We start from the raw sequence: 56,993 nt of genomic DNA on the forward strand, positions 1-56,993 counted from the left end.
AACGCGCCTTGCCCATAATAGCCTCCCAATCAGAAGACCCATGGACTCACGGTTCGGACCCGATGGGAATCCCCCGCTCGATCACATTCGATTCAACTCAGCGGGCGGCTGCTCTAGTCCTCGCGCAGCCGCTCCAGCGCGGCGTCGGCCTGATCCTTGTGACGACGCTTGATGTTGGTGCCCAGGGTGGCGATCAAGGCCGCGATGACCGCTGCGTCGTCGGTGAAACCGACCACGGCGAAAATATCCGGAATGGCGTCGATAGGCAGGACGAAATAGGCCAGCGCTCCCAGCATGATCCCCTTGGCCGCTGTCGGCGTCTCTGGATCGCGGGCTGAATACCAGACGCTGACCACCTGCCGGGCGAAGGGGATGCGGGCCGCCGTGCGCCGGATCTTGGGCCAGAAGCCCTTCTGCACCCGCACCTCATTGACTCGCTGCACCGAGGGCACGAGCGCGCGCGACGGGTCCAGCGCGTCTTCCGGCGTGACGGGTTTGGCATTCGTGGTCATGGCGGCTAAATCCCCGCGACGTTCTCAGGTTCAAAATCAATATAGGGGCTCCGGCCATGAAACTCGACGGGTCGATCGCGGTGGTGGTGACGGGTGGAGCCTCCGGTCTGGGCGAGGGCACCGCGCGCGCCATCGCCGCGACCGGGGCGCAGGTCGCCCTGTTCGACATGAATGCCGAGAAGGGCCAGGCGATCGCGAAAGAGATTGGCGGCGTGTTCTGTCTGGTCGATGTGACGGATGACGCCTCGGTCGCCTCGGGCTTCGAAAAGGCGCGCGCCGCCCACGGCCAGGAGCGGCTGACCGTCAACTGCGCCGGCATCGCCACGGGCCAGAAAACCGTCAGTCGCAAGAAGGACACTGGCGAGATCCGCGCCCACGACATGGCCCAGTTCGAGCGCACCGTGCGCGTCAATCTGTTCGGCACCTTCCGCGTCCTGTCGCAGTCTGCGGCCGGCATGGTGACGCTGGAGCCCATGGCCGACGGCGAGCGCGGCCTGATCGTCAACACCGCCTCGGTGGCGGCCCAGGACGGCCAGATCGGCCAGGCGGCCTATGCCGCGTCCAAGGGCGGCGTCTATGCCATGACCCTGCCGGTCGCGCGCGACCTGGCCCAGGAAGGTATCCGCTGCAACACCATCCTGCCCGGCATCATGTGGACGCCGATGATGGCCGGCATGGACCAGAAGATTCAGGACGCCCTGGCCGCCGCCATCCCCTTCCCCAGCCGTCTCGGCACGCCCGCCGACTATGCCTCGCTGGTGCTGGAACTGGCCCGTAACGTCTACATCAACGGCGAATGCATCCGGCTTGATGGGGCCATAAGATTGGCGCCCCGTTAGGGCGCTACCGCTCGCGACGGGGTCGTTCGCTGCTCGAGCGCGGACGGCGCGAAGCGTCAGGCCGCGTCGGGTCGACAAGGTGGAGCCTTGTGACTGCGGCCAGCCAAAAAGAGGCTTGCGGAGCGAGCCGACGGTCCGCTATACGCCCGCCTCCGACTGAAGTGCGGGCGTAGCTCAGTGGTAGAGCACAACCTTGCCAAGGTTGGGGTCGAGAGTTCGAATCTCTTCGCCCGCTCCAGTCGAAAGTCCAGCTAGCCCGGTCCGCGTGACCGGGCTTTTCTGTTTTTACGCTTGGGCTGCGTGAGTTTGCCAAGGTTGGGGTCGAGAGTTCGAATCTCTTCGCCCGCTCCAGTCGAGAAATCTTTCCTTGGGCGCTGCCGCTCTTTAAGCGGTCGCTCGCTGCTGGAGCGCTAGCGGACGACATGAGCGGTCCGGACTGGTCGCCCCGACCCCCGCCTTGAGAGCGGCGCGGTGGCTTCCGGGCGAGACCTATTGGCTGATCCCGGGCGGCATCGCGTTCTTTGGCCTGACCGACCGGTTTGGCCGCCGGACGGCCTAAAGGCCCAGCGCGGCCCTGATGTCGCGCCAGTCGATGTATTTGAAGTTCTGGGTGCCGACGTCGTTGACGTCGTCCTGAACGACCACGAGGCCTTCCGGGAAGCGTCCTACCGGGCCGCCGAGCGCCGCCAGGCCGTCTGTGCCGGTCACCTTGTCCACGGCGCCCTCGCCGACGATGAAGCGGCCCACATAGGCGGGTGCGGGGCCGTCGATGCGCCAGACCGGGAAGGCCGAGTCGCCCTGGCTGGAGCCGATCAGATAGCGCGCGTCGCCGTCGGCGAGAATGGTCAGGCCCTCGGCGTCCGCGACCAGGAGGTCAGGGGCGATTCCCTGAACCAGCGTGCGGCCGGCACCCGACGCGGGGTCCAGGCCGTAGCGCCAGACGCCGACGTTCTCCTCAGCCAGGTAGAGGGCGTTCGTCGCCTCGTCCGCGGCACAGCCTTCCGAGATCGTGCCGATGTCGAAGCGCCGGACCTCGCGCGCAGAGGGTCGCCCTGCGGCGTCGGCGGTCAGGAGGAACTGTCGCACCTCGCCTTCGTGGCCGACGAGGACGGCGTGGACCTCGTTTCCGCGCCGGGCGAAGCAGAAGCCATAGGGCTCGATCACGTCCGTCGTGATCGCCCCCCAGGGCCGTACGCCGTCGTCACTCGCCGCCGGATCGAACAGGTACAGGGACACGCCGGTCTTGCCCGGCGTCCGGTCGCTGGCGCCCAGCACCACCTGGGACCGTCCGCCGACGCTGAGACCTTCGGTGACGTCGACGTTGTTCAGCAGGCCCTCGGGCAGGAACTGAAGTACCGCGCCGTCCAGACCGTAGATGTAGAGCCCCGCCTTCTTGTCCGTGCCCGCGACGAAGCCCGGCGTGGCGACGCCCTTGATTGTCACGGCTGACCGCCCGACCCAGATCGCCGGGTCGTCGGCGGCATCCTCGCCCCCTGCGGTGCCGACAGACGGCGTCTCCAGCGTCGCCCTGACCGGTGCGCCCGGACCGACGAAACCCTCGCCCTCGCCCTGATAGTCGACCTCGGACGTGGCGCAGGCCGCCAGCAGAGCCGCAGAGGCGACCGCGACGGTCAGGATTCGGATGGTCATGCGCGCCCCCGCGATAATGAATGTTCCAGCCCTCACCATGACGCTGGCGGACCGTCAATGCGATCTCGATGACGGTTCCGTGTAGCGATGGCGAATAAACGTTCCGAGCCGGACGGTTTGTCATGCGGGTGTAGCCAAACCGACGACTTTTCTTCGTTGAACCGTCGTATCGGCGTCGCCGTCACGGCTTAGCTGCGCTGATCAGAGCCGACGACCGGGGGGTCGATCGGATCATCGGGGACGCCTATCATGAAACTCGCACTCTTGCTCGGCGGCGCTCTGGCGCCGCTCGCCTTCGCCGTGCCGGCCTTCGCCCAGACTGCGCCTCCCGAAGGCCCGGTCACCGCCGTTGAGGACGTCATCGTCACCGGCCAACCAGCCCTGCGAAACCGCACGGACGACATTGTCCCGACCCTGTCCTATGACCTGGACTATTTCCAGCGGTTCGAACCGCTGACCGTTGGAGACGCCCTGAAGCGCGTGCCCTCGGTCGCCTTCCTGTCGGACATACTGGAATCCGACGGCGTACGTTTGCGCGGCCTGGAGCCGGGCTACACCAAGATCCTTATCGACGGCGAGGAAGTGCCCGGCGGTGGCGTGGACCGTTCCTTCTTCGTGGACCGTATCCCCGCCGAGCTGATCGAGCGGGTCGAGGTGGTTCGGTCATCCTCGGCCAACCGGTCGGGCGACGCCGTGGCCGGCACCATCAACATCGTGCTGCGCGACGCCCTCTCGCTGGACGGCGGCTATGTCCGCCTGGGCGCCATCGCCTTCCCTGACAGCGCCTACGGCCAGTTCGGCGGCACCTACGGCGCTGTGTGGGGCGGCCAGGTCGGCCCGGGCCGGCTCGTGGTCGGCACCAATGTCCAGGATCGTCGCAACCCCAAGGACAAGTTCAGCCAGCGCTTCGACGAGCCCGGCGGCACCCTGGACAATACCGAGGTCCAGACCGACGTCCGCGACGGCACCGACTATGGCTTCAACGCGGGCTATGAGGTCGAGGTCGGCGGCGGCACCCTGGACCTGTCGGGCGTGTTCGTGCGCACCGACCGATTTCAGGACGAGGGCTCGATCGAGTACCGCGGCGGCATCGAGAACGCGGCCAATCTGCTGACCGTCAATGACAACGACTTGGACATCCGCACCGACAACCTGTCGCTGCGCGGCCGCTATGAGCGCGAGATGTTAGGCGGCGAAACGACCTTCAAGCTGGCCTACGCCTCCATCGACGACGAGCAGTACGAGTTCGAGTCCGAGTCGGAATACCTGCGCGACGCGATCATCTTCCCCGAGGAGGACCGCTTCACGCTCGACTCGACGTTCGTCGACATTCAGGACGAGGAGTGGAAGGGGGCGGTCGAGCACAAGATCGACCTGTCCAACGGCCTCGACCTGGAGTTTGGCGTTCAGGTCAACAGCAAGGAGCGCGAGAGCCTGGTCGCAGAGACACCGCGCATCCGCTTCAACGTGCCCAACGCCCCGGCCCCGCGCCCGGCGGTTCCCGCCTTCGGCCCGGCCACCGCAGTGCCCGGCGGCGACTCCTCGATCGAGGAGACCCGCATCGACCCCTACGTCATGGTGTCGGGCGAGAACGGAGCCTTCGCCTGGGAAGCCGGCCTGCGCTACGAGACGACCGACGTCACCATCGTCGACCGCACCGTCGCCCCGGCCCTGCAGACCACCGAGAACGACTACGCTGAGCTGCTGCCCTCGTTCAGCGCCCGCATCCGCGTCAGCGAGACGGAACGAATCATCTTCTCGGCCGCCCGCACCGTGCGCCGCCCCAACTTCAACCGCCTGTCACCCGCGCTGCTCGAAGAGGAGTTCGGCGACGAGGACTTCGTCGGCAATCCCAACCTGCAGCCCGAGACGTCCGTCGGCTTCGACCTAGGCTTGGAGCGTCGCCTGGGCCGTCGCGGCATCGCTGGCATCAACGTCTTCTGGCGTGAGATCGACAACCTGGTCGAGGAAGTGAACACCGGCCTGGAAGGCTCGGCTGGCCCCGGCACCTCCATCTATACCGTGGACAACGTCGGCGGCGGCAGTGTCTCTGGCGTCGAGTTCGACCTCTCCACGCCACTGGACTTCATCGGCATGGAGTCGACCGGCGTCTTCCTGAACTACTCCTGGCTGGACAGCTCGATCCGAGACATCTTCGGCTCGCGTCGCTTCAACGACCAGTCGGACTATGTTTTGAACTTCGGCTTAACCCAGGACATCCCGACCTGGGGCGCGGCCTTCGGCGCCACCTACCGTAAGCAGGGCGACGCCGGGAGCCGCGTCCTGGCAAGAGAGCTGGTGACCTCCTATGGGCCCGACCTGGAGATATTCATTGAGAAGCAGATCGGTTCCAACATCGTCGTGCGCCTGACCGGCTCGAACCTGCTCGACTCGTCCAAGGACGAAGTGTTCGACAAGTTCGACAGCGTCGACGACCAGCGCAACCGCGACTACGATGAGTATGAGCTGGAAACCGAAAGCGCCGGGCCGGTCTATCAGCTGGTCATGCGCGTCGCCTTCTGAGGCATCCCGCTGAGAAGAAGTCGGGGGGCCAGGCGGCGACGCCCAGCCCCCCTTTTTTGTGTCACGGGCGGGCCGGTCAACACTATTGCTGGACCACGCGGGCGCGCCCGGCTAGGTCGCCTTTGGGGCGAAATCCGACCGGTTCGGTTCGCCGTTTGCAAGGTGTCTCCCGAACGGGCGCGCGTGGCGCCAGAACGAGACAGTCGGGTCGCATGTTTCTCGAAGGCCAGGTCAACTGGATGTGGGTTCTGGCGGGCTTGGCTGTCGTGGGCTGGCTTGTCGGGCTGATCGGCCTGTGGCTGGCCATCTCGAACCGTTCGCGCCACGTCGACACTTCGGACCAGATGGATCTGGCTCAGCGCGTGGCCGAGGAATCCGAAAAGCGGCTGTTCGAGACGGTGTACGCCATCCCCGTCGCCCTGGTCGAGACCGACAAGAACGGCAAGTTCGTCTTCGCTAACCGCGCCGCGCATCAACTGTTGGGCCGTCGCGACGCGGAGCTGATCGGCCTGCGGTTCCATTCGGCGACCTGGGGCATCACCTTCCCCGACGGCCGGCCGGTGCCGCCCGACTTGCTGCCCAGCGCGCGGGCCCTGCGCGGCCAGACGGTGAAGGGCTTCCAGCACTTGCTGGCCAATCCGTCCTCGCACAAGACCATGCTGGTCTCGGTCACGGCCATGCCGATCAAGAATGAACTGGGCCAGATCACCGGCTCGACCGCCGCCATTGTCGAGACCGAAGGCCTGCAAACGCCGGACCCCTTGCCTGTAAAACCCGCCGCGGACGGCGACGCCCTGACCCGCCGGGTCTTCGAAGCCGCAGCCAGCGCGCTGGTGGTCGTGGACGCCGACGGACGCGTGCGAGAGGCCAACCAGACGGCGCTGCTGGTGCTGGGCCGCGACGCGGTGGATGGAGATTTCGTCGACCTGTTCCTCGGCGAAGATGAACGCGTCGAAGGCCGCCGGGTCCTGCGCGCCGCCCTGATCGCTCGGGCGGGCGGGGCCGGGCCGATCCTGTCGCGAAGGGACGGGGAAGACGGTATCCGCTGGTCCATCCTGCCATTGAGCGACGTCGAGGGCCGGGTGGATGCCCTGTTGCTGGCTGGCGAACGCGCGCTCGCTGGCGAAGAGGCCGCGGCCGCCACCGGCTCTTCTCCCGCCGATGACACCGTGCCGGAGGGGCCCGTCAAGGCCCGCGAGGCCGCGCTCCGCCAAGACGCTGAGGCCGCCCGCCGGGAGGCCACCGAGGCCCTGGCCACGGCATCTTCCGCCCGCGCGGAGGCCGCCGCCGCCCGCGCCGCCGCCGCCAAGGCCCTGGCCGACGCCGAGGCCGAGCTCGAAGGCGGCCGGCGGATGGAGAACGTGGGGCGGCTGACCGGCGGTCTTGCGCACGATTTCAATGCTCTGTTGGGCGTCATGAACGGAGCGCTGGACATGATGTTGCGCCAGGCGGACGATCCGGCCCGGGTGCGGCGCCTGGGTCAGGCCGCTCTGGCCGCGGGCCAGCGCGGAGAAGTGCTGACCCGCCGTCTGACCGCCTTCTCGCAGGGCGACGACGCGCCGACCAGCAGGGCGCTGGACGCGGCAGCCCTGCTGCGCGGGATGGAGTCACGTCTGCGCGCGCTGGCGGGTCCCGGGATCGATCTGATGATCGAAGGGCCGTCGGTCGAGACGCCGGTGCGGCTGGACCCCGTCGCATTCGAAGGCGCGGTCAAGGCCCTGACCCGGAACGCGGTGGACGCCTTGGACGGCAAGGGATCGGTGGCGGTTCGCCTTGAGGCGTTGCTGGAAGGCGGCGTCCGTCTGAGCGTTCGCGACGACGGTCCGGGCATGGACCGCGACGTGGCCGAGCGCGCCGTCGAACCCTTCTTCACCACCCGCGAAGGCGCGGCGGGACTGGGCCTGTCGCAGGCCTACGCCTTCGCGCGCCAGTCTGGCGGCACCCTGTCGATCGAAGCGGCGCCCGGACACGGCGCGGAGGTCTCGATCACCCTGCCAATGGCGCAGGCCGCCGCCGCCGCCTGACTCCCGGCCGACTGGCCTACCGAGCGAGACAGCCTATATCTGCCCCACGGTTGACGCGGCCCGGCGCGCCGTTAGGTTCCCCGCGCCTCCCCCAGCGCCCGAAAGACAGAGAAACCCCATGGCCGAAGCCGCTTCCTATGACGTCGTCATCATCGGCGGCGGTCCGGGTGGCTACAACGCCGCCATCCGCGCCGGGCAGCTGGGACTGAAGGTCGCCTGCGTCGAGATGCGCGAGACCCTCGGCGGGACCTGCCTGAACGTCGGCTGCATGCCGTCCAAGGCCCTGCTCCACGCTTCGGAGATGTATGAGGCGGCCTCGAAGACGTTCGTCAACATCGGCATCGAGGTCACGCCGAAACTGAATCTGCCCGTCATGATGAAACAGAAGGCCGACAGCGTGACGGCCCTGACCAAGGGCATCGAATTCCTGTTCAAAAAGAACAAGGCGGACTGGATCAAGGGTCGCGGGAAGATCGTCGGTCCCGGAAAGATCGAGGTCACGGCCGCTGACGGTTCGGTATCCGTGCTGGAAACGAAGAACATCGTAATCGCCACAGGCTCCGAGCCGACTCCGCTGCCGGGCGTCAACTTCGTCGAGGGCAGGGTCGTAGATTCGACGGGCGCGCTGTCTCTGTCGGCCGTCCCCAAGCATCTGATCGTCGTCGGTGCCGGCATCATCGGACTAGAGCTGGGCTCCGTCTGGCGCCGTCTGGGGGCCGAGGTCACGGTCGTCGAATATCTGCCGCGCATCACGCCCGGCATGGATTCCGATCTGGCCACCGCCTTCCAGCGCGTCCTGACCAAACAGGGCATGACGTTCAAATTGGGCTCCAAGGTCACGGGATCGAAGGCCGTCAAGGATGGCGTGGAACTGACGGTCGAACCCGCTGCTGGCGGGGCAGCCGGGACCCTGAGCGGCGATGTCGTGCTGGTCGCCATCGGCCGGCGTCCTTACACAGCCGGACTGGGGCTCGAGACCGTGGGCGTCGAGACGGACAAACGCGGCGTCATCGTCGGCAATCACTTCAAGGTGGCGGATGGTGTTTGGGTCATCGGCGACGTGACCGCCGGCCCCATGCTGGCCCACAAGGCCGAGGAAGACGCCGTCGCCGCCATCGAGCTGATCGCGGGCAAGGCGGGCCACGTCGACTACAATCTGGTGCCGAGCGTGGTCTATACCTTTCCGGAGGTGGCCTGGGTTGGAAAGACCGAGGACCAGCTCAAGGAGGACGGGGTCGCCTACAAGACGGGCAAATTCCCCTTCAGCGCCAACAGCCGCGCCAAGATCAACCATGAGACCGACGGCTACGCCAAGGTGCTGGCCGACGCGACCACTGACCGCATTCTGGGCGTCCACATCATGGGGCCGCAGGCCGGAGAGCTGATCGGCGAGGCTTGCGTGGCCATGGCCTTCGGCGGCGCGTCCGAAGATCTGGCCCGCATCAGCCACGCCCACCCCACCCGTTCCGAAGCCGTCAAACAGGCGGCCATGGGCGTCGAAGGCTGGACGATGCAGGCCTGATCCCGAGACCTTTCGGCACCGTCGTCGGACGGTCCGGGTCCCTTTGACGTTCCGTGTTCAAGCCGTCCTCGCCGACTTATCAGCGGCAGTCTAGACCACTTTTGCTTCAGGTCGAATCGACCTGAATCCAAAAAATGGTCCAGAATCATGCTGGAGTGAAATCTGAGCCTTGATGGACTGCGTCCATCAAGACCGATTTCGCTCTAGGCCCGGGGATGAGCCGCTGAATAGGCGTCGAGCAGCCGCGCCGAGTCCACGGCGGTGTATTTCTGCGTCGTCGACAGGCTGGCGTGACCCAGCAATTCCTGGATGGAGCGCAAATCCGCCCCGGCACCCAGCAGGTGGCTGGCGAAACTGTGCCGTAGCGCGTGGGGCGTGGCGCTGGCGGGCAGGCCCAGACGGCCGCGCAGGCGCTGGACCGTCGCCTGGACGTGGCGCGGGCTCAGCGGTCCGCCACGGCGCGCGCGAAACAGGGCGTCCGACGGTGCGAGAGGGAAGGGCAGCAGCGCCAGATAGGCTTCCACGGCGTCCCGCACGGCCGGAAGCACAGGCGCGAGCCGGGTCTTGCCGCCCTTGCCCGTGACCCGCAGTGTCTCGGCCATAGGCGCGTCGGCGCGGGTCAGGACCAGGCCCTCCGATATGCGCAGGCCACAGCCGTAGAGCAGAGTCAGAACGGCCCGGTCGCGCGCTGCCTCCCAAGGCCGCGCGTCGGGATCGGCGTCCGGTTCGTGCAAAAGGCCTCGTGCCTGATCCTCGGTCACGGGGCGCGGCAGGGTAGCCTTGACCCGCGGACCGCGCACCAAGGCCAGTTGCGGGGCCGGGGTGGCGCAGCGGCGGTCGAGAAAGCCGTGGAAGGCGCGGATAGCCGACAGGGTTTGGCTGATCGAGCGCGCACCCAGCGGCCGGTCACCGGAGCGTCGCTCGGCCAGATGGGCGCGGACTTCGGCCGCCGTGATCGCGCCGAGGTCGGACAGGTTTTGCAGCCCGCCACGGTGGCGCTCCAGGAAGGCGAGATAAAGTCGGCCGACATGGCCGTAGGCCTCCAGCGTTCGGGGCGACAGCCGACGCTCGTGCGCCAGATGCTCCAGCCAGGCGGAGAGCGCTTCGGACCCCGTCAACTTAGAATGGGCCATCGTTCGGCCGTGCGCTCCACCACCCGGGCGATGAAGGCGACCAGTTCACAGCCCATGGTCGAGGTGAAGCCCTCTTCTTCCGGAGAGCCGAAAGCGCAGAGGGCGTGACGGGTCGACAGGTCCGAACCCGGGAAGGCGGGAGACATGCGGATCAGGGCGACGGACTTCACCTCGGCTTCGGCCGCGCCGAACAGGTTCAGACCGGCGAAATTCTGGCCCAGCCAGGTCAGTCCATGTTCGCCCAGCAAGCCGTCGACGCCGCCGACCTCAAGACCGCGCCAGCCGAACGGCACGCCACCGGGCTTTTCCAGCGCGATGGCGGCCCCGGCCAGGCCGAAGCGTCCCTGCGCCACCGCGTCGAGACGTCGGGCGAGGTCAGAGAGGTTTCGCGCCTCCATCAGGTCCAGCGCCGCGACATGGGTCTGGGTCTGGGCGGCGAAATTGGCGCGCGCGATGCTCTCGATCCGCTTCCTGGCGTCGGCCTCGCGCTCGGCGACCTCTTCCAGCCGGGTCAGCGCGGCGCGGCCGAACTCGACCACATTGCGCCCGTGCGGCTTCAGCCCGACCTCTTCCAACAGGGAGCGATCGTCCAGCAGGGTCTGGGGATTGGCTTGCAGCCACGCGCGGATTTCGGGCCAATGCGGCTCGTGCGGTGCGGTGGAAAGGTCTGGCGAAACGCTCACGGCCCTCTCCTCGAGGCGAACTACAGAATGGACTGGCCGGTCTTGCCCCAGTCGGCCAAGAAGGCATCAAGCCCCTTGTCGGTTAACGGGTGCTTGACCAGGGCCCGGAAAGTTTCGGCGGGCAGGGTGGCGGCGTCGGCCCCGGCGATGGCGGCGGCGCTGACATGGGCCGGATGGCGCAGCGAGGCGGCGAGAATCTGCGTGTCAAAGCCATGCACGTCATACAGCACCCGAATCTCTTCGAGCAGGGCGATGCCGTCGGCACCGTGGTCTTCCAACCGGCCCACGAAGGGCGAGACGAAGGTCGCTCCGGCCTTGGCAGCCAGCAGGGCCTGGGCGGCCGAGAAGCACAGGGTGACGTTGGTCTTGATGCCCTTGTCCGCGAAAACCCGCGTTGCGCGCAGGCCGTCCCACGTCAGGGGCAGCTTCACCACCACATTGGGGGCGATGGCGGCCAGTTTGTCGCCCTCCTTTACCATCGTCTCGAAATCGGTCGCCACGGCCTCTGCGGAGATCGGCCCCTCGACGAGGGCGCAAATCTCGGCGATGACCTCGGCGATGTTGCGACCGGATTTGGCGATCAGAGAGGGATTGGTGGTGACGCCGTCCACCATGCCGGTGGGGACCATGTCCTTGATGACGGCGACGTCGGCTGTGTCGAGGAAGAGTTTCATGGTGCCGGTGTTTAGCGCCCGTCTGACGCAAGCGCGAGCCAAATCCTCTCCCATCGGGGGAGGGGGACCATGCGCAGCATGGTGGAGGGGGCCGACCCTGGACTCCCGTGTGTGCGGTGAGCCCACTCCGTCACGACGCGAAGCCGCGCCGCGCCACCTCCCCCGAGGGGGGAGGATTTGAAAGTCGCCAGCGTCCTCATTCCCCTGCCGGTGCCGGAAGCCTTCGACTACGAAATCCCGGCGGGGGTCGTGGTCCAGCGCGGCGATCAGGTCGCCGTGCCCTTGGGTCCACGGCTGATGCGGGGCATCGTCTCGGAGGCGCGCGAGACGACCGGCTCGAACCGGCGGCTCAAGGCCATCGACCATGTGCTGGACGATCCGCGCCTGCCGGAAGGTACCGTGGATTTCGTCGAATGGGCCGCGCGCTGGACGTTGAGCGCGCCGGGCGAGATGGCCGCGACCACTTTGAAGGGGCTGCGCGCGCCGCAACCGCGGCCCGAACGACGGGTGCAGCGGGTCGGCGAGCGGGTGCCGGCCCGACCCACGGCGGCGCGCACGGCGGTGCTGGAGGCGCTTGGCCAGCGCTCCATGCCCGGTCCCGATCTCGCGCTGGCTGCGGCTGTGTCGTCGGGTGTGGTCAAGGGTCTGCTGGAGGAGGGCGTGCTGGAGGTAATCGAGATCGAGGCGGTGGCCGCCTTTGACGCGCCCGATCCCGACCATGCGCCGGCGACGCTGAACCCGGACCAGGCGGCGGCTGCGGACGTGATCACCGAGGCCACGGCCCGGAGCGGTTTTGCGCCGTTCCTGCTGGACGGGGTCACCGGCTCGGGCAAGACCGAGGCCTATCTGGAGGCTGCGGCGCGGACGCTGAAGGCTGATCCGACGGCGCAGATCCTGATCCTGCTGCCCGAGATCGCCCTGACCCAGGCCCTGATCGCGCGGATTGCGGCGCGCTTCGGGGCCTCGCCCGCAGAATGGCATTCCGGAATCAATCCGCCGCGTCGTCGACAGGTCTGGGAGGCGGTCGTCGCCGGGCGGTGCAACATCGTCGTCGGCGCGCGCTCGGCCCTGTTCCTTCCCTACGCCAATCTGCGGCTGGTGGTGGTGGACGAGGAACACGACGGCTCGTTCAAACAGGACGAGGGCCTCGTTTATCACGGTCGCGACCTGGCCGTGGCGCGGGCGCGGATCGAGGGGGCCACGGTGGTCCTCGCCTCGGCCACGCCGTCACTGGAGACGCTGTGGAACGCGCACCAGGGCCGCTACGGCTGGCTGAAGCTGGCGGCGCGGCATGGGACGGCGGTGTTGCCGGACATATCCCTGCTGGACCTGCGCCAGACCCCACCCGATCCCCAGACTTGGCTGTCGCAGCCGCTCCGGGAAGCCATCGGCGAGACGCTGCTGCGCGGCGAGCAGACCCTGCTGTTCCTGAACCGGCGCGGTTATGCTCCGGTGGTGCTGTGCCGCGCCTGTGGACACCGGATGACGGCGCCCGACACCGACAGCTGGCTGGTCGAGCATCGCTACACCGGGCGGCTGGTCTGCCACCTTACCGGCTTCACCATGGCTCGCCCGAAACATTGCCCGTCATGCGGGGCTGAAGACACGCTGGTATCAGTCGGCCCGGGCGTGGAGCGGGTCGAGGAAGAGGTGCGCCAGCTGTTCCCAGAGGCGCGCACGGCTGTGTTCAGCTCGGACACCGTGCCCGACGGCAAGTCGGCCAGGGCACTGATCCAGCGGATGGCAGACGGCGAGATCGATATTCTGGTGGCGACGCAGGCGGCGGCCAAGGGCCACAACTTCCCGCGTCTGACGCTGGTCGGGGTGGTGGACGCGGACCTTGGCCTGCGTGGCGGCGACCTGAGGGCGGCGGAGCGTACTTTCCAGTTGCTGACCCAGGCGACGGGCCGCGCCGGCCGCGCCGACCGGCCGGGTCGAGCCATTCTGCAGACCTGGACGCCGGAGCATCCGGTGCTGATGGCACTGGCGGCCGGCGACCGCGACGCCTTCGTGGAAGCCGAGATGGCGGAAAGGGAGGCGGCGTCCCTGCCGCCCTACGGCCGACTGGCGGCGCTGATCCTGTCGGGTGAGAACGGCGCGGCGGTCGAGGCGACGGCCAGCGCGCCCGCCCAGTCCATCCCGAACGCTGAGCGCCTGGAAGTCTACGGCCCCGCCGATGCGCCGCTGGCGCTGGTGCGTGGTCGCCGCCGAAAGCGTCTGCTGGTCCGCGCCGACCGGGACGTGGACCTTCAGGGTTTTCTGCGGGCGTGGCTGGCGCGGGTGAAGATTCCCGGATCGGTGCGGCTGACCGTCGACGTGGACCCCTATTCCTTCCTCTAGAGGCCCGGGTCCCAGGCGCCCGCGTCCCGCATGCGGCTCTCGCGCGCTTCCGTGGCGCGGCCGCCCACTTCCTCGGCCATGCGACAGACTTCTTTCGACACGGTTGATTTGTAGAGGCCGGGCACCAGGCCGTGCACGAAGGCGCAACCTGCCAGCTTCAGCAGGCGAAAGCCGAACCGCGCCGACGCGGCCATGTGGTGGAAATAGCTTTCGTTCACCTCGCGTGGGTGTTCGACGAACAAACGGTTCAGCGTGCGGATCATGTAGACAGCCTAACCTGCGTCGGGTCATCCCTCTACCCGACCGGTGCATTTTGGCCTAAACCGCGCGCCAGAACAGGGGGGATGCCGGGATCGGACGACGATTCGGCCATGCGCCCCCGACACGCTTAGGAAAGACCACCCATGGCCGACGGTTCCACCGCCCCGCACAAGACCTTCCGCTGGGACGATCCGCTGGACCTGTCGGGTCGGCTGACCGACGACGAGCGGATGATCCAGGATGCGGCGCGTTCCTATGCCCGCGAGAAACTGCTGCCTCGCGTGGTCGCCGCCTTCCGCGACGAGACCTTCGACCGCGCCATCATGACCGAACTGGGCGAGATGGGCTTTCTGGGGGCCATGTTGCCGGAACAGTATGGCGGCTCGTCGGTCAGCCACGTCGCCTATGGCCTGATCTCGCGCGAGATCGAGGCGGTCGACAGCGGCTATCGCTCGGCCATGAGCGTGCAGTCGTCGTTGGCCATGTATCCGATCTACGCCTTCGGTTCGGAAGAGCAAAAGATGCGCTTCCTGCCGCCCATGGCGGCCGGCGAACTGGTCGGCTGTTTCGGCCTGACCGAGGCCGATGGCGGCTCGGACCCGGCCTCGATGAAGACCAGGGCGGTCAAGGTCGACGGCGGCTATCGCCTGAACGGGGCGAAATACTGGATCACCAACAGCCCGATCAGCGATCTGGCCATCGTCTGGGCCAAGCTGGCCGATTCTCCAGGGGAAGATGAGGTCATCCGCGGCTTCATCGTCGAACGCGGCATGGACGGCTTCACCACCGACAAGATCGGCGACAAGCTGTCCTTACGCGCCTCCATCACCGGCGACATCGGCCTCAACGACGTCTTCGTGCCGGAAGAGAACCTGCTGCCGGGCGTCAAGGGCCTGCGCGGGCCGTTCTCGTGCCTGAACAAGGCCCGCTACGGTATCGCCTGGGGGGCCATGGGCGCGGCCGAGGCCTGTTTCCACCTGACCCGGGACTATGTCGGCGAGCGCATGCTGTTCGGCCGCCCGCTGTCGTCGCGCCAGCTGGTGCAGAAGAAGCTGGCCGACATGCAGACCGAAATCTTCCTCGGTTTCGAGGGCGCGCTGGCGCTGGGTCGGCTGCTCGACCAGGGGGCCTGGGTGCCCGAGGCCATCTCGATGATGAAGCGCAACAACTGCGGCAAGGCGCTGGATATCGCCCGCGTCGCCCGCGACATGCACGGCGGTGCCGGAATCACCGGCGAGATGCACGTCATGCGCCACGCCATGAACCTCGAGACGGTCAACACCTATGAGGGCGCCCACGACGTCCACGCCCTGATCCTGGGCCGGGCGATCACGGGTGAGAGCGCGTTTTAGAATGCCCGAAGCCGCGGAGCCCAAGGGCCGGCTGGTCGGCCGTGTCATCGCCATGCCCGCCGACACCAACCCCGAGGGCGATATCTTCGGCGGCTGGTTGCTGGCCCACATGGACTTGGCGGGCGCGACGCCGGCGTTCGAGATGGCGCAGGGACGGTGCGTGACCATCGCCCTGGACGCCATGGTCTTTCACCAGCCCGTTGCCGTCGGCGACGAAGTCTCGCTGCACGCCACGGTGCTGAAGGCCGGCCGCACCTCGATCCGGGTGCATGTCGAGGCCTGGAAGCGCTCTCGCAACGCGGCCCACGCCGAGGCCGTGCGGGTCACCGAGGGCGTCTTCACCTATGTCGCCATAGGCGAGGACCGCAAGCCGAGGGCCTTGCCCGGCGCGGCTTGCTGACCCCGCACGACGCCGGGAAATCTTGACCTTTCGCCCCCCTGCGCCTACCTCGCGAGCATGGCCATCCGTCGCATCCTCACCATCGACAACCCCGCCGACCTGGCGGTGCTCAAACAGGTCTCGACCCAAGTGGAGGCGGTGACGAATGAATTGCGCTGCGTGATGGATGACATGCTTCAGACGATGTACGACGCGCCGGGCATTGGCTTGGCCGCCGTGCAGATTGGCGACACCCGCCGGGTCGTCGTCATGGATCTGTGCGACCGCGACGGCGTCGTTTGCGATTCCGAGACGGGCGAAATGACGGACGAGGAGCGAGAAAAACGGGACGCCGAGCGCCGCAACCCGCGCTATTTTGTCAACCCCGAAATTCTGTGGACCTCTGAAGAGACGATCCCTTACGAAGAGGGCTGTCTGTCAATTCCGGATTATTTCGATTCCGTCGAGCGTCCGGCGCGCGCGCGCGTCCGCTACCTGAACTATACGGGCGAGACGGTCGAGGAAGAGTGCGACGGTCTGTACGCCGTCTGCGTCCAGCATGAGATGGATCATCTGAACGGCGTGCTGTTCATCGACCATCTGTCGCGGCTGAAGCGCGATCGCGCCGTGGCCAAGGTCAAGAAGAACGCAAGGCTGGCCGCCTGATGGCCCGGCTCAAGCGCAACCGCGACCGCATCGTCGACCCGAACGGTCGCCGCCGCCTGACGCGCAACGAAAAGATCGGCATCGGCAGCGTCGTGACCCTGATCGGCGTCGCCGCCCTGGGTGTCATCGCGGGCGTGGTGCTGGACCGGCTGCTGGATTTCGACGACGCCCTGGACGCTGGCGGCGAGTGGGACGAGGGCGGTGGCGTTTCCACGCGCTGGGAATAGCGTCTTTTTGTTTGGCGCTACCGCGCTTCGCGCTACTTGAGCGCGGATCATTCGCGCGAACCCGGACCCACTCTGATGCGCCTCGCCTTCATGGGAACTCCCGACTTCGCCGTGCCGTCGCTGGCCGAGCTGATCGCCAGCGGCCATGAAATCGTGGCCGTCTATTCGCAGCCGCCCCGGCCCAAGGGTCGCGGTCAGAAGCTGACGCCGTCGCCCGTCCAAGCCTTTGCCGAGACCATGGGGCTGCCGGTGTTCACGCCAGCCTCGATGAAGACCGCCGAGCCCATCTCTACCTTTCAGAGCCTTGAAGTCGACGCCGCCTGCGTCGTCGCCTACGGCCAGATCCTGAAGCGCGAGGTGCTCGACGCTCCGGTTCTCGGCTGTTTCAACCTTCACGGCTCTCTGCTGCCGCGCTGGCGCGGGGCCGCGCCGGTCCAGCGCGCCATCATGGCCGGCGACCGCCAGACCGGCGTGCAGATCATGCGCATGTCCGAAGGACTGGACGAGGGCGCGATCCTGCTGTCGGAAGTGCTGGACATCCGGCCTGACGACACCGCCGCCACCCTTGGTGACCGCATGTCCCACGTCGGTGCCAGCCTTTGGCCGCGCGCGCTGGCCGCCATCGAACGCGGCGTCGTCGCGGGTACGGAACAGGCGGGCGAGCCGACCTATGCTCGCAAGATCAGTCCCACCGAAGCGCGCATCGACTGGACCCGTCCGGCGGCAGAGGTTGACGCCCACATCCGTGGCCTCTCACCCTTTCCGGGGGCCTGGTTTGAAACGCCCTCGCCCGAGGGGCCGGTCCGGATCAAGGCGCTGATGTCCGCGCCGTCGCTGCAGGGCGGGGGCGCGCCGGGCGAGGTTCTGGACGGCGATCTGCGCGTCGCCTGTGGTCAGGGTGTCGTCCGCCTGTTGCGCGTACAGCGCGCGGGCAAGGCGGCGCAGACCCCGGACGAAATGCTGCGCGGTTTCCCGATCGCGCCCGGCACGGTGCTTCATGCCGGGCCGCGATCGGAAGGCTCCGCCTTCCCGACCCTAAGCGGCCAAGACTGATGGCCCGTTACCGGCTGACCCTCGAATACGACGGCTCGGGCTATAACGGCTTTCAAGCCCAGGCCGACCAGCCGACGGTGCAGGGTGCCGTCGAGACGGCCATCACGGCCTTCTGCGGCCAGACCGTCCGCATCGCCGCCGCCGGGCGAACGGACACGGGGGTTCATGCGACCGGTCAGGTCATCAGCTTCGACCTCGACAAGGTCTGGCCAGAGCGCACGGTGATGAATGCGCTCAACGCCCATCTGATCGGCGAGGCCGTGTCGGTCCTCGACTGCGTCGCCGTGGACGATGAGTGGCACGCGCGCTTCTCCGCCACGGGTCGCGCCTATCTCTACCGCATCCTCAACCGGCCCGGCCGCCCGGCACTGGACAGGGGCCGGGTCTGGCACATGAAGAAGCCGCTGGACGCCGGGGCCATGCATGAGGCGGCCCAGAGCCTCGTCGGCCTGCACGACTTCACGACTTTCCGCGATGTGAACTGCCAGTCGAGGTCACCGGAAAAGACGCTGGACGTCGTTCGCGTGACCCGCGTCGGCGAAGAGGTGCAACTGACGTTCGAGGCCCGCAGCTTCCTGCACCGACAGGTCCGGTCCATGACCGGCAGCTTGGTCGAGGTCGGGCTGGGTCGCTGGGCGATCGACGACGTGCCGGCGGCGCTCGCTGCGCACGACCGCGCGGCCTGCGGGCCCGTGGCGCCTTCCGACGGACTATATCTGACGGGCGTGCGGTACTAAACGCGCCCGCATGGCCAAGGCGGGGGTCGATCTGCTAACCCGCCCCGCATGACCCAGCCCGCGAACACCGCCGCCCGCCGTCTCGTCGAGACGCTTGTCATCAACGGCATCGACCGCGTCTTCTGCGTGCCGGGCGAGAGCTATCTGGCCGTGCTCGACGCGCTGGCGGACGTGCGCGACCACATTCAGGTCATCGCCTGCCGCCACGAGGCCGGCGCCGCCAACATGGCCGAAGCCTATGGCAAGCTGACCGGCAAGCCCGGCGTCTGCATGGTCACGCGCGGACCCGGCGCGACCCATGCCTCGATCGGCGTGCATACGGCGCATCAGGACTCCACGCCGATGATCCTGTTCGTCGGCCAGATCGCCCTGACCGACCGCGGTCGCGGTGCCTTTCAGGAAGTCGACTATCGCGAGGTGTTCGGCGGCCTGGCCAAATGGGCCACCGAGATCGAGAGCCCCGAACGCACCGTCGAGGTCGTCGAACGCGCCTTCGCCACCGCGCTTCAGGGCCGGATGGGGCCGGTGGTCATCGCCCTGCCCGAGGACATCCTTCACGCCGACGGCGGCCCGGCTCCGATCCGGCCGGTGACGCCCGCGAAGGCGGCGCTGGACCCGGCCTTCGTCGAACAGGTCCGCGCCCGTCTGGCGAGAGCCGAGCGTCCGCTGCTGGTTCTGGGCGGCTCCGGCTGGACCGAAGCGGCCGCAGCGGCCATCGGCGACTGGGCCGAGCGCATCGGCCTGCCGGTCACCCTGTCCTTCCGGCGCAAGGATCTGCTGTCCAACGACCGGAGCAACTACGCAGGCGACCTCGGCCTCGGCTGCAATCCGAAGCTGACGGCGCGGGCCAGGGCCGCCGACCTGATCCTCGCCATCGGGGCCCGGCTGGGGGACAATCCGACGCAAGGCTACACCCTGTTCGACCGGGCAGGGACGGCGCAGACCCTGATCCACATCCATCCGGGCGCCGAAGAGCTGGGTCGCGTCTGGACTCCGCTGATGAGCGCCACGGCGGACAACAGCCTCGCCGCCCTCGCCCTGGCGGAGATCGATCCGCAGCGGACTTGGCACGACGAAGCCGCCGCCGCCCATGCCGACTATCAGGCCTTCTCGACGCCCGTGCCGGTGACCGGTGCGGTCAATATGAGCGAATGCATGGCCCACCTCGGCGGGGTGCTGCCGGCGACCGCCATCGTCACCAATGGGGCAGGCAATTTCGCCGCCTGGCTGCACCGCTTCTATCGCCACCGCGCCTGCCGCACCCAGCTGGCCCCGACCTCGGGTGCCATGGGCTACGGCTATCCCGCCGCCATCGCCGCCAAAAACGTCCACCCGGACCGCGACGTCATCTGCATCTCCGGTGACGGCGACTATCTGATGACCGGTCAGGAGCTCGCCACGGCGGTCCAGTACGGCATCAATGTCGTCGTCGTGGTGGTCGACAACGGCACCTACGGCACCATACGCATGCACCAGGAAGGCCACTATCCGGGCCCCGACCGGGTCATCGCCACCGATCTGAAGAACCCCGATTTCGTCAAATACGCGGAGGCCTTCGGCGCCTTCGGCGTGCGCTGCGAGCGGACCGAGGATTTTCCCGCCGCCCTCGCCGCTGCGCGGAACGCGGGACGCCCGGCCCTTGTCCACCTGATCACTTCGGCGGAAGATATCGCGCCGAACCGCACGATCACCGGTCTGAGGGGTTAGGCAGGCCGTGACGGCGGCGGCCCGCCCGCCTATGTTCGCCGCATGACCGACGCCGCGCCCGATTCCGCCGACCGTCCCGCATCTCAGGACGGCCCTGCCGTGCGACTGTGGATGATCGACGCCTCGGCCTACATTTTCCGCGCCTATCACGCCCTGCCGCCCCTGACGCGCAAGTCCGACGGCCTGCCGGTCGGGGCCGTCCAGGGCTATTGCAACATGCTGTGGAAACTGATCCGCGACATGAAGGGCGAGGACGGCCCGACCCATCTGGTGGCCGTCTTCGACCATTCGGAGAAGACCTTTCGCAATCAGATGTACGACCTCTACAAGGCCAACCGCTCGGCCCCGCCCGAGGATCTGATCCCCCAGTTCCCGCTGGTGCGCGAGGCCACCGCGGCCTTCGGCGTCCACGGCATCGAACTGCCCGGCTGGGAGGCTGACGACCTGATCGCCACCTATGCCTGCCGGGCGCGCGACGCGGGCGGCGAGGCCGTGATCGTCTCGTCCGACAAGGACCTGATGCAGCTGATCGGGCCGTCGGTGGTGATGTGGGACCCGATGAAGGAGCGCCGCCTCGCCGAAGAGGCCGTGTTCGAGAAATTCGGCGTCGCCCCCGACAAGGTGGTCGAGGTTCAGGCCCTGATCGGCGACAGCGTCGACAACGTCCCCGGGGCCCCCGGCATCGGCCCCAAGACCGCCGCTCAGCTGATCCTCGAATACGGCGACCTCGACACGCTGCTGGCCCGCGCCGGCGAGATCAAACAGCCCAAACGCCGCGAGACCCTGATCGAGTACGCCGACCAGATCCGCCTCTCGCGTCAGCTGTGCCGGCTGGACTGCAACGCTCCCGCGCCGGAGCCGATCTCGGACTTCGTAGTCCGCGACCCCGACCCCGAGACCCTGGCCGCCTTCCTCGACAAGATGGAGTTCCGGTCGCTGCGCAGCCGCGTCGGCGACGGCAAGGCTGCGGCCCGCGACGGCACCGCCTTTCTCGCCCGGCCCAAAGTCCCCAGCGCCCCCGTGGCCACCCCCCGCTATGGTCAGGTCGCCCCCGGCCCGGCCGAGGCCCAGACCGTCGACCACGATGCCTATGCCTGCGTCCAGAGGCTCGAGGACCTCGACGCCTGGATCGTCCGCGCCACCGAGGCCGGGGTCGTCGGCTTCGACACCGAGACCGACGCCCTCAGCGCTACCCATGCGGGCCTGTGCGGCGTGTCGCTGGCCATCGGGCCCAATGACGCCTGCTACATCCCCCTGACGCATGAGCACGAACCGGCGGCCAATGCGGGCGGGCTGGATTTCGGCGGGGAGACCGACGCCCGCGAACCCCTGACCCAGATCGACAAGGCCACCGCCCTGGCCCGTTTGAAAATTATTCTGGAAAACCCGGCGGTGCTCAAGGTCACCCAGAACGGTAAATACGATATCGCCGTCATGGCCCAGAGGGGCATCCGGGTGGCGCCGATCGACGACACCATGCTGATCTCATACGTGCTCGAGGGGGGCTTGCACAGGCATGGGATGGATGAGCTCAGCCGGCTGCATCTGGGGCATGAGCCGATCAGTTTCAAGACCGTCGCGGGCACCGGCAAGGCGCAGAAATCCTTCAAACACGTCGAGCTGAAACCGGCCACCCGCTACGCCGCCGAGGACGCCGACGTGACCCTGCGTCTGTGGCGCATCCTCAAGCCCCGGCTGGCGGAGAAGCATCTGGTCACCGTCTATGAGACGCTCGAGCGCGGCATGCCCGCCGTCCTGGCCGACATGGAGCGGGCCGGCGTCCGCGTCGACCCCGACCGCCTCAAACGCCTGTCCAGCGAGTTCGGCCTGCGCATGGCCGAGCTGGAGGCCCAGGCCCACCAGATCGCCGGCCGCCCGTTCAACATCGCCAGCCCGCGCCAGATCGGCGACATCCTGTTCGGCGAGCTCAACCTGCCCGGTGGCAAGAAGACCGCCAGCGGCCAGTGGGGCACCGACGCCAGCGTGCTGGAAGACCTCGCCCAAGTTTCAGGAGAGGGGGCCCACGACCTGCCCCGCGTCCTGCTCGACTGGCGCCAGCTGGCCAAGCTCAAGGGCACCTATACCGACGCCCTGATCGAGGCCGCCGACCCCGCCACCGACCGCGTCCACACCTCCTATCAGCTGGCCGCCGCCACCACCGGCCGCCTGGCCTCGTCCGACCCCAATCTGCAGAACATCCCCATCCGCACCTCCACCGGCCGCCAGATCCGCCAGGCCTTCATCGCCGCCCCCGGCCATGTCCTGATCAGCGCCGACTATTCCCAGATCGAGCTGCGCCTGCTGGCCCATATCGGCGACATCCCCGAGCTCAAACGCGCCTTTGCCGCCGGCATCGACATCCACACCGCCACGGCCAGTGAGATGTTCGGCGTCCCCGTCGACCAGATGGACCCCGAGACGCGGCGCCGCGCCAAGGCGATCAATTTCGGCATCGTCTACGGCATCTCGGCCTTCGGCCTGGCCGCCCAGCTGAACATCGACCAGGGCGAGGCCGGGGCCTATATCAAGACCTATTTCGAGCGCTTCCCCGGCATCCGCACCTATATGGACGCCACCAGGGCCCAGGTGCGCGAGACCGGCACGGTCTCGACCGTGTTCGGCCGCCGCATCCACATTCCCGCCATCCACTCAAAGTCGGGGGCCGAGCGCCAGTTCGGCGAACGCGCCGCCATCAACGCCCCCATCCAGGGGGCCGCCGCCGACATAATCCGTAGAGCCATGATGCGGATGCCGGGGGCGCTGGCCGAGGCCGGGCTCTCGACCCGCATGCTGCTCCAGGTTCACGACGAACTGGTCTTCGAGGCCCCCGAAGCCGAGGCCCCGGCCGCCATCGCGGTCATCAAGCGGGTGATGGAGGGGGCCGCGGAACCGGCCGTGGCGCTGACGGTGCCGCTGGTGGTCGAGGCAAGGGCGGCGGGGAATTGGGACGAGGCGCATTGATCATAAGAGGAAGGGCGCTAACGCTCGCTGCTTGAGCGCGGGATGCCTAAGAGGGGGGCGCTAACGCTCGGCCCGCGGGGCCTCGCTGCTTGAGCGCGGGCGCGCGCGTGGTAGGGGGCGGGGATGAAGACCGTGCCCCAGACCGTGGATGTCCTGATCGTCGGCGCAGGCGCGGCCGGGATGATGTGCGCCATCGAGGCGGGGCGGCGCGGGCGATCGGTGCGCATCCTCGACCATGCGCGGGCGCCGGGCGAGAAGATCCGCATCTCGGGCGGGGGGCGCTGCAATTTCACCAATCTGGGGACGGGTCCGGCGAATTTCCTCGGCGAGAACCCGCGCTTCGCCACCTCGGTGCTGACGCGGTACAGCCAGCATGACTTCGTCCAACGCGTGGATCGGGCGGGCATCGCCTGGCACGAGAAGACGCTGGGCCAGTTGTTCTGCGACGACTCGGCCAAACAGATCATCCGCATGCTGACCGACGACATGGGGGCGGCGGGGGTGGTGCTGTCGCTGGGCACGTCGGTGGAGCGGGTCGAGCGGGTGGGCGAGGGCTATGAGGCTACGCTGTCCGACGGCTCGGTGGTCCGTGCGGCCTCGCTGGTGCTGGCCAGCGGCGGCAAGTCGATCCCCAAGATGGGGGCGACAGGCTGGGCCTATGACACCGCGCGGGGCTTTGGCCTGAGGGTCACCGAGACCCGCCCGGCGCTGGTGCCCCTGACGTTCGAGGCCGGGCTGCTGGAACAGCTGACCCCGCTGGCGGGGGTGGCGGTGGATGCGGTGGTCAAGGGCGGCGGCACCAACTTTTCCGAAGCGATGTTGTTCACGCACCGGGGCCTGTCGGGCCCCGCGATCCTGCAGATCAGCTCCTACTGGCGCGAGGGCGAGGCCATCACCGTGGCCATGGCCCCGGGCGAGGATGTCTATGCCCGGCTCAAGGCGGCGAAAGAGGAGAACGGCAAGCAGATGGTGCATACGGCGCTGGGCCATATCGTGCCGCGCCGCCTGGCCGAGAGCCTCTGCGAGCGCGAGGGCGTATCGGGCAAGCTGGCCGAGGTGGGGGACAAGACGTTGCGGCGGCTGGACGGGGCGGTGAACGGCTGGACCGTCAAGCCGGTGGGGTCGGAGGGCTACCGCACCGCCGAGGTGACGCTGGGCGGGATCGCCACCGACCAGCTGGACCAGCAGACCATGGCGGCGAAGACCGTGCCGGGCCTCTATGTGATCGGCGAGGCCGCCGACGTCACCGGCTGGCTGGGTGGTTATAATTTCCAGTGGGCCTGGTCGTCGGGCTGGGCCGCCGGACAGGTTTGCTGACCCCGCGACGTTCCGCGACTTGCACGGCGGACCGAGGCGCCCCAGTGTGAGTTCGCGGGACGGGCCCCTCTGGCGCGGTCGACGACGATTTCCCCTGATCGTCCACGGCGCGTGATGTCGGACCGCATCGGGCGCTCTTGAGTTCGGCCCGGCCCAATCCGCAAGGACGCCGGGCGCCCGACCCCTTTTCACGGAGACGGCCATGCCCCTGTTGATGTGCCCGAATGATAACGGTGCCATGCAGACGATGGAGCGCGCGGGCGTCCAGTTCGACATGTGCCCGAGCTGCCGGGGCGTCTGGCTGGACAGGGGCGAGCTGGAGAAGTTGATGGCCTCGGCGGGCGAGGACGGCCGGGCGGCCGCACCGGCGCCGCGACCGCAGCCCTATCCGACACAAGCGCCGCCGCCGCAGCAGCCCTGGGGTGGGCAGGGCTATCGGGATGATCGTCACAGGGACGATCGGCCCCGCGACGACGACTACAGGTACCGCAAGAAGAAGCGCGACAGCATCTTCGACATCTTCGACTGAGACGGTCGGCGCGGAGGGCGGCGGCCCATCACGGCTGCCTGCCCGCCATGCCCGCGCAGGCTTGAGATGCCGGTTTGCAGCGTCATCGCGCCCGCTCGCGCCCGCAGAGCGGGCTGGCGAGGACGGGCCCAAGGCAAAGCTTGACCGGGCTGACTTTGAGCCGAGATGGATAACGACGACGACATGTCCGACTTCAGGGTCATCCTCGAAGCCTCGAAGGTCACAATCCTCCACGTCAAAAAAGCATCTCCGCCCTTCGTGACGTTTGGTGGTCGCGCGGTCATGTCGGCCGTTGGCATCTTCCCTTGAGCCGACCTCAGGCGGCCAGACCGGCCGCTTTCATCAGGCCCTTCAGCGGCGTGAGGGTTTCGGGCGCGGCGGAGAAGACGGCGCGGGAATCCGGCGCGCGGAACAGTTTTATGGCCTCGGCCTTGGCGCGGTCGGCGGCCGGGCCAAGAGGGGCCGTCTCGCCTGCGGCCATGCGCAGCAGGACCGACAGCTTCTGCGGCAGGGGTGCCGCCGCGCGGGCGACCTGGATGACGATCCGGGCCTCGGCCTCTACGCTCCCGGCGACGGTTCCGATGGTGCCGGCGATGTCGATCTCGTCCCGCTCCATCAGGCTGCTGGCCTTGACCGAACGCACCAGGGTGGCGAGCACGCCCAGCTTCTGGGCGGGCGTAAGGTCCAGCGAAGGCGAGCGCATCTCGGTTTCGAACCGCAGCGAGCCGACGCACGCCGACAGCCAGCGCGCGGCGGAGCGTTTGTTGGCGAGGCCGGTGACGTTCTCGCACAGTCGGGTCAGGGCCTCGGCCTCCGCCAGCACGGTTGGGCAGGAATCGGCGTAGGCGGCGACGAAATCGGCCGTGACCAGGCCCTTGGACCGCTCGTTGAACGCGCTCTGGACCTCGTCCAGCGTCAGAAGGCGTCCTGCGGTGGCGGTCAGGATGGTCGCCAGGGCGCGCAGGATGCCGATCTCGCCGGTGGCGTCGTTCGGGCGCAGCCGGCGTGGACTCATCAGCTCGCGCACCACCATCCGGGCCAGGGCGGCGGCCAGCAAGGGGAATTGACCGGTTGCCATGCGTTCGCCGAGGCGAGCCGCCGGGCCGTCGACAGCGGGAATCTGGAGCACCAGGCGCGGATCATTTTGGGTCATGGCGGCCACCTCGCGCGGGGCGACCATGCGGACCACGGCGGCCATTGAGGCCCCCTGATCCAGCGAAGGGCCCAGCACGTCGGCCAGATTGGTGCGCGCGGCCAGAAGCTCGCACAGCAGCTGTTCGATGGCTACCATGACCATGGCGTGGGCGGCACCGTTCATCGGCGCGCGCTCGGCCAGGTCCATCAGCCGGTCGAGACGGGCGCGGCCGCCTCGAATGCCCTTCAACTCGCCGCAGATGATGCCGCCCATGATGAAGCTGCGGTCCGTCTGGCCGATCAGGCGATGAGCCAGGTCGGCGAGGGAATGGTTCTCGAGCGTCGGGAACTGGCCCCGGCGGCCCGCGGAGACCAGCCGCTCGATCGTCTTGTCGGTCAGCCTCTGATAGTGGCGGACCAGATCATGGACGGGCTGACCGACCGCCTGGCTTTCGGGGATGGCGACCTTCTGGATGGCGTGCTGGAGTTCGACCCCCGAGGCGTCCAGAGCATCGGCGAGGTCCGGGCGGTGCAGCAGTTCGAAGGCGGTGACGCCATTTCGGTTCAACCAGTCCTCCAAAGCCCGGGCGATGGTCTCGCGCGCCATGGGAACGTAGAGGTCGTGGGGGTTGCTGCACCGCGGTCCGGCCTGGTCGTCGGGGACCACCCGCTTGCGCACCACCTCGGGCGCGCCACGGGTCAGGACGGTGACGCTGTTGAACTCCATGGAGTCCGGATCGAGGGTTTCCTTGGTGACCCGGACGGCGGCAGCCCGGTCGTCGGCGAGCAGTTCTTCGGCGGCCTCGAAGGCGAGGGCGCGATCCTCCGTCGCCATCTGGAGGGTCCAGGGCGCGGGCGCAGTCTTGCGGATATAGACTTCGTAGTGGACGGGTCCGGCCATTTTTAAGCTCACACTCGACGGACCCCATCATCGCGCCAAGGCTTTAAGGACGGGTTTCATTGCGCATCCGGCCGAGGCGGCCCATGCTTTTCGTCATGATCTCACCCCGTTCAAATAGAACGGTTACGCTTGCCGCGCGTTGACGTGGCGAACGACACGACTGCAAGGAGCCCGATTTGGCGAACATCACCCTGGTCGACGACGACGAGAACATCGTCGCCTCCGTCTCGCTGGCGCTGGAAAGCCACGGCCACAAGATCACCGCCTATCACGACGGCACCACCGGCCTCGAGGCGCTGGAGGCGTCGCCACCCGACCTGGTGATCCTGGACGTGAAGATGCCCCGGATGGACGGGATGGAGGTTCTGCGCCGCCTGCGTCAGACCTCTCAGGTCCCGGTCATCATGCTGACGTCCAAGGACGAGGAAATTGACGAGATCCTCGGTTTCAACCTCGGAGCCGACGACTATATCCACAAGCCGTTCAGTCAGCGGCTGCTGATCGAGCGGGTCAAGGCGCTGCTGCGGCGCACCGGCGCCGACGGCGGCGAGCCCGAGCCTTCGGGCGAAAACTCGGCCAAGGCGATCAAGCGCGGCAAGCTGTCAATGGACCCGGCGCGCCACGAGAGCACTTGGGACGGCAAGGCGGTGAAGCTGACGGTGACCGAATTCCTGCTGTTGCAGGCTCTGGCCCAGCGTCCCGGCTTCGTGAAGAGCCGCGACAACCTGATGGACGCCGCCTACGACGATCAGGTCTATGTGGACGACCGGACCATCGACAGCCACGTCAAGCGGATGCGAAAGAAGTTCCGGGTGGTCGACCCCGAGTTCGACGCCATCGAGACCCTGTATGGCGTCGGATACCGCTATCGCGAAAGCTGATCCGCTCCCGCCGGGAGAGGACCGACCCCGCCGGGGCTTGACCCGCTTCGGCGGATCGCGTCTGGGCGGATTAATTCTCGCGCTGAACCTGCTCAGTCTGCTGATCCTGTTCGTCGGGGCGCTACTTCTGAACGAATGGAGCCGCGGCCTGATCGAGGCTCGGCAGGAGACGCTGATCGCCCAGGGCGAAATCCTGGTGCAGGTGCTGGCCGAGCGCGGCGTGACCCAAGGCGAGCCCCAACCCACGTTCAACGCGATCGAGGCGGGCAAGCTGTTCGTCGACGTCATCATCCCGAAAGGGCAGCGCGCGCGCCTGTTCGACATCGACGCCATACCCGTCGCCGACAGTTATCTGGTGACCGAGGCCATTCCCGGCCGGCCCCTGCCGCCGACCCTGCCCGCTGGCACGCCGGTCGAGGCGCCGGACGCGGCCGAGCGCGCGCGCGAAGAGGCCGATCTGGGCCGCGTCCGCGCCGCCCTGGCCGAAGAGGTCGAGCGGGCGCTCGAAGGCGAGACCCAGGCCAGTTTGCGGCGTTCCGAAACCGGCGACCGGGTGGTGTCGGTCTCGATCCCTGTTCGGCATGTGCAGCAGGTGTTGGGCGTGCTGACGCTGGAGGCGGGCGACGTCAACGAGACGCTGGATGCGCAGCGCCGGGCGCTGATGCCCTTCGCCCTGGTGGCTTTGTTCGTAAATCTGCTGGGATCGCTGCTGATGCATCTGTTCGTGGCCCGGCCGGTGATGCGGCTGTCGGCAGCGGCCGACGAGGTGCGGATGCAGCGGGCACGGGCCATCTCCTTGCCCGATCTGGAAGGCCGCAAGGACGAGATCGGCGATCTGGCGCGGTCGCTGGAGACGATGACCGAGACGCTGTCGGACCGGATGGACGCCATCGAGGCGTTCGCCGCCGACGTGTCGCACGAGATCAAGAACCCCCTGACCTCCATCCGATCGGCCCTTGAGACGCTGCCACTGGTCAAGACCGACGCACAGCGTGAAAAGCTGACGGTTCTGCTTCAGCAGGACGTCAGGCGGCTGGATCGGCTGATCACCGACATCTCCAACGCCTCGCGGCTCGACGCCGAACTGGCGCGCGACCGGCCGCGCGTCGTGGACCTCACCCTGCTGCTGAGCGAGATCGTCGGCGTTTATGCGGCGGGACTGAAACCGGGTGAACCGAAGGTCGTCTTCGTCGCGCCGGACGGCCAGCATGCGCTGGTCACCGGCCGCGACGGGCCACTGGGGCAGGTCATCCGCAACCTGATCGACAACGCCCGCTCCTTCAGCCCGCCGGGTGGCACGGTGAGGATCGCGCTCGGGCGCGACGATCTGGATTCCGTGGCTCCGGTGCGGGTCGTCATCGACGACGACGGTCCCGGCATTCCGCCGGACAATCTGGAGACGGTGTTCGATCGCTTCTACACTTCGCGGCCAAAGGGTACGGCCTTCGGAGCCAATTCGGGCCTCGGCCTGTCGATCGCGCGCCAGATCATCGAGGCCCACGGCGGTCGGGTGCGGGCGATCAATCGCGCGGCGACGGACGGCACGGTGGAAGGCGCGCGGTTCGAAATCGCCCTGCCCGGCGTGGCTGGACGGCGCGCATGAGCGACCAGCCCGTCCACGGCACGGTGGCGGCGCGCTGGGATCCGGCCTGCGGCTGGCGCGGCGTCTTCATCACCGGGATGTCGGGCGCGGGAAAGAGCGATCTGGCCCTGCGGCTGATCGGCCAGGGATGGCGGCTGGTCGCGGACGACTATGCCCATGTGTTCGCCTCGGGCGGCGTTCTGTACGCGACGGCGCCGAGGGCGATCGTGGGCCGGATGGAGGCGCGAGGCGTCGGCGTCGTGACGGCCTGCACGGTCGCCCAGGCGCGGCTGTCGCTGGCCGTCGAGCTGGTCGAGGGGGCCGTCGAGCGGCTGCCGGAGACGCGGTCCAGGCGGTTCGACGGTGTCGATTTGCGCCTGATCGCGCTGGATCCGAGAGAGGCCTCTGTGGTCGAAAAGGTCACGGTCGCCATTGCGCGGCTTTAACCCGGCGCGGACTTGGGCTATTTCGCGCGGCTTGCGGCACGTCCAAGGGACGGCCGAACGCGGGGGCGCGAGCCTGGTGAAGCCTTCATGATCGGTCTTGTGATCGTCACCCACGGGGGCCTCGCCTCCGAATTTCTGGCGGCGATGGAGCACGTGGTGGGTCCCCAGCGGGGCGTGGCCGCGATCTGCATCGGCCCCGAGGACGACATGGAGCGCCGTCGGCGTGACATCGTCGACGCCGCGCGCGCCGTGGACGACGGTGACGGCGTCATCCTGCTGACCGACATGTTCGGCGGCACGCCGTCCAACCTGGCCATATCAGTGATGGAAGAGACCCGCGCCGAGGTCATCGCCGGGCTGAACCTGCCCATGCTGATCAAGCTGGCCAGCGTGCGCGGGCGCGAGCCGCTGGAGGCCTGCGTGGCGCATGCCCAGGACGCCGGCCGCAAATACATCTCGGTCGCCAGCTGGGTGCTGCAGGGCGAGAAATGATGGCGCGCGGGACGGCGGATATCTGCAACACCCGCGGCCTTCACGCCCGCGCCAGTGCCAAATTCGTCAAACTGGCCTCCGGCTTCGACGCCGAGGTGCGCGTGACCCGTGACGGGGTGACGGTGAACGCCCTGTCGATCATGGGCCTGCTGATGCTGGGCGCCGGCAATGGCTGCGGCATCGAGATCGCCGCCGAGGGCTTAGAGGCCGAGGCCGCCGTCGCCGCCTTGGTCGAACTGGTCGAGCGGCGCTTTGACGAAGAACACTGACGACGCCCGCTCCGCCAGAGCCTGATCGGTTGAGGGGGAATCGCGTCGCGATCCCGCCGCTGCCGTGAATCCGGCTCCAGCATGATCCGAGCGAAATCCGGGTCTGGACGCGAGCGCGTCCAGACCCGGATTTCGCTCTAAGGCGTCTCGGTGATGATAAGGGTGGCCGAGGCCGTGCCGCAACGCCTGGGCTGATCCTCCGAGGGACGATCTACTACCTTCGTCTCCGGGTTCGAGTCCCAAGCAAGGCTTACGCAATTCGTGTAGGACGAACGAATGGACCCTGAACGCCTAAAAATGCTGATTGCTGACCTCCGTAGGCTTCCGGCTGAGACGGATTGGGTGGAGTTCAAGCATAACAACCTTGATCCGGAGCGTATGGGCAAGACGATCTCTGCCATTGCTAACGCATCCTGCTTGGCCGGTCAGCAGTCCGGATACTTGGTTTGGGGCATCAGAGATGGCGATCATGAGATTGTCGGAACAACATTCGAACCGAGCACGGAGAAGAAGGGCAACGAGCCTTTGGAGTTCTGGCTCGGCAAAAACCTGATCCCAAGCCCTTCTCTTCGTTTCCATACCGCCTCATTCGAGGAGGGGCGCGTAGTAGTCTTGGAGATACCCGCTGCGCGAACGGTGTCGATCAAATTCCAGGACATCCCATACATCCGCATCGGCAGCGCAACGCCGAAGCTCACCGATTATCCTGAACGAGAGGCAGACCTCCTTGGAAAGCTGCGTCCCTTCGCTTGGGAAACGGGCGTGGCGGCGATTTTTCAGACAGGCGAGGATGTCCTGGCTGCCTTGGACCACGAAGCATTCTTCAGCCTCCTCGGCGAGAAGGCTCCCTCCACGGATGAAGGCATACTGGGGAGGTTGGCGGCTGATCGTTTGATCTCAAAGGACGTGGGTGATCGTTGGAACATCCTCAACCTTGGTGCCATCCTCATTGCTCGTCGATTGGATAGTTTCGCTGACATCTCGCGGAAGGCCCTGCGCGTCGTTCAGTATGACGGGGTGAGCAAGGGCAAGACATTGCGGACGCAGGAAGGCGTTCGGGGTTATGCCGCTGGTTTCACGGGCATGCTGAAATTCATAGATGACCTGCTCCCTATGGAGGAGCGGATTGAGCAAGGACTTCGATCAAGCCATCGCGCATATCCGCAGATCGCAATTCGAGAATTGATTGCGAACGCCCTGGTTCACCAGGACATGACGATCACTGGCACAAGTCCCATCGTTGAAATCTACGACGACCGGATCGAAATCTCGAATCCAGGGGTGCCTGTCAACGAGATGATCCGAAAGCTCTTCGGTGCACCGCCTCGCTCCCGGAACGAGCATCTGGCCAGATTGATGCGGCGGATGGGGATGTGTGAGGAGTTGGGATCGGGATTGGTAAAGGTGGTCGAAGCCACCGAACTACATCGGCTCCCTGCTCCGGACTTCGACACCTTTGATGGAACGACGCGCATAACTCTTTTTGGGCCGAAGTCATTTGCTGAACTGGACCGGCGGCAGCGGGTCCAAATTTGCTACCAGCACGCCTGTCTTCGAAGGCACGAGCGCAAAAGGATGACCAACGCGAGTTTGCGTGAACGATTTGGGATTGAAGACCAGAATGCTGCCCAAGTCTCCCGTGTGATCCGAGAAGCTACGGATGAGGCATTGATCCGTCCTGCGGACCCTGATCGGCCAAAAAGCGGGTATGTGCCGTTCTGGGATTGATCTGTGCGTTGAAGCTCGGGGAAAACATTTGATCGCGATTTGATTCGCAGCGGTCGTAACAAGCTCCCCAAGGTGGTTAAGTCCCACTCACTGGGCCTTTGAAGCCAAAGATTGGGAGCTTGGAGTGTTGCGATCAATTTGATTGGGAGCGCAGTGATCCCCTTTCCAAAGCCATTGAAAGCACCATCGGGGTCAGTTCCCTTGTTTAAGGTGCGATAGGTCCAATTCCCTATATTCGACCACCTTAATGGCCTCGTATAGAGTGCTGGTTCGATAGCCACGTCCATAGGCGGCGGCGACCTCGCCGCCATCGTTACCCTTCCCCGATGACCATCCGCCGAGTGCCAACGCGACTTCATGGTCGATGCGGGCCTCACGCAGCGCGTCGCGATAGCAGTGCCGGAACGAATGAAAACAGGTCTTAGCGCGAGCGGCGCCTGAACGTTCGAGGAAACGCCGAAACCACTTCGAGAAGGGATCGCTGAAATAGCCGGTGCTGGACCGCTGGAGTTCAGCAAACAGCTTCCGATCTCCGTCTCCCCGGCGCCGGGCTACGAAGTCCATGAATCCGATCTCGATCAACGTCGGATGGACGGGGACGAACCGTTCGCTGCTCGCGGTCTTGAGCCGCTTGTCGTTTCCGATCTCTGTCGCCCCCGCCGTCACGTAGAAGCAGTCCACGCCCTCGATGTGATGGATGTCGGCAACGTCGAGTTGGCACGCCTCGTTCAACCTGAGTCCGGAAAACAGCGCGATGAGCGGAATCCAAAAACGCCCCCGGCGTGGGTGGGCGGGGCCACGGACCGCATAGCCATGCCAGTCGTCCACGCATCCCCTGTAGATCGGAGCGTTGAAGATCAGTTGGAGTTGGTCGGTCGAGAAAGGGAGCCGCTTGTCTCGCTTTCGGACCGGATCGATGACCTGCAAACCCCGAGATGGGTTCCGATCAATCCAACCCTCGTTGGCCGCGAAGTTCAGCACGGCCCTGAATTTCGTCATATAGCCGTTGACGGAAGCCGGGCTGAGCACAGACGTGAGTCCCCGCTTTTGGGCCATGCGTGACGCTTCCAACGGCGACAGACGCGGGAACCGCTTTGCTGGGTTGGTCGGTAGCCACCGGAGCGTTTCGAGCAGTTCCCGACAGGCTTCCCGGTCAATGCTTCGGATCGGACGAGAAGGACCCCACAGGCCCGCGACGACCTCAGCCAAGTTCCCATAGTGGGCATCGGTCTTCTGCGTCCGTGATTTCGCCGGGTCCGACCGAAAAAGGGCAATCACCTCGGCGACAGACTTTTCCTGGGGCCGTTGCACCGAGGAGGCTGAGGAGTTGGGCTTGGCCCCAGGTCCGATGACATCCAGGCGGGCCATCGGTGCCCCAGCCTCGATCTCCCGCAGTGTCCGCTCAAAATCGCCAGCCACCAACCGAGCAAGACGACAAGCTTCTGATCTCGATCCCGTCGAGAGCGACCGCATGAAATGAGTTTGCCCGATCGCCGATGACAAGTGTCGAGGAACCCGGAGACGAAGGTAGTAGATCGTCCCTCGGAGGATCAGCCCAGGCGTTCTCGATGACCCTTTGGGCCGCGACCGTTTCGACGGTCCAGGAGACCGTGACGACGGTTGGTGATGCAGGTCGGTGTGACAGTCCCGAAGGCGCGAAACCCTTTCGTGGCCACGCTTATTGGACGGTCCGCTGTTGACCGTGTGTAGCAGCGTTGTGTCACAGGAACCGCCTGAAATCCCCCAATCCTCTGAATTATCAAGGGGTGGTGGAGCCGAGGGGAGTCGAACCCCTGACCTCGTCATTGCGAACGACGCGCTCTACCAACTGAGCTACGGCCCCCTTTGCCCCAACGGAACAGTGGGGCGCAGGCGAGGGCGCGACATACGGGGGGCGGGACGCGGCGTCAACCGTGCGGCGGCGGCCTCGCCTAACAGTTGGCGAAGCGCGCGGGTGCGGGCTAGAAGCGGCCGACAGTGCTTCGGGAGTATCGGACGGCATGGCGGCGATCATCGGTTTCATCTTCTTCGTCATCAACGCCCTGCTGGGTTTGCTGGTGCTGGCGATTATCATCAGCGCGGTTTTGAGCTGGTTGTTCGCTTTCGACGTCATCAACCACCGCAACCGGTTCGTGAACCAGCTGGCCGGGGCGCTGGATGCGATCGTCGCGCCGGTGATGGCGCCGTTCAGGGCCATCATCCCGCCACTGGGCGGCATCGACATCACCCCGATCATCGTGCTGATCCTGATCCAGGGCATCCGAGGCTTTCTGCTGCCGGCGTCGCAAGCGGCGTTGATGGGTCTCGTCGGCGGCTACTGAGCGCATGCCCTCCATCCGCCCTTGCGTGCTTCGGCGAGGGTCCTAAGGTGCCGCTCCGAACGGGCGCGCGCCCGCCAGCAAACCGGACTTCATGACCATCATCCGATCAGTCTCCATTGTCGGCGCCGGGCAGATGGGGGCGGGAATCGCCCAGGCGGTCGCTGCAGGCGGATATGACGTCATCCTGCATGACGCCGCCGCCGAGCGCGTGCCCCAGGCCCAGGCCGCCATCGCCGCCAGCCTCGCGCGTCAGGTCGGGCGTGGCTTGACCACCCAGGCGGACGCCGACGCGACGCTGAAGCGGATCACCCCCGCCCGCTCGCTGGCCGAGGCGGCCAAGGCCGATCTGGTCATCGAGGCGGCGGTCGAGGACGAGGCGGTCAAGAAGGCGATCCTGGCTGAGCTGCTGCCACATCTGGGGCCGGACACCCTGCTGGCGTCCAACACCTCTTCGATCTCGATCACCCGGCTGGCCTCGGCGACCGACCGGCCCGAGCGGTTCATCGGCCTGCACTTCATGAAGCCGGCGCCGGTGATGAAGCTGGTCGAGATCATTCGCGGCATCGCCACCTCGGCCGCGACCTATGAGGCGGCCGTCGCCTTCGCCCAATCGCTGGGCAAGACCACGACCAACGCCGAGGACTTCCCGGCCTTCATCGTCAACCGCATCCTGGTGCCGATGATCAACGAGGCGATCTACACCCTGTATGAGGGCGTGGGGAACGTGACCTCGATCGACACGGCGCTGAAGCTGGGCGCCAATCATCCGATGGGGCCACTGGAGCTGGCGGACTTCATGGGGCTGGACGTCGTTCTGGCCATCATGAACGTGCTGTACGAGGGGCTGGGCGACAGCAAATACCGGCCCTGTCCGCTGTTGGTGAAATACGTCGAGGCGGGCTGGCTGGGGCGCAAGTCCGGGCGCGGCTTCTATGACTATTCCGGCGACGTCCCGGTGCCCACGCGATGATCGGCATTCCCGAAAGACCCGAAGATTTTCCCGGCCAGCAACGCGTGGCCTGGCGACGCGAGCCCCATCGCATCGCGTTGGCGGCTCTGGCGGGGGCAATGTGGCCGCCTCTGATCGTCACCTTGGCGATCTGGCCGCCGCGCAACTGGCTGCCCAGCCTGGAGATGGACTGGCGACTGGTCGTGCTGGTGATCGGCCTGTGCTCCGTGCCGGGCGGACTGTGGCTGCTGGCCAGGGAGCGCGAGCGCAGCGGCCGGCCCTCGACGCGGCTGGGTGTGATCTGGCGCTTTATGTTCTACGGCGGCCTGCTGGCGGTCGGTCTTCAGGCCTTGCTGGCGCTGTTGGTCTCGGTGGTCGGCTGGTTCGAGGCCGGTGGCATCGCCCAGGCGGCGGGCGCGACCGAGACGACTCTGCTGATCTTCGGCGTCGGCGGCCTGCCGATCGCGGTGTTGGTGGGCGTGTCCTATGCGCTGTGGGCCGGATTGTGCGCCGCTTTCATCGCCTTTTCATCGCAACCCGAAGTGCGGGACAGGCTGGGCGTCTTGGGCGTCTTGGGAGATCGGGCCGAACACGAAGCCTGATCCCCGCATTACAGGGAATTAAGTTGTCGATCCTTCGCGCTCTTGTAAAGCTTGCTTGTCTTGTCGCGGGGGGGCGAAATGACGGCCACGAACATCGATGCCATTCAGGGCGACCGACCGGCGCCCGCAGCCTTGGGGCCTGTCGCGCCCAAGGACAGGATCTTCACCCTGGACATGCTCCGGGGCTGGGCGATCCTGGGCATTCTGGCGGTCAACGCCATGGCCTTCGCCTGGCCCTGGGCCCTGGAGATGAGCAACCGCCTGACCCCGCCCTATCCGCATGACCAGGCCAATATCGTCGGCCACTGGGTCACCGACGTCTTCTTCCAGGACAAGTTCCGCACCTTATTCTCCATGCTGTTCGGCTGTTCGATCTTCCTGATCGGCGGCGAGCGGTCCGACGAGGGGCGCGGCAAGCTGTTGCGGAGCCGCCTGTTCTGGCTGGCCGTGTTCGGCGCGATCCACGGCCTGGCCTTCTGGTTCGGCGACATCCTGCTGCACTATGCCTACTGTGGCCTGATCGTGATGCTGGTCCGGTCCTGGTCGGCCAAGCGGCTGATCTGGGTCGGGGGTGGGCTGAACCTTCTGTTCGCCCTGTCGTCGGCCGCCGCCATGATGGCCGAAACCTTGTTCACTGGCGCCCCGGGCGCGGGGGCTCCGGCGGGGGGCGGGAGCGGCAATCCCTTCGAGATCACGCAGGAAGCCCTGATGGCGACCATTCAGGCCTATCAGTCCGGATGGCCGGGCGCGCTGATCGAAAACGCCAAATCATGGCTGTTCCTGCAGACCGCCAGCCTGATCCTCACCCCGATCACGACGGGGCTGATGATGTTGGGCCTCGGTCTGTTCAAGGCCGGGTTCATGGTCGGCAAGTCGCCGACCTGGGTCTATCTGCTGGTCTTCGCCCTGGGCGCGGCCAATCTGGCGGCGCTGGGTTGGTACGAATGGATGGAGTCCAGCGCGCCGCGCGGGACCGACTCTCCGTCTGGCGGACTGGCGGGGGTGGCGGGCAGCTTCGCCTGGGTCATCACCCTTGGCTACGTCAGCATGCTGATCCTGATGACGCGCCTGGGCTTGAAGGTGCTGACCGCGAGGTTGGCGCCGGTGGGCCGCATGGCCTTCACAAACTATCTGATGCAGACGCTGATCATGACCAGCCTGTTCTACATGCCGTGGGGGCCGCTGCTGTTCGGTGACCCGGCGTGGGGGCCGGGCCGGTTGTGGGCTGCGGTGGGCGCGATCTGGATCGCCCAGTTGATCTGGTCGCCGCTGTGGCTGGCGGCGTTCCAGATGGGGCCGCTCGAGTGGCTGTGGCGCTGCCTGACCTATGGGCGGATGGTGCCGTTGCGCAGAAGCCAGGGCTGAGAGACGGGGGTCGAGGGTCGAGAGGCGCGATGAATCCGGGATTTCGCCCCTCGCCGCCCGCCCCTCGCCCCTCTAGAAGCCCTCCATGACCGACGCCGCCGCTCCCCCCCGTCCCGAAGCCCGCAATCCGAGAGGTTTCGCTGACCGCCGCGGCCCCGACCTGATCGCCGAACGCCGCCTCGTCGCGCGCGTGTCCGAGGTCTATGAGCGCTGGGGCTTCGAGCCGCTGGAGACCGGGGCCTTCGAATACGCCGATGCCCTCGGCAAATTCCTGCCCGACGCCGACCGACCCAACGAAGGCGTCTTCGCCCTGCAGGACGACCCGGACGCCGAAGGCCACGGCCAGTGGATGGCGCTGCGCTATGACCTGACCGCGCCGCTGGCCCGATTCGCGGCCCAGAACTGGGAGACCCTGCCCAAGCCTTTCCGCCGCTATGCCTTCGGCCCGGTGTGGAGGAATGAGAAGCCGGGTCCGGGCCGCTTCCGTGAGTTCGTCCAGTGCGACGCCGACACCGTCGGATCGGATCGGCCCGAGGCTGACGCCGAGATCATCGCCATGGCCTGCGAGGGCCTGCGGGCCGCCGGTCTGGGCGCGGATCAGGCGGTCGTGCGGGTGTCCAGCCGCAAGCTGTTCGACGGCCTGTTCGAGGCGGGCGGGGTGACCGATCCGGTCCAGAAGCTGACGGCGCTGCGGGCCATCGACAAGTTCGACCGGCTGGGCTGGGAGGGCGTGTCGGCCTTGTTGGGCGAGGGAAGACTGGACGAGTCCGGCGACTACACCAAGGGCGCGAACCTGCCCATCGGTGTGGCCGCGACCCTCGAGGCCTTCCTGGCCTCGGCTGGCGACGCGGGCCTGACGCGGGCGGGGACGCTGGACGCGGTGGCCCGTGCCAGCGGGCTGGGCGCGATCGGCGAGGCGGCGCTGGAAGAGCTGTCGGCCATCGACCGGGCGCTGACGGCGATGAAGGTCGGCGAGGGCACCGTCCGTTTCGACCCCACCATAGTGCGCGGGCTGGAATACTATACGGGGGCGGTGTTCGAGGCCGAGTTGCTGATGGACACCACCGACGACAAGGGCCGGGCCGTGCGCTTCGGCTCCATCGGCGGAGGGGGTCGCTATGACGATCTGGTCGCGCGCTTCACCGGCGAGCGGCTGCCGGCCACGGGTTTTTCCTTCGGCGTGTCGCGGTTGGTCGCGGCGCTGCGGGCGGCGGGCCGGGGCGGCGAGGCCGCGATGCGCGGGCCGGTGGTGGTCATCGTCTTCGGCGAGGCGGACATGCAGCACTATCTGGACGCGGTGTCGGAGCTGCGGAACGCGGGGGTCGCCGCCGAACTGTATCTCGGCCGGGCAGGCATGAAGGCCCAGATGAAATACGCCGACCGGCGCGGCGCGCCCGCCGCGATCATGCTGGGCGGCGACGAGATCGCAGCCGGCAAGGTCACGATCAAGGACCTCGACGCGGGGCGCGCCCTGGCCGCCGGGGTGACGGACAACGACGCCTGGAAGGCCGAGCGGCCGGGCCAGCAGACGGTTGATCGCGGGGCCATGGTCGCGACCGTGGGGGCCATCGTCGAGGCCGCACGACAAGGCTCCTGACTTATCACTGATAAGTCAGGAAAATCAGTCGTTTCGGGAGTGGCTTCATTGACTTGACCGACGAGATGTCGTCAGATTGTCGCACTCGAACAACGACGCGTTTCGGCGCGGAAGTTGGTCGAAGGCGTTTCGGGGAGGAAACGTCCGCTTCGTAGAGAGCGAAAGAAGCCCGTCGCGATATATCCCCCGCGGCGGGCTTTTTTGCACGTTTTTTAGGGCGCTCACGCCAGCCGCGCGGCGGCTCGCTGCTTGAGCGCGGATCGCGCGCGCAGCAGGTTGGTAAGCTCGGTTGCAAGGAAAAAGGACCGGAGCGTCGCCGCTCCGGTCCTTCTCGTTCAGTCTCGTCGACCGCCTACCAGATGCGCACGCGGTCTTCCGGGGCGAGGTAGTATTTGTCGCCCGGCTGGACGTCGAAGGCCGCATACCAGGCGTCGACGTTTCTGAGAGGGCCGATGACCCGGAACTCGGCGGGCGAGTGGGGCCCGACCGTGACCTGCTGGCGCAAGGCGTCGTCGCGATAGAGCGTCTGCCAGACCTGGGCCCAGCCGTAGTAGAAGCGCTGATCGCCGGTAATCCCATCCAGCACCGGCGAGGGCCGGCCGTTCAGCGACAGGTGATAGGCTTCGAGGCCGACCGCCACGCCGGCGGCGTCGCCGATGTTCTCGCCCATGGTCAGACCGCCCTGGAGGAAGAAGCCCGGCAGCGGCTCATAGGTGTCGTACTGGGCTCCCAGACGGGCGGTCAGGGCCTCGAAATTGGCCTTGTCCTCGGGGGTCCACCAGTTGCGCAACACGCCGTCGCCGTCGGATTTGGAACCCTGGTCGTCGAAGCCGTGGCCGATCTCGTGGCCGATGACCCCGCCGATGGCGCCGTAGTTGACCGCCGGGTCGCCGTCCGGATCGAAGAAGGGTGGTTGCAGGATGGCTGCCGGAAAGACGATCTCGTTGTTGGTCGAGTTGTAATAGGCGTTCACCGTCTGGGGCGTCATGCCCCATTCGGCCTTGTCCACCGGTTCGTTCAGACGATTCAGCTGGTATTGCCACTGAAATTGGCCGGCGCCCTCGGTATTGCCGAACAGGTCATCGGCCCGAACCTCAAGCGCCGAATAGTCGCGCCATTTGTCCGGATAGCCGATCTTGACGGTGAATTTCGCCAGCTTCTCCTGCGCCGCGGCCTTGGTCGCATCGCTCATCCAGCTGTAGTTGGGGATGCGGTTGCCCAGGGCGATGCGCAGGTTGGCAACCAATTCCTCCATCTGGGCTCGGGATTCCGCCGGGAAATGGTCGGCGACATACTGGCGGCCAACCGCCTCACCCAGCATGCCTTCGGCGAAGCTGATGCCGCGCTTGTCGCGGCTGCGCTGCATGGGCTGGCCTTGCAGGTCCCGCGAGCGGAACTCCCATTGGGCGTCGGCGAAGCGCAGTGACAGGCGCGGCGCCGCTTCATCGACCGTGTGGAACGTCTGCCATGCCTGGATCACGTCCATCGGGGTCTCTGCATAGATGGCCGCGATCAGGGGCATGGCCGTGTCCTGGCGGACGATGAGGCGCGGCACGTCGCCCACGCCGACCGCAGTATAATAGTCCTGCCACGGGAAGCCCGGTGCTTCGGAGCCCAGCTGGGCGATGGTGTATTCGTTATAGGTCTCGTCGCGGTTGCGGTTCTGGATCGGGGTCCAGTGGGCCTCGGCGATACGGCTCTCGAAAGCGACCACGGCCTCGGCTGCCGCGGCCGGGTTCTCCCAGCCGATCATCTCCAGCATCCGTGCGACATAGGCCTGGTACAGGACCTTCTTTTCGGCCCAGCGGGCGTCCCGGTAATAGTCCCGGTTGGGCAGGCCGAGGCCCGACTGGCCGGTCGACACCACATAGCGGGTCGGGGCCTTCTGGTCGGTGGTGATGCCGGTGCCGAAGATGGACCCTCCGATGCCGCCCTGGGTCTGTCCCATATAGACGGCAGCGAGCTCGTGGGTGTTGGCGGCGCGGATGGCGGCCAGATAGGGTTGCAGCGGCTGGGCGTCGAGCGCCTCGATCCGCGCCGTGTCCATATAGGAGCGATAGGCGTCGGCGATTTTCTGCTCGTCCGAGCCGGCGACCAGATCGGCGCGGGCCGTCAGACCCTCGATCATCGCCTTGACCCGATTGTCGGACAGTTCGCGCAGCAGGGCGAAGGAGCCATAGGAGGTGCGGTCCGACGGGATCTGCATCCGGTCCAGCGCCGTTCCGTTGGCGTAGCGCATGAAACTGTCGCCCGGGCGGACCGAGGTGTCGCGGCCGGCCAGGTCAAAGCCCCAGGTTCCGTAGCGCGGCGTCTCCGTGCCCTGATAGCCAAGCACCGTGCCACCCTCGGCCGGGGTCTGGAACAGTTCGAAAACCGTGCAGCTCTCGTCGAGGCAGGCGTGGTCGTGGTCCTGGGCCGCTGCCACGGAAGCGGGCAGTAGCAGCGCGCCGAGGGCGGCGCCGATCAGCAATTTCTTCATGGGGGAATCCTCGACTTCGCTTCTCTCTGGAAAGCGTCGGCGCGGACCCTACGCCTCGTTCGCGGGCTGTCGCCTGAATTATTCGTCATGATCTGGCCTGATCGCCGCAGGGCGGCCGGATTCGGCTTGGCGGCGACGCTTTCGCCCCGGATAGTGGGGGTTGGAACGGGGGACGAATGGCGGTTCACGGCAGCGGCGGCGAGTACAAGGATCTGGTGGTCTTCCTGGCCGCCGCGGGCGTCGTCGTGCCGCTGTTCAATCGCCTGAAGATCAGCCCCGTGCTTGGCTTCCTAGCGGCCGGCGTCTTGCTGGGACCGGACGGGCTGGCGCGGCTGGCCGACACCATGCCCTGGCTGTCATGGTTGACCATCTCGGATGCGGGCCAGATACGCTCCCTGTCCGAACTGGGTGTGGCCTTCCTGCTGTTCATGATCGGGCTTGAGCTCTCATGGGGCAGGCTCAAGGCCATGCGCCGGATGGTGTTCGGTCTCGGCCTGACCCAGGTGGCGGTCTGCACGGTGGCGCTGGCTGCGGTCTTCGTCGCGATGGGACAGCCGCTGGTGTCGGCGGCGGTGCTGGGCATGGGACTGGCGTTGTCCTCGACCGCCGTGGTGATGCCGGTGATGGCCGAGCGCGGTCGCATCGGGACGACTGCCGGGCGCGCCACCTTCTCCATCCTGCTGGCCCAGGACCTGGTCGTGGCCCCCATCCTGATCACCGTCACAGTCCTGGCGGCGCTCGCGCTAAGCGGTGTCGGTGGCAATGGCGACTTCGATCCCGCGGTTTTGCGGCCGGCCCTGTTTACCCTCATTCCCGCCGCGATCGGTCTGGCGCTGCTGATCGTGCTTGGGCGGCTGGTGCTGCGACCGATGTTTCGCTCTGTCGCCCGGGCCAAGGCCAGCGGGCAGGGGCAGGAGATGTTCGTCGCCGCCAGCCTGCTGGTCGTCGTCGGTGCCGGCGTGGCCGCCCAGGCCGCCGGTCTGTCGATGAGCCTCGGTGCCTTGATCGCAGGTCTGCTGCTGGCGGAGACGGAGTTCCGTCGCGAGGTCGAGATATCGATCGAGCCCTTCAAGGGGCTGCTGCTCGGAGTCTTTTTCGTGGGAGTCGGGATCAGTCTGGACCTGGACGCCGTCGCCGCGAACCCCGGCGCGGTATTCGGCCTCGCCGCCATCCTGACCTTGCTGAAGGCCGGATTGATCTTCGGAGTCGCCCGGCTGTGGGGTCTGAACAACCGCAACGCCATCGAAACGGCCCTGGTGCTGGGTCCAGCCGGCGAATTCGCCTTCGTCATCCTGGGCGCTGGCCTGGTTGAGGGCATTGCGGCACCGGCTTTCACCCAGACGGTCCTGATGGCCGCCACGATCAGCATCTTCACCATTCCCCTGATGGCCCTGATCGCCGACAGACTGGTGCTGCGCGCCAAAGCGGTTCAGCCGGACTCGGTGCCAGAGGCCATAGCTCCCGACGCGATTGACGGACAGATACTGGTCATCGGCTTTGGCCGGGTCGGGCGGCTGGTCGGCGAGATGCTGACCGAGCACGGCCAGGCCTTCATGGCGCTGGATACCAATGCGTCGACGGTGTCCAAGGGGCGGGCTGAGGGTGCCAACGTCTTCTACGGCGACGCGGGCCGGGCCGAGATGCTCGGGCGCTGCGGCATCGACACGGCGCGGGCCATCGTCGTGACCATGGACGCGCCGACCAAGGTCGACGAGGTGGTCAAGACGGCGCGATCGCTGCGCCCCGATCTGGTGATCATCGCGCGCGCGCGGGACGACCGTCACGCCGTGCGGCTCTATCAGTTGGGCGTGACCGACGCCGTGCCCGAGACGACCGAGGCGGCGTTGCAACTGGCCGAGAACACCCTGGTCGATGTAGGCGTGCCCATGGGGCTGGTGTTGGCCTCGATTCACGAGCGGCGCGACCGGTTTCGCACCCTGTTTCAGGCCGCCATGCCCGACGGAAAGGCGCTGCGTCCGGCGCGCGCGTTGAGGACTACGCAGAGGCCCCGACCCGTGGACGGCGGGACGCGTAAAACCCCCGGCTAATCGCGCCGTTAATCCGAATACCCCATTTTGGTCATCGTTGCGTGTTCACTGGTCCGGCTCGACCGGATGTCGAAACCCGGGAGAAGCACCGCGCCCGCCGCGAAACCCAGCATCGCTTCGGCGGCCAGTTTTCGATGGCGTATGTCAGCTGTCAATCAGTCGAGTAACCGTTTTCATGCGAGATTCCGTCCTGTCCCCTCCCCGATCCGTTTCCGCATCAGAAGCTCCGCGCCTGAATCGCCGTCAGGCCGCCAAGGGGCGGACCCGCCAGAAGGTTCTCGACGCGGCCCGCACGCTCTTCGCCGAGCGCGGCTACGAGCCCGCCACCATCCGCGACATCGCCAAGGGCGCGGGCATGTCGACCGGGGCCGTCTTCGCCAACTTCCAGGACAAGGCTGAACTGTTCGAGGCTGTCCTGTCGGAAGACTTGACCAAGCTGGCCGAGACGCTGAAGGCCGCCGCCGCTTCAGAGGGATCGGTCCAGACGCGACTGCTGGCCGCCTTGAGCGCCGGTTACCACGGTTCGCTGGAGCAGCTCCCGCTGGTGCAGGCGGTTATCGCCCGCTCGTGGTTCCAGCCCGTCGCCGCCGAGATGCGCACCCGCGCCGCCATCAAGCCGTTGATCTCGGTCGTCACCGACACGCTGCAGGCCGGCATCCGTGAAGGCGAACTGCGTCAGGACACGGACGTGCACCTGCTGAGCGACCTCGTCTACGAGGCCTTCCTGTCCAACTATCGCCGCGCCGCCTACGACGGCTGGGCGATGGACAAGCTGACGTCCCGCATGGCCAAGCAGATCGACGTCATCCTGGCCGGCGCGATTTCGCGTCAGTAGCCTGGGTCGCGGTCGTCGGCCCTTCGCGACCTCCCGGCCCGACCTGTCGCTTCGCGCGCGCTCAAGACGCGAGCGACCGCGTCGCGAGCGATAGCGCGCTTAAGACTGTCTAGCTCTTCCACCTGAGCACCGCCGGCTTGACCGGATTCGAAAAGTCGCGCCCCTCGGCGCGGCTTTTGGTCCATTCGCGCTTCAGCTGCTGGTACCATTTCGCCTGTCTGTCAGCGTCGTCGATCCAGATCAGGGCGGGGTCGTAGCGCAGGCCTTCGTTCTGCAGGTTCACCATCCCGCCGTCCTGCTTGAGGAAGGCGACGACGCCCATCCGCAGGAAGGGTTTGGCCAGCCCGAAGATCCAGTGGTCGGACCAGAAGATCTGGGTGATCCGGGTCTTCATTTCTGTCACCGGCGTCAGGCAGGTGAGGGCCAGAACCTGTTTCTCACCCACCTGGATATGCTCCCAGCGATAGCCGGGCAGGCGGAAGGTGATCTCGGTCGCGGGGGCGCCGCCCAAGATCTTGTAGGCGCGGCTGTTCGAGGACGGCGCATGGCGGATCATGGCGAAGCCGTGCTCGGTCGGCTCGAAGGCCTTGGCTTTTTCGTGCATCGAATGTTCGGAGCGCCACCACCACTGTTGATGGACGTAGGGGCCGTGGGCGGGGTCCATCAAGCCGACGACGGCGTGGTCGACATGGGCGTCGAAATCCATCCCTTCGACCAGTTTGGCTTCACCGCCGACAACGCCGGGGAAGACCGGCGGCTCATGGTCCGGCTCGGCTTGTCCACGCGGGTCCGACGCCATCCAGACGAAGACCATCCCCTGGCTTTCGCGCACCGGATAGCTGCGGACGCGGATGCGCTCGGGCTCATAGGCCTGATCCTCGACCAGCGAGGGGATGGCGGCGCAGACGCCGTCTGGCCGGAAGCGCCAGCCGTGGTAGCAGCACTCCACGGTCTCGCCCTCGCCGGGCTTTTCCACCAGCCGACCGGCCGACAGGGGCGCGGCGCGGTGGGGGCAGATGTCGCGCATGGCATAGACTTGCCCCGCCCGGGTGCGGCCGATCAGGACCGGCTCGCCGAGCAGTTCGTGGCGCTTCAGCGAGGCCGGCGCCACGTCGCGCGACAGGGCGGCGAAATACCAGGCGTCCATCACGAAGCCCTTGCCGAAGGCGGCTGGCGGGGCCTTGGCTTCAGGGGCGGTGGAGGACGTGGCGGGGGCGCTGTCGGCGGGACTCATCATGACAGTCTAGCGGGGGTCCGCGATGAAGTCTTGACCGCCCGCATCGATGCGCGCCCCCTGCGGCGACGAGTGGACATCGGCCCGCCACATCAAGGATATCACTATGAAGACTTTGACCGCCCTAGCCGCCATCGCCGCCCTGGCCGGTGCGCTCGCCCTGACTACCTCGCCTGCGCTGGCTCAGGAGCATCACCCGGGCACCGCAGCCGACCACGGCCATCATCACGCCAACTTCGAATCCGGACGGTTCCACGTGCGGATCGATGGGCCCGAGCGTCCGGTCGGCGACGTCATCCTGATTCCGGGCCTGTCATCCTCGCCCGAGGTCTGGGACAGACTGACCGAAAGCCTGAAGGGCCGCTATCGCGTTCACCGTATCCACATCCAGGGCTTTGCCGGCGCGCCGGCCGAGGACAACGCCACAGGCAATGTCTCGGCCCCCGTCGCCGAGGATCTGGCCCGCTATATCGCCGAGCAGCATCTGAACAAGCCGGCGGTGATCGGCCACTCGATGGGCGGCACCATCGCCATGATGCTGGCGGCGCGTCATCCCGACAGCGTGGGCCGGCTGATGGTGGTCGACATGGTGCCCTTCATGGGTGCCATGTTCGGCGCGCCCGGGACCAATCCGACCGCCGAAAGCGTCGCTCCGATGGCCGAACAGATTTACGCCGGCATGACCTCCAGTCCCGATGACCAGTATAAGGCCCAGGCCGCGGCCGCAGTCACGGGCATGATCAACACCGAAGCCCTGCGCGCCGGACCGCTTGAAGACACGGCCCGCAGCGACCGCGCGGTTTCGTCGGCGGCCTATCGCGAGCTGATCGTCACCGACCTGCGGCCCGAGTTGGCCCGGATCACGGCACCGACAGAAGTGCTCTATGTGACCTTCAACTTCCCCGGCATGACGCCTGAGATGACCGACGGCATCTACCGTGGCTCGTTCGCCACCCTGCCCGACGCGACCCTGAGCCGGATCGACGACAGCGCCCATTTCATCATGCTCGATCAGCCTGCGCGGTTCGCCGCCGAGGTGAACGCGTTTCTAGATTAGGGCGTCGGACTGTCATGCTTTCGGCGGAAATGGCCCTCATGGTCGCTTGACCGGTGGGGGCGTTTCCGTTCGCGGGGCCGAGGCGTTAAGAGCGAGCGACGGTTCAAGAGGTTCAGATGGCGGGTAGCGGCTTCAACGTCCGGCACGGCAGCGCGGGCGGAAACGCCGGTGGGCCCAAACCCGCGCGCACGCCCATGCAGCGGCTAGTTTACTGGGGTGCCGTTCTGGGCGTCTGGGGGGCTATTTTCCTTGTGGTTTTCTTCGCCGTTTTCGCGCGCGACCTGCCTGACACCTCGACCCTTTACAATGTCGATCGCCAGCCCTCGATCACCTATCTGGACCGCAACGGTGCCCTGATCGCCTTGCGCGGCACCCAGCAGGCCCCGCCGGCCGATCTGGACGCCCTGCCGGACTATGTGCCCGCAGCCTTCATCGCCATCGAGGACCGGCGCTTCTATCACCACCCGGGGTTCGATCCGATCGGCATGAGCCGCGCCATGGCCGCCAATCTGGAGGCCGGGCGGGTGGTGCAGGGCGGCTCGACCCTGACCCAGCAACTGGCCAAGAACCTGTTCCTGAGCCCGGACCAGAACGTCAAGCGTAAGGTCCAGGAGCTGATGCTGGCGGTGTGGCTGGAGATGAAATTTTCCAAGCAGGAAATCCTCGCCCTCTACCTGAATCGTGTCTATTTCGGCGCTGGTGCCTATGGCATCGAGGCGGCGTCGCAACGGTATTTTGACAAGAGTGCTTCCAAGCTGACCATCGGCGAGGCCGCATTGCTGGCCGGTCTGCTGAAAGCCCCGTCCCGGTATTCGCCGGTCTCGGAGAGCGAGCGCGCCGCCACGCGCGCGACCGTCGTGCTCAACGAAATGGTCGATTCGGGCGTCATCACGCCGGAGCAGCGGGCGCAGGCCGTGACCGCGCCGGTGCGGGTATCACGCACCCTGGCGACCCAGCACGCCCAATATTTCATCGACTGGCTGGACAAGCAGATCCGCGAACTGGTCGGCGAGCCGACCGAAGACATGGTGGTCGAGACGACGCTGGACCTGACGCTGCAGACCCAGGCCGAGCGCGCGGTGCGTCTCATCCTGGACCGCGACCGGACCAAGGGCGTACAGCAGGCCGCGCTGGTCGCGCTGGACGGCGACGGCCGGGTGCGGGCCATGATCGGCGGCGCGTCCTACGCCGACAGCCAGTTCAACCGCGCCACGGACGCGCGGCGACAGGCCGGATCGGCGTGGAAACCCTTCGTCTATCTGACCGCGCTGGAGAGCGGCTATACGCCCGAGACGCGCGTGGTCGATCAGGCCATCCGCATCGGCAACTGGTCGCCGCGCAACTATTCGGGCAACTTTGCTGGCGAGATGAGCCTGGCCACCGCGGTGGCCCAGTCGACTAACACCGTCGCCGCCGGCATGGCCGACCAGATCGGCCGCGACAACGTGGCCCGCACCGCGCGTCGTCTTGGCATCACCTCGCGTATCGGGCTGGAACCGGCCATGGCGCTGGGGGCCGTCGAGGTCTCGCCGCTGGAGATGGCCCAAGCCTATGACGCCTTCGCCAACGGCGGCAAGCGGGTCACGGCCTATGGCATCAGCCGCATCCGCACGCCCGAGGGCCGGGTGATCTATCAGCGCGCCGCGCGGGCCGAGCGGCCTATGCAAGCCATCTCAAACCCCTTTCTGTATTACCAGAACCAGATGCTGCGTGGCGTGATGACCAGCGGCACGGGCCGGTCCGCGGCCATCCCCGGGCGCGACATCGCCGGCAAGACGGGCACGACGAGCGACTACAGGGACGCCTGGTTCGTCGGCTACACGGGTGGATTCGTCACCGCCGTCTGGGTCGGCAAGGACGACAACAGCCCGATGCGCGGTGTCACGGGCGGTTCGTCGCCTGCCGCTATCTGGCATGGCTTCATGCAGGCGGCCCTGCCGCGCCTGAACGCCCCGGCCATCCCCAACGGCCCGGCCATGCCCGAGGGCTGGCAGCCGCCCAGTCCGGTGGAGAATTTGCTGGGCGAGATCGGCGACCTGTTCGGCGACAATCCGCCGGCCGAGGGGGCCGGTCCGCTGGACCAGCCGCTTCCGGAGCCCCGTCCCGAACCGCGCGAGTCTCCGCGTCGCGAGGAGCCGGTGCTGCGTCCGACCCAACCCCAGCCGGAACGCGCACAACCCCAGCCGGAGCGGCGGCAGGACCCGCTGTTCTTCTGAACCGTCCCCGCTCTGTTCGCAGAGCAAACGGGACCATCGGCCAAGCCGACGGCGGGGAGACGTCAGCGGCCGACCGCGTGCAGCGCCGGGCCGTGGTCGCGCAGCCATTTGCGAAAGGGGAGGTGGTCGCCGACCAGTCGTTGCACCACCGACCAGTAGGCCGGGCTGTGGTCCGCATGGACTAGGTGGGCGACCTCGTGGGCGGCCAGATAGTCCACCACGGCGGGTGGGGCCATAATCACGCGCCAGCTGTAGCGGATGGTGCGGTTGTGCGGGCTGCACGAGCCCCAGCGGGATTTGGGGTCGGCGATGGACATCTTCACGGCCCCCCGACCCGCGTCCTGGCCCAGCGCGCGAAGATGGTGATCGGTGCGGGCTTGCAGCGTTTCTCTCGCCACTCTCCTGAACAGGTTTTCAACGCGGCGGGCATAGGCCGCGCCCTCGCCGCCGGAGACGATGATCGGGCCGCCGGGGTCCTCGGACAGGCGCGCGGCTCCGGCGCCGCCGCCGGCCAGGAGGCGGGTCGGTCGGCCCAGCAAGGAAACGGTCGCGCCGGGCGCCAAGGGGTGCCCTGCCGGACGTTCGGCCAGGCGTTCGCGCATCCAGTCGGTCCGGGTGCGGGCGAAGGCCACGGCGTCGGCCAGCCGGCGCTCACTGGGGGCGACCAGCACGGCCTCGCCCGCGCGCCCGTCGATGCGGATCGACAGGCGGCGGGCGCGGGGATTGACCGACAGGCGGACGGTCAGGCCGTCAAGCGGCAGCCGCTGACCGTTCCGGTACTGCACAGAGGGCCTCGTTCCTCGCGATGAAGTCGCGGACGCGGGGGTAGATGTCGTCACGGAAGCGGCGACCGTTGAAGACGCCGTAGTGGCCGACCTCGGGGTGGACGTAAAGTTCCCGCCGCGCGTCAGGCAGGCCGGTGCACAGCGTGTGCGCCGCCTGCGTCTGCCCGACGCCGGAAATGTCGTCGCGCGCGCCCTCGACGGTCATCAAGCCGATGTCCGTTACCTTCGACAGCTCGACCTTGCGCCCGCGATGCTCCAACAGGCCCCGGGGCAACAGGTGCTGCTGGAAGACGATGTCGATGGTCTGGAGGTAGAATTCCTCGGTCAGGTCGAGCACGGACAGATATTCGTCGTAGAATTCCTCGTGCTTCTGGGTCCCGTCACCGTCACCTGCCACCAGATCGCGGAAATACTCGCGGTGGGCGTCGACGTGGCGCTCCTCGTTCATCGACATGAAGCTGTAGAGCTGGACGAAGCCCGGATAGACCCGGCGTCCGAAGGCAGGATAGGGCCAGGGTACGGTGTGGATCATGTTCGACCGGAACCAGGTGAACGGCTTGTCTTCGGCCAGCTGGTTGGTGACGGTCGGGGACAGGCGCGCGTCGATGGGCGAGCCCATGAAGGTCATGGAGGCCGGACGGTGGGGGTCCTCGTCCTCGGCCATCAGGGCGCAGGCGGCCAGCACCGCCGGTCCCGGCTGGCAGACGCCGACGACGTGGGCGCGGGGACCGATGACGCCCAGCATGGTCCGCACGTGGTCAATGTAGTCGAAGAAGTCAAACCGCCCCTCCAGCATCGGCACCTGACGGGCGTTGACCCAGTCGGTGACGTAGACATCGTGATCCTGGATGAAGGCCTCGACTGTACCGCGCAGCAGGGTGGCATAGTGGCCGGACAGGGGGGCGACGATCAGGACGGCGGGGGCGGCGGCGGGCTTGCCGGCGCGCTTCACGTCGCCGACGTGGCGGGCGAAGCGGACCAGACGACACCAGGGCGACGACCAGACCACCTGTTCGGTCGTCCGAACCGGATTGCCGCCGACGTCGACGGTCTCCAGCCCCCAGGCGGGCTTGCCGTAGCGGCGCGTGACGCTCTCGAACAGCTCGGCCGAGGCGAAAGCCGTGCGGCCGATCGCGCTGTCGGAGGCGGGATTGAATGGAGAACTCCAGAACTGGCGGGCCATCTGGGCCCCGAACCGGAACGGCGTCGCCGAGTGGTAGGCGAGCTCGTGAAGCGAATACAGCATGCGTGTCCTGAAACGGCCCCCGCCGACGATGTGCAGGGCAGCATAGAACGCGCCGCGCTGCAAAAAGATTATATTAATACGGCGAGCCGGCCCCAAGGGGCCAGCCCATGAGCTTGGGCTGCGGTCTTCGACCCCTTCGGGATCGCCCAGCTCGCCCAGCCGTGCGGCGAGCGGCAGAGGCTTCAGCCCCGCGCCATGATCTGCCGGATCATGACCGCCGACCGTGCCGGTCCCAGGTCGTGGGTGACGAAGCCGCGATAGTTGCCGTCAGGGCCCATCAGATAGACCCGCAGCGAGTGGTTCATCGTATAGGCGTCGCCCTCGCCGACCTTTTCGTATGATGCCCCGTAAGCGTCAGCCACGGTCTGGATCTGGGCCGCAGAGCCGGTCAGGCCGACGACTCCGTCGGGGAATCCGTCCGAGGTTAGATAGGTCTTCAAGACGGCGGGGGTGTCACGCCCGGGGTCCACCGTGATGAAGACGACCTGCATGTCCCCGCCGTCCGGGTCCATGGCCCGCTGGGTAGCATCCAGCGCCGCCAGCGTCGTGGGGCAGTAGTCGGGGCAATAGGTGAAGCCGAAGAAGACCAGCGACCATTTTCCGTCAAGCAGCGTCTGATCGACCGCGCGTCCGTTCTGGTCGACCAGCTGGAAGGGACCGCCGATCCGTGCTTCGCCCGTGGTGGTGACCGTGGCTTCGCCGGCGGCGACGCCCGCTGCACCCGAGGTCATGCCGGGCGCGCGCCCGACGACCACGAAGGTGACGATGGCCAAGGCGGTCGCGATGACGACGCAGGCGGCGGCAAACAGCAGGATGGAGCGGCGCGGCATCGTGGCTCTCGTCGAAAACGCCCCACGCGGGCATGGCCGGTCTATAGGAGAGACGTGAACCCGACCCAAGACCCACTGTCGTCGCAGCAGGAACCACCCGAGGGCGCGGGGCGGTTCGCCTCATGGCGCAATCTGCCGCGCCGCAGCCGGGGCCTGAGCCTGCGCACCCTGGTCATCCTGCGTTGGATGGCCATCGTCGGTCAGAGCGCGACGGTGTTGGTGGCGACGCTCTATTTCCGCTTCGACCTGCCGCTGTGGCCCTGCATTGCGGTCATCGCGGCCAGCGTGATGATGAATCTGCACGCCACCGGCCGGTTGCGCCGCACCGACGGCTCGATCCCGGACGGGACGATGACTGCGGCGCACCTCGGTTTCGACATCCTGCAACTGACGGCTCTGCTGGCGTTGACGGGCGGGCTGCAGAACCCCTTCTGCCTGCTGCTTGTCGCGCCGGTGACGGTGGCGGCGGCTTCCCTGCCCGGGCGACTGGCCGTCCTGACCGGCCTGCTGGTGCTGATCGCCACCATCGGCCTTTTCTACTGGGCCATGCCCCTGCCGTGGCAGGAGGGCACGGAGCTGGAGCTGCCGATCCTGTATCGTTTCGGGGTCGCGCTGGCCCTGGTCACCGGCGTGGTCTTCACGGCCGCCTACGTCTGGCGGGTGGCGGCCGACGCGGAGAAGCTGGAACTGGCGCTGGCCACCACCCAGGACGTGCTTCAACGCGAGCAGCGGCTGGCCGCGCTGGGCGGGTTGGCGGCGGCGGCGGCGCATGAGCTGGGCACGCCGCTGGCGACCATCCAGGTGGTGGCCAGAGAGCTGCTGCGGGCCTCGACCAAGGAGGGGGCGGCGGCCGAGGACGCGGCCCTGATCCTGCAACAGGCCGAACGCTGCCGCGAAATCCTGAAACGCCTGTCGCAGCAGCCCGAGGAAGGCGACGCCGCCTTCGCCGAGGTGGGATTGAAGGCCCTGCTGGAAGAGGTGGTTGAGCCGCACCGGGGCTTCGATCTGGAATTCGAGGTGGCCGTCCGCACCGCTTCGGGCGAGCCCGCGCCGCGCGTGCGGCGCCTGCCCGAGGTCATTCACGGCCTGTCGACCCTGGTCGAGAACGCGGCGGACTTCGCCAACACGCGGGTCCGGGTACAGGCACTGGTCGACGCGGGTTTCATCGAGATCGAGGTGGTCGACGACGGCCCCGGCTTCCCCGCCGACATCCTGCCCCGTCTGGGCGAGCCCTATGTGACCAGCCGGCCGCAGGGCAAGGCGCGCCGGGCGCTGGCCGCCCAGATCGCCCTGGCGGCGAGGCCCGGCCGCAAGAGCAAGAAAACCGCGCCCGCGCCCGAAGTCATCGCGCCCAGTCAGGGCGGCATGGGGCTGGGTTTCTTCATCGCCCGCACCCTGCTGGAGCGCACGGGGGGCAAGGTGGCCGTGGGGCCGGGCGAGGGCGGGCGCGGCCAGCCGAAGGGGGCAAGGGTCGCGGTGCGTTGGTCCCGCCCCGCGCTTGAGGTCCCGCCTTAGTGTCGCACCCTTCATCTGAACCTTTACTGCTGGCGTATCGTTAACGACTTGACCTCGCAGGAGACCCCTAAATGCCTGATGCCGAAGCCCGAATCGCCGCCCTTGACGACAAAACCCTGTTGTTGCTGGACGACGACAACGCCTTGCGGACCCGGTTGGGCCGCGCGCTCGAGAGCCGCGGCTTCGTGGTGACCACGGCAGCGTCCATCGCGGAGGCATCGGAGGCGTTGCGCGCCAATGTCCCCGCCTTCGCCGTGCTGGACATGCGGCTAGAGGACGGCAACGGGTTGAAGGTGGTCGAATCCATCCGCGACCGGCGCGAGGACGCCCGCATCGTCATGCTGACCGGCTACGGTGCCATCGCCACCGCCGTCGCGGCGGTCAAGGCGGGCGCGGTCGATTATCTGCAGAAGCCCGCCGACGCCGACGACGTGGTCAAGGCCTTGATGGCCACCGGCGAGGCCCCCGAACCGCCCGACAATCCGATGAGCGCGGACCGGGTGCGGTGGGAACACATCCAGCGCGTCTATGAGCTGTGCGACCACAACGTTTCGGAGACGGCGCGGCGTCTGGGCATGCACCGGCGGACGTTGCAGCGGATATTAGCCAAACGGGCACCGCGTTAAGCGGCCGCGGCATTCGGTCAGGGGAGTGAGTCGGTCATGGCGTCTCTTGCGCGGATCCGGACCCCGCCAGGGGCAGGCCGTCGAGGCGAATTCGAGGCGCGGCAGGGACTTGCAGTCTTACGCCGTGATGGCCGCCCGTGACGGCGGCGATGGAGTCGTGCGCCTCACGCTCGGACAGGCCGAACCACTCGATCTTCTCGCGGTCGGGATCAGGCGCAGGCCGTCGGGATCAGCCAGCAGGGTTTCGAGGGGGGACGGAACGGTTGCGACAGCCCAGGAGAACCTCAACCGCTTGTCTCTTTCCCTGGCTTGCCATATTGAACGAGACGTTAGAATTCGCTGGATACGGCGCGCTATCGAGCTCGGGAGCCGCCATGGAAGCACCTCGGCAGGCATGGTCACATGGGCAATCCCCTCAACCGGGAGGTCGGCCCGGGTCCGCCCAAAGCGCCCTTCAGCCCGCGTCGGTCCATCTGCGCCTGAAGCTCGCAACACGGATTGACCACCGAGGCGTCGATCGGTTGCTTTCCAGATTCGATCTCGGCCAACCCACGGGGTACGCGGCTTTTCTTGACCTGAATCTTGCGGCGCTGAACACGCTGAGACCGCACTGGCGCAGTGTGGACGAAGCCGACTTCGCGGGCATGGGCGATGCGCTCGCCGCCGATCTTGCCGCCCTCGGCATGGAGCCGTCCGGCGAGATCGATCCGGTGCCGGGCCCGATCGACGGCCTGGGCCTCGCCTATGTGGTGCGCGGCTCGCGCCTCGGCTCGAAAATCCTGCGCAAGCGCGTCGGCCCTGGATTGCCGACCGGATACTTCGATTTCAGACTGGCCAAGCCTTGGGCGCGCTTGCTGGATCAAGTCGATTTGCGCGGCGCGGCCGGATCAGAAGATGAGCTCGCACTCTTTTCAGGCGCGCGCGCGACCTTCGCCGTATATGCGCGTTTGGCGCACACGCCAGAGGTCGGGGTATGACCGCCCCCGATATCTCCAACGACCCCATGACCGAACCCGTCGATCTGACCAACTGCGATCGTGAACCGATCCATCTGATCAGCGCGATCCAGCCGACGGGCTTGCTGATCGCCATCTCGACCGACTGGCTGATCTCGCGCGTTTCGGCGAACGCGTCCGACGTCCTCGGCCGAGGCGTCGATAAGCTTCTCGGGACGTCACTGCGAGACGTCCTCGCGGTCGAAGCGGCCCATACGCTGCGCAATCGCCTCGCGATCCTTCGGGGCGAGGACGCCGTCGAGCGCGCGTTCGGGGTGCAGCTGGTCGATGGCGGCGGAAGGTTCGATCTGGCCGTGCACATGTCGAAAGGCGAGGTCGTCATCGAGGCCGAGCCGAGCGAACCCGAGGGCGATTTCAATCCGTCGGCTGTGGTTCAATCCATGTTGGGCCGGCTCAACCGACTGACCGACCTCGGAGCGCTTTTGCGGGAGGCCGCCCGGCAGGTCAGGGCTCTGACCGGCCATGACCGGGTGATGATCTATCGATTCCATCCCGACGACACGGGCGAGGTCGTCGCCGAGCGGGTGCGCGCCGGCCTCGAACCCTTCCTGGGGCTGCGTTATCCAGCGTCCGACATCCCCCGGCAGGCGCGTGCGCTGCTGGAGCGCAATGTCGTCCGCGTCGTCGCCGACATCGAAGCCATCCCCGCCGCCATCGTGCCGCAACTCGGCCCGACGGGGGCGCCGCTCGACCTGTCGATGAGCACGTTACGGGCCCATTCGGCCATGCATGTTGAATATCTCAAGAACATGGGCGTTCAGGCCACCCTGACCGTTTCGCTGCTGCGCGGCGGGCGGCTATGGGGTCTCATCTCGTGCCATCACAAGACGGTGCGGCAGGTCAGCTATGAGCGGCGGACGGCGGCGGAGCTGTTCGCACAGGTTCTGTCCCTGCTGATCGAAACGCGCGAACGCGAGGCGGTCTCCGACTATGAGCAGCGCACCCGCCGCCTCCATGACGGGCTCATGTCCGCTATCGCCGAGAATGGCTCGACCACCGCCAACCTGGCGGCGATGGCGGACCGGATCAGCGAGATCGTGCCCTGCGACGGGATGGCTATACGGGTCGGCGACGAGACGGTTCTGACCGGGTCCACGCCGACGCTTGAGCATATGGCCGCTCTGACCCGGTTCCTGGACCAGAGCGCCGCCAGTCAGGTGCTGGCCGTCAACGACCTCGGCAAGGTCCATCCGCCCGCGCGCGACTATGCCGAACGCGCGGCCGGCATGCTGGCGATCCCGGTGTCGCGAACGCCCCGGGACTATCTGATCTTTTTCCGCCGCGAGATCGCCCAGTCGATCACCTGGGCGGGCGACCCGGCAAAGCGGGTGGAGGTCGGGCCCAACGGGATCAGGCTTACGCCGCGCAAGAGCTTCGAGGCCTGGCGCGAGATCATCCGGGGTCAAAGCGCTCCGTGGACCGAGCCTGAACTGAGAGCGGCCGACGCGCTCCGCGTCACGGTACTGGAGGTGGTTCTGCGCCTCACCGGCATGGCGGAACAGGAGCGCGAACGCGCGTCGGAGCGTCAGGACCTGCTGATTGCCGAGCTTGACCACCGGGTTCGTAACATCCTGGGCCTGATCCGGGGCCTCATATCCCAGAGCAAGGGCGGCGCGACCGACATCGAAAGCTTCGCCGCCACGATCGGCGGACGGGTCCAGGCGCTGGCGCGCGCCCATGACCAGATCACGGAAAGCAACTGGGGCCCCCGACCCTTGCAAGGCCTCATCGCCAACGAGGCGGCGGCCTA

48 protein-coding genes, 2 tRNA genes and 1 pseudogene (1 of these 51 running past the window's edge) are annotated in these 56,993 nt (G+C 67.2%); 36 read left to right on the top strand and 15 right to left on the bottom strand.

The annotated features are described in order from the left end of the window. Window positions 1-113: 113 nt before the first annotated feature. Window positions 114-512 carry a YkvA family protein gene (locus ACESMO_RS10485; protein WP_372708098.1) on the bottom strand — a complete coding sequence of 133 codons (399 nt, stop codon included), beginning with the start codon at window positions 510-512 and terminating at the stop codon, window positions 114-116. Window positions 513-568: 56 nt separating this feature from the next. Between ACESMO_RS10485 and ACESMO_RS10490 the strand changes: the two genes are divergently transcribed. Both ACESMO_RS10490 and ACESMO_RS10495 read left to right on the top strand, forming a co-directional pair. Then, entirely contained in the window at window positions 569-1,351 is a 783-nt protein-coding gene (locus ACESMO_RS10490) for an SDR family oxidoreductase (protein WP_372708099.1), read from the top strand. A gap of 163 nt (window positions 1,352-1,514) precedes the next feature. Next, a tRNA-Gly gene (locus ACESMO_RS10495) sits at window positions 1,515-1,589 on the top strand. A 317-nt stretch (window positions 1,590-1,906) separates the two neighbouring features. Here ACESMO_RS10495 and ACESMO_RS10500 read toward each other — a convergent pair. Then, a complete protein-coding gene (locus ACESMO_RS10500) occupies window positions 1,907-3,001 on the bottom strand; it encodes a phytase (protein ID WP_372708100.1) in 1,095 nt (364 codons plus the stop codon). A 249-nt stretch (window positions 3,002-3,250) separates the two neighbouring features. On the opposite strand from ACESMO_RS10500, the gene ACESMO_RS10505 reads away from it, so the two are divergent. The 3 genes from ACESMO_RS10505 to lpdA all read left to right on the top strand — a co-directional run bounded on the left by ACESMO_RS10505 (window position 3,251) and on the right by lpdA (window position 9,070). Further along, window positions 3,251-5,524 carry a TonB-dependent receptor plug domain-containing protein gene (locus ACESMO_RS10505; protein ID WP_372708101.1) on the top strand — a complete coding sequence of 758 codons (2,274 nt, stop codon included), beginning with the start codon at window positions 3,251-3,253 and terminating at the stop codon, window positions 5,522-5,524. 212 nt (window positions 5,525-5,736) lie between these two features. Further along, window positions 5,737-7,548: an ATP-binding protein gene (locus ACESMO_RS10510; protein WP_372708102.1), complete on the top strand. Its 1,812-nt coding sequence runs from the start codon at window positions 5,737-5,739 to the stop codon at window positions 7,546-7,548. Between the two features lie 118 nt (window positions 7,549-7,666). Further along, on the top strand, window positions 7,667-9,070 hold the full coding sequence (gene lpdA / locus ACESMO_RS10515; protein ID WP_372708103.1) for a dihydrolipoyl dehydrogenase: 1,404 nt from the start codon (window positions 7,667-7,669) through the stop codon (window positions 9,068-9,070). A gap of 203 nt (window positions 9,071-9,273) precedes the next feature. On the opposite strand, the gene ACESMO_RS10520 is transcribed toward lpdA, so the two are convergent. Genes ACESMO_RS10520 through fsa form a run of 3 tightly spaced genes read right to left on the bottom strand, consistent with a single transcriptional unit; the run spans window position 9,274 to window position 11,560 of the window. Next, complete coding sequence (locus ACESMO_RS10520) at window positions 9,274-10,203, bottom strand: tyrosine recombinase XerC (RefSeq protein WP_372708104.1); 930 nt, start codon at window positions 10,201-10,203, stop codon at window positions 9,274-9,276. Next, complete coding sequence (locus ACESMO_RS10525; protein ID WP_372708105.1) at window positions 10,185-10,886, bottom strand: DUF484 family protein; 702 nt, start codon at window positions 10,884-10,886, stop codon at window positions 10,185-10,187. The genes ACESMO_RS10520 and ACESMO_RS10525 overlap by 19 nt, the downstream gene beginning before the upstream one ends. 20 nt (window positions 10,887-10,906) lie before the next feature. Next, window positions 10,907-11,560 (bottom strand): fructose-6-phosphate aldolase, encoded by a 654-nt coding sequence (gene fsa, locus ACESMO_RS10530; RefSeq protein WP_372708106.1) that lies wholly within the window; start codon window positions 11,558-11,560, stop codon window positions 10,907-10,909. 177 nt (window positions 11,561-11,737) lie between these two features. Here fsa and ACESMO_RS10535 point away from each other — a divergent pair, with 177 nt between their 5' ends. After that, a complete protein-coding gene (locus ACESMO_RS10535; protein WP_372708107.1) occupies window positions 11,738-13,900 on the top strand; it encodes a primosomal protein N' in 2,163 nt (720 codons plus the stop codon). Here the strand turns inward: ACESMO_RS10535 and ACESMO_RS10540 are convergent. After that, window positions 13,897-14,163: a DUF6356 family protein gene (locus ACESMO_RS10540; protein ID WP_372708108.1), complete on the bottom strand. Its 267-nt coding sequence runs from the start codon at window positions 14,161-14,163 to the stop codon at window positions 13,897-13,899. The two genes, ACESMO_RS10535 and ACESMO_RS10540, sit on opposite strands and share 4 nt — an antisense overlap. A gap of 141 nt (window positions 14,164-14,304) precedes the next feature. Between ACESMO_RS10540 and ACESMO_RS10545 the strand changes: the two genes are divergently transcribed. From ACESMO_RS10545 to ACESMO_RS10595, 11 genes are all read left to right on the top strand, one after another. After that, a complete protein-coding gene (locus ACESMO_RS10545; protein ID WP_372708109.1) occupies window positions 14,305-15,513 on the top strand; it encodes an acyl-CoA dehydrogenase in 1,209 nt (402 codons plus the stop codon). Window position 15,514: 1 nt separating this feature from the next. Next, on the top strand, window positions 15,515-15,913 hold the full coding sequence (locus ACESMO_RS10550) for an acyl-CoA thioesterase (RefSeq protein WP_372708110.1): 399 nt from the start codon (window positions 15,515-15,517) through the stop codon (window positions 15,911-15,913). 57 nt (window positions 15,914-15,970) lie between these two features. After that, the gene (locus tag ACESMO_RS10555; RefSeq protein WP_372708111.1) at window positions 15,971-16,558 is read left to right on the top strand and encodes a peptide deformylase; all 588 of its coding nucleotides are present in this window, start codon (window positions 15,971-15,973) and stop codon (window positions 16,556-16,558) included. Then, window positions 16,558-16,785, top strand: coding sequence for a hypothetical protein (locus ACESMO_RS10560; protein ID WP_372708112.1), 228 nt, complete (start codon window positions 16,558-16,560; stop codon window positions 16,783-16,785). The genes ACESMO_RS10555 and ACESMO_RS10560 overlap by 1 nt, the downstream gene beginning before the upstream one ends. A gap of 75 nt (window positions 16,786-16,860) precedes the next feature. Beyond that, complete coding sequence (gene fmt / locus ACESMO_RS10565) at window positions 16,861-17,838, top strand: methionyl-tRNA formyltransferase (RefSeq protein ID WP_372708113.1); 978 nt, start codon at window positions 16,861-16,863, stop codon at window positions 17,836-17,838. Continuing rightward, window positions 17,838-18,575 (top strand): tRNA pseudouridine(38-40) synthase TruA, encoded by a 738-nt coding sequence (truA, locus tag ACESMO_RS10570; protein WP_372708114.1) that lies wholly within the window; start codon window positions 17,838-17,840, stop codon window positions 18,573-18,575. The genes fmt and truA overlap by 1 nt, the downstream gene beginning before the upstream one ends. A gap of 48 nt (window positions 18,576-18,623) precedes the next feature. Then, the gene (locus tag ACESMO_RS10575; RefSeq protein ID WP_372708115.1) at window positions 18,624-20,282 is read left to right on the top strand and encodes a thiamine pyrophosphate-binding protein; all 1,659 of its coding nucleotides are present in this window, start codon (window positions 18,624-18,626) and stop codon (window positions 20,280-20,282) included. 42 nt (window positions 20,283-20,324) lie between these two features. Then, window positions 20,325-23,243: a DNA polymerase I gene (gene polA / locus ACESMO_RS10580; RefSeq protein WP_372708116.1), complete on the top strand. Its 2,919-nt coding sequence runs from the start codon at window positions 20,325-20,327 to the stop codon at window positions 23,241-23,243. Between the two features lie 123 nt (window positions 23,244-23,366). Then, window positions 23,367-24,560, top strand: coding sequence for an NAD(P)/FAD-dependent oxidoreductase (locus ACESMO_RS10585; RefSeq protein ID WP_372708117.1), 1,194 nt, complete (start codon window positions 23,367-23,369; stop codon window positions 24,558-24,560). Between the two features lie 202 nt (window positions 24,561-24,762). After that, window positions 24,763-25,089, top strand: coding sequence for a zf-TFIIB domain-containing protein (locus ACESMO_RS10590; protein ID WP_372708118.1), 327 nt, complete (start codon window positions 24,763-24,765; stop codon window positions 25,087-25,089). Between the two features lie 165 nt (window positions 25,090-25,254). Next, window positions 25,255-25,398, top strand: a complete 144-nt coding sequence (locus ACESMO_RS10595) for a hypothetical protein (protein ID WP_372708119.1) — start codon at window positions 25,255-25,257, stop codon at window positions 25,396-25,398. Between the two features lie 7 nt (window positions 25,399-25,405). Here the strand turns inward: ACESMO_RS10595 and ACESMO_RS10600 are convergent, their stop codons facing one another. Beyond that, on the bottom strand, window positions 25,406-27,124 hold the full coding sequence (locus ACESMO_RS10600) for a hypothetical protein (protein WP_372708120.1): 1,719 nt from the start codon (window positions 27,122-27,124) through the stop codon (window positions 25,406-25,408). Window positions 27,125-27,300: 176 nt separating this feature from the next. Here ACESMO_RS10600 and ACESMO_RS10605 point away from each other — a divergent pair, with 176 nt between their 5' ends. The 6 genes from ACESMO_RS10605 to ACESMO_RS10630 all read left to right on the top strand — a co-directional run bounded on the left by ACESMO_RS10605 (window position 27,301) and on the right by ACESMO_RS10630 (window position 32,522). Continuing rightward, window positions 27,301-28,005, top strand: coding sequence for a response regulator transcription factor (locus tag ACESMO_RS10605; protein ID WP_372708121.1), 705 nt, complete (start codon window positions 27,301-27,303; stop codon window positions 28,003-28,005). Next, window positions 27,974-29,608, top strand: coding sequence for a sensor histidine kinase (locus ACESMO_RS10610; protein WP_372708122.1), 1,635 nt, complete (start codon window positions 27,974-27,976; stop codon window positions 29,606-29,608). Before ACESMO_RS10605 ends, ACESMO_RS10610 begins: the two co-directional genes overlap by 32 nt. Beyond that, entirely contained in the window at window positions 29,605-30,033 is a 429-nt protein-coding gene (locus ACESMO_RS10615; protein WP_372708123.1) for an HPr kinase/phosphorylase, read from the top strand. Before ACESMO_RS10610 ends, ACESMO_RS10615 begins: the two co-directional genes overlap by 4 nt. A gap of 87 nt (window positions 30,034-30,120) precedes the next feature. Continuing rightward, window positions 30,121-30,525, top strand: coding sequence for a PTS sugar transporter subunit IIA (locus tag ACESMO_RS10620; protein ID WP_305759579.1), 405 nt, complete (start codon window positions 30,121-30,123; stop codon window positions 30,523-30,525). Beyond that, complete coding sequence (locus tag ACESMO_RS10625; RefSeq protein WP_372708124.1) at window positions 30,522-30,794, top strand: HPr family phosphocarrier protein; 273 nt, start codon at window positions 30,522-30,524, stop codon at window positions 30,792-30,794. The genes ACESMO_RS10620 and ACESMO_RS10625 overlap by 4 nt, the downstream gene beginning before the upstream one ends. 276 nt (window positions 30,795-31,070) lie before the next feature. Beyond that, window positions 31,071-32,522 (top strand): ATP-binding protein, encoded by a 1,452-nt coding sequence (locus tag ACESMO_RS10630; protein ID WP_372708125.1) that lies wholly within the window; start codon window positions 31,071-31,073, stop codon window positions 32,520-32,522. 192 nt (window positions 32,523-32,714) lie between these two features. Here the strand turns inward: ACESMO_RS10630 and ACESMO_RS10635 are convergent, their stop codons facing one another. From ACESMO_RS10635 to ACESMO_RS10645, 3 genes and pseudogenes are all read right to left on the bottom strand, one after another. Beyond that, window positions 32,715-33,890 (bottom strand): hypothetical protein, encoded by a 1,176-nt coding sequence (locus ACESMO_RS10635; RefSeq protein WP_372708150.1) that lies wholly within the window; start codon window positions 33,888-33,890, stop codon window positions 32,715-32,717. A 27-nt stretch (window positions 33,891-33,917) separates the two neighbouring features. Then, a pseudogene (locus ACESMO_RS10640) lies at window positions 33,918-34,328 on the bottom strand (DUF6538 domain-containing protein); the annotation flags it as partial. Further along, window positions 34,290-34,365, bottom strand: a tRNA-Ala gene (locus ACESMO_RS10645). The pseudogene ACESMO_RS10640 and the gene ACESMO_RS10645, both read right to left, overlap by 39 nt. Window positions 34,366-34,522: 157 nt before the next feature. Here ACESMO_RS10645 and ACESMO_RS10650 point away from each other — a divergent pair. From ACESMO_RS10650 to hisS, 5 genes are all read left to right on the top strand, one after another. After that, window positions 34,523-34,843: a YggT family protein gene (locus ACESMO_RS10650; RefSeq protein ID WP_372708126.1), complete on the top strand. Its 321-nt coding sequence runs from the start codon at window positions 34,523-34,525 to the stop codon at window positions 34,841-34,843. A gap of 91 nt (window positions 34,844-34,934) precedes the next feature. Further along, complete coding sequence (locus ACESMO_RS10655) at window positions 34,935-35,813, top strand: 3-hydroxybutyryl-CoA dehydrogenase (protein ID WP_372708127.1); 879 nt, start codon at window positions 34,935-34,937, stop codon at window positions 35,811-35,813. Beyond that, on the top strand, window positions 35,810-36,394 hold the full coding sequence (locus tag ACESMO_RS10660; RefSeq protein WP_372708128.1) for a phthalate transporter: 585 nt from the start codon (window positions 35,810-35,812) through the stop codon (window positions 36,392-36,394). Before ACESMO_RS10655 ends, ACESMO_RS10660 begins: the two co-directional genes overlap by 4 nt. A 78-nt stretch (window positions 36,395-36,472) precedes the next feature. Beyond that, the gene (locus ACESMO_RS10665; RefSeq protein WP_372708129.1) at window positions 36,473-37,759 is read left to right on the top strand and encodes a DUF418 domain-containing protein; all 1,287 of its coding nucleotides are present in this window, start codon (window positions 36,473-36,475) and stop codon (window positions 37,757-37,759) included. Between the two features lie 85 nt (window positions 37,760-37,844). Then, complete coding sequence (gene hisS, locus ACESMO_RS10670; protein ID WP_372708130.1) at window positions 37,845-39,356, top strand: histidine--tRNA ligase; 1,512 nt, start codon at window positions 37,845-37,847, stop codon at window positions 39,354-39,356. A 352-nt stretch (window positions 39,357-39,708) separates the two neighbouring features. Here hisS and ACESMO_RS10675 read toward each other — a convergent pair whose 3' ends face one another. Further along, window positions 39,709-41,835 (bottom strand): M13 family metallopeptidase, encoded by a 2,127-nt coding sequence (locus ACESMO_RS10675; protein WP_372708131.1) that lies wholly within the window; start codon window positions 41,833-41,835, stop codon window positions 39,709-39,711. 176 nt (window positions 41,836-42,011) lie between these two features. Here ACESMO_RS10675 and ACESMO_RS10680 point away from each other — a divergent pair, with 176 nt between their 5' ends. Then, a complete protein-coding gene (locus ACESMO_RS10680; RefSeq protein WP_372708132.1) occupies window positions 42,012-43,883 on the top strand; it encodes a cation:proton antiporter in 1,872 nt (623 codons plus the stop codon). 175 nt (window positions 43,884-44,058) lie between these two features. Next, window positions 44,059-44,718, top strand: a complete 660-nt coding sequence (locus ACESMO_RS10685; RefSeq protein ID WP_372708133.1) for a TetR family transcriptional regulator — start codon at window positions 44,059-44,061, stop codon at window positions 44,716-44,718. Window positions 44,719-44,827: 109 nt separating this feature from the next. Here ACESMO_RS10685 and ACESMO_RS10690 read toward each other — a convergent pair whose 3' ends face one another. Next, window positions 44,828-45,952, bottom strand: coding sequence for a Rieske 2Fe-2S domain-containing protein (locus ACESMO_RS10690; RefSeq protein WP_372708148.1), 1,125 nt, complete (start codon window positions 45,950-45,952; stop codon window positions 44,828-44,830). Between the two features lie 106 nt (window positions 45,953-46,058). Between ACESMO_RS10690 and ACESMO_RS10695 the strand changes: the two genes are divergently transcribed. Beyond that, window positions 46,059-47,009 carry an alpha/beta fold hydrolase gene (locus tag ACESMO_RS10695; RefSeq protein WP_372708134.1) on the top strand — a complete coding sequence of 317 codons (951 nt, stop codon included), beginning with the start codon at window positions 46,059-46,061 and terminating at the stop codon, window positions 47,007-47,009. 116 nt (window positions 47,010-47,125) lie between these two features. Beyond that, complete coding sequence (locus ACESMO_RS10700; RefSeq protein ID WP_372708135.1) at window positions 47,126-49,225, top strand: transglycosylase domain-containing protein; 2,100 nt, start codon at window positions 47,126-47,128, stop codon at window positions 49,223-49,225. A gap of 62 nt (window positions 49,226-49,287) precedes the next feature. On the opposite strand, the gene ACESMO_RS10705 is transcribed toward ACESMO_RS10700, so the two are convergent. The 3 genes from ACESMO_RS10705 to ACESMO_RS10715 all read right to left on the bottom strand — a co-directional run bounded on the left by ACESMO_RS10705 (window position 49,288) and on the right by ACESMO_RS10715 (window position 52,086). Further along, window positions 49,288-50,010: a M48 family metallopeptidase gene (locus ACESMO_RS10705; RefSeq protein ID WP_372708136.1), complete on the bottom strand. Its 723-nt coding sequence runs from the start codon at window positions 50,008-50,010 to the stop codon at window positions 49,288-49,290. Beyond that, complete coding sequence (locus ACESMO_RS10710; protein WP_372708149.1) at window positions 49,976-51,256, bottom strand: polyhydroxyalkanoate depolymerase; 1,281 nt, start codon at window positions 51,254-51,256, stop codon at window positions 49,976-49,978. The genes ACESMO_RS10705 and ACESMO_RS10710 overlap by 35 nt, the downstream gene beginning before the upstream one ends. A 182-nt stretch (window positions 51,257-51,438) precedes the next feature. Further along, complete coding sequence (locus ACESMO_RS10715; protein ID WP_372708137.1) at window positions 51,439-52,086, bottom strand: SCO family protein; 648 nt, start codon at window positions 52,084-52,086, stop codon at window positions 51,439-51,441. 54 nt (window positions 52,087-52,140) lie between these two features. Between ACESMO_RS10715 and ACESMO_RS10720 the strand changes: the two genes are divergently transcribed. From ACESMO_RS10720 to ACESMO_RS10735, 4 genes are all read left to right on the top strand, one after another. Beyond that, the gene (locus tag ACESMO_RS10720; RefSeq protein WP_372708138.1) at window positions 52,141-53,601 is read left to right on the top strand and encodes an ActS/PrrB/RegB family redox-sensitive histidine kinase; all 1,461 of its coding nucleotides are present in this window, start codon (window positions 52,141-52,143) and stop codon (window positions 53,599-53,601) included. A 71-nt stretch (window positions 53,602-53,672) separates the two neighbouring features. Next, window positions 53,673-54,227, top strand: a complete 555-nt coding sequence (locus tag ACESMO_RS10725; RefSeq protein WP_372708139.1) for an ActR/PrrA/RegA family redox response regulator transcription factor — start codon at window positions 53,673-53,675, stop codon at window positions 54,225-54,227. A 374-nt stretch (window positions 54,228-54,601) separates the two neighbouring features. After that, a complete protein-coding gene (locus ACESMO_RS10730) occupies window positions 54,602-55,204 on the top strand; it encodes a hypothetical protein (protein ID WP_372708140.1) in 603 nt (200 codons plus the stop codon). Further along, a protein-coding gene (locus tag ACESMO_RS10735; protein WP_372708141.1) for an HWE histidine kinase domain-containing protein crosses the window boundary here: on the top strand, window positions 55,201-56,993 show its 5' portion. It continues 769 nt past the right edge of the window; the window shows 1,793 of its 2,562 coding nt (coding positions 1-1,793); its start codon is at window positions 55,201-55,203; its stop codon lies off the right edge, out of view. The genes ACESMO_RS10730 and ACESMO_RS10735 overlap by 4 nt, the downstream gene beginning before the upstream one ends.

Source organism: Brevundimonas sp., assembly GCF_041688735.1.
Taxonomy (GTDB): Bacteria; Pseudomonadota; Alphaproteobacteria; order Caulobacterales; family Caulobacteraceae; genus Brevundimonas.

Coding starts and splice junctions, on each gene's coding strand:
- ACESMO_RS10540 (WP_372708108.1), bottom strand. CDS start 14,163: ATGATCCGCACGCTGAACCGTTTGTTCGTCGAACACCCACGCGAGGTG.
- polA (WP_372708116.1), top strand. CDS start 20,325: ATGACCGACGCCGCGCCCGATTCCGCCGACCGTCCCGCATCTCAGGAC.
- ACESMO_RS10630 (WP_372708125.1), top strand. CDS start 31,071: ATGGACCCTGAACGCCTAAAAATGCTGATTGCTGACCTCCGTAGGCTT.
- ACESMO_RS10625 (WP_372708124.1), top strand. CDS start 30,522: ATGATGGCGCGCGGGACGGCGGATATCTGCAACACCCGCGGCCTTCAC.
- ACESMO_RS10660 (WP_372708128.1), top strand. CDS start 35,810: ATGATCGGCATTCCCGAAAGACCCGAAGATTTTCCCGGCCAGCAACGC.
- ACESMO_RS10665 (WP_372708129.1), top strand. CDS start 36,473: ATGACGGCCACGAACATCGATGCCATTCAGGGCGACCGACCGGCGCCC.
- ACESMO_RS10560 (WP_372708112.1), top strand. CDS start 16,558: ATGGCCCGGCTCAAGCGCAACCGCGACCGCATCGTCGACCCGAACGGT.
- ACESMO_RS10585 (WP_372708117.1), top strand. CDS start 23,367: ATGAAGACCGTGCCCCAGACCGTGGATGTCCTGATCGTCGGCGCAGGC.
- ACESMO_RS10700 (WP_372708135.1), top strand. CDS start 47,126: ATGGCGGGTAGCGGCTTCAACGTCCGGCACGGCAGCGCGGGCGGAAAC.
- ACESMO_RS10680 (WP_372708132.1), top strand. CDS start 42,012: ATGGCGGTTCACGGCAGCGGCGGCGAGTACAAGGATCTGGTGGTCTTC.
- ACESMO_RS10710 (WP_372708149.1), bottom strand. CDS start 51,256: ATGCTGTATTCGCTTCACGAGCTCGCCTACCACTCGGCGACGCCGTTC.
- ACESMO_RS10505 (WP_372708101.1), top strand. CDS start 3,251: ATGAAACTCGCACTCTTGCTCGGCGGCGCTCTGGCGCCGCTCGCCTTC.
- ACESMO_RS10715 (WP_372708137.1), bottom strand. CDS start 52,086: ATGCCGCGCCGCTCCATCCTGCTGTTTGCCGCCGCCTGCGTCGTCATC.
- ACESMO_RS10500 (WP_372708100.1), bottom strand. CDS start 3,001: ATGACCATCCGAATCCTGACCGTCGCGGTCGCCTCTGCGGCTCTGCTG.
- ACESMO_RS10690 (WP_372708148.1), bottom strand. CDS start 45,952: ATGAGTCCCGCCGACAGCGCCCCCGCCACGTCCTCCACCGCCCCTGAA.
- ACESMO_RS10685 (WP_372708133.1), top strand. CDS start 44,059: ATGCGAGATTCCGTCCTGTCCCCTCCCCGATCCGTTTCCGCATCAGAA.
- ACESMO_RS10485 (WP_372708098.1), bottom strand. CDS start 512: ATGACCACGAATGCCAAACCCGTCACGCCGGAAGACGCGCTGGACCCG.
- ACESMO_RS10655 (WP_372708127.1), top strand. CDS start 34,935: ATGACCATCATCCGATCAGTCTCCATTGTCGGCGCCGGGCAGATGGGG.
- ACESMO_RS10725 (WP_372708139.1), top strand. CDS start 53,673: ATGCCTGATGCCGAAGCCCGAATCGCCGCCCTTGACGACAAAACCCTG.
- ACESMO_RS10610 (WP_372708122.1), top strand. CDS start 27,974: ATGGCGTCGGATACCGCTATCGCGAAAGCTGATCCGCTCCCGCCGGGA.
- ACESMO_RS10650 (WP_372708126.1), top strand. CDS start 34,523: ATGGCGGCGATCATCGGTTTCATCTTCTTCGTCATCAACGCCCTGCTG.
- fmt (WP_372708113.1), top strand. CDS start 16,861: ATGCGCCTCGCCTTCATGGGAACTCCCGACTTCGCCGTGCCGTCGCTG.
- ACESMO_RS10695 (WP_372708134.1), top strand. CDS start 46,059: ATGAAGACTTTGACCGCCCTAGCCGCCATCGCCGCCCTGGCCGGTGCG.
- ACESMO_RS10590 (WP_372708118.1), top strand. CDS start 24,763: ATGCCCCTGTTGATGTGCCCGAATGATAACGGTGCCATGCAGACGATG.
- ACESMO_RS10490 (WP_372708099.1), top strand. CDS start 569: ATGAAACTCGACGGGTCGATCGCGGTGGTGGTGACGGGTGGAGCCTCC.
- lpdA (WP_372708103.1), top strand. CDS start 7,667: ATGGCCGAAGCCGCTTCCTATGACGTCGTCATCATCGGCGGCGGTCCG.
- ACESMO_RS10600 (WP_372708120.1), bottom strand. CDS start 27,124: ATGGCCGGACCCGTCCACTACGAAGTCTATATCCGCAAGACTGCGCCC.
- ACESMO_RS10555 (WP_372708111.1), top strand. CDS start 15,971: ATGGCCATCCGTCGCATCCTCACCATCGACAACCCCGCCGACCTGGCG.
- fsa (WP_372708106.1), bottom strand. CDS start 11,560: ATGAAACTCTTCCTCGACACAGCCGACGTCGCCGTCATCAAGGACATG.
- ACESMO_RS10575 (WP_372708115.1), top strand. CDS start 18,624: ATGACCCAGCCCGCGAACACCGCCGCCCGCCGTCTCGTCGAGACGCTT.
- ACESMO_RS10510 (WP_372708102.1), top strand. CDS start 5,737: ATGTTTCTCGAAGGCCAGGTCAACTGGATGTGGGTTCTGGCGGGCTTG.
- ACESMO_RS10595 (WP_372708119.1), top strand. CDS start 25,255: ATGGATAACGACGACGACATGTCCGACTTCAGGGTCATCCTCGAAGCC.
- ACESMO_RS10635 (WP_372708150.1), bottom strand. CDS start 33,890: ATGGCCCGCCTGGATGTCATCGGACCTGGGGCCAAGCCCAACTCCTCA.
- ACESMO_RS10545 (WP_372708109.1), top strand. CDS start 14,305: ATGGCCGACGGTTCCACCGCCCCGCACAAGACCTTCCGCTGGGACGAT.
- hisS (WP_372708130.1), top strand. CDS start 37,845: ATGACCGACGCCGCCGCTCCCCCCCGTCCCGAAGCCCGCAATCCGAGA.
- ACESMO_RS10520 (WP_372708104.1), bottom strand. CDS start 10,203: ATGGCCCATTCTAAGTTGACGGGGTCCGAAGCGCTCTCCGCCTGGCTG.
- ACESMO_RS10550 (WP_372708110.1), top strand. CDS start 15,515: ATGCCCGAAGCCGCGGAGCCCAAGGGCCGGCTGGTCGGCCGTGTCATC.
- truA (WP_372708114.1), top strand. CDS start 17,838: ATGGCCCGTTACCGGCTGACCCTCGAATACGACGGCTCGGGCTATAAC.
- ACESMO_RS10730 (WP_372708140.1), top strand. CDS start 54,602: ATGGAAGCACCTCGGCAGGCATGGTCACATGGGCAATCCCCTCAACCG.
- ACESMO_RS10620 (WP_305759579.1), top strand. CDS start 30,121: ATGATCGGTCTTGTGATCGTCACCCACGGGGGCCTCGCCTCCGAATTT.
- ACESMO_RS10615 (WP_372708123.1), top strand. CDS start 29,605: ATGAGCGACCAGCCCGTCCACGGCACGGTGGCGGCGCGCTGGGATCCG.
- ACESMO_RS10675 (WP_372708131.1), bottom strand. CDS start 41,835: ATGAAGAAATTGCTGATCGGCGCCGCCCTCGGCGCGCTGCTACTGCCC.